Origin of the sequence: Halostagnicola sp. A-GB9-2 (genome assembly GCF_030068615.1) — an archaeon.
Lineage (GTDB): Archaea > Halobacteriota > Halobacteria > Halobacteriales > Natrialbaceae > Halostagnicola.
The window spans coordinates 1-57,671 of sequence record NZ_JASJOC010000013.1; the positions used below are offsets into that span (position 1 = coordinate 1).

The window sequence follows — 57,671 nt, forward strand, 5'->3', positions numbered from 1 at the left end:
CTGCCTGTACTACGTATACACCCAATTCCAAATCCCATTCTGGGGACTCCCACACAGTCGCCTCGAGTGTCGTGAACACCTCATCGACAGCTCGGTTTGCAACTCTATCTGCAAGGAAGTCAAACTCCTGATCCCAATGAGAAGGATCCTCGGGGCCACGGAATGCGTTGTTTTCCTTATAGTAGTTCGTCTGCAATCGCTCGGCTTCGCGGAGGCTCTCTTCCTCAAGTGGTGACTCGTCATTCGCCTGGATATGCAGCCCACGCTCATCGACTGTATCTGCATGCACACGCTCGCCCTGGTTATCGTATTGCTCGCCGTCATCGAGTTCTGATCTAAGTAGTGTTGCTTGGTAGGAGTCCTCAGTGACGACGCTCAAAACAGTTTCCTCGAGTGTTGGAATATCAACTCCCTCCTCGGTGAGGCCAGCTGGCAGTTCGTCTGGCTCTGGGATCTCCCCACTGTCGGTTGGTTCTTCGCCATCTTCATCAAGACACCCACTGACAGCAGCTCCCATACTCACCGTAATCACGCCACCGAGAAACTCTCGGCGGCCATTTGTGAAACCCATGAATATGCTATGTGAGTGCCCACCATTCATATGTTTATTCAAAGTGGGATCTATCGTCTTCCAGACTCTAGAGTTACACACAGCTACACTCGGTTGGGAAGAATCCTGCCACTGGACGATCCTCTGTCGGTTGCACCATATAGATTCGGTATAAGTGCCACTTGAATGATGGTGAGGTTCCATTCAAATATCGACATGGTATTGAATTACCTCGGTAGTAGTCGGTGGAGGAGAGACTGTCTACCACGAGCCAAATGTCTTATTTGGGCATATTTGGTCAACCATTGGCCCGACCAGCCCACATATTACACTCGTACAGCTGTATAATCAAATCATCCATTTGGAACGCTAGGCAACACAAGGCCTCAATAAGAAGCGGTCGTTCAACTTGAAATGCAGTGTCTTTCAAAACCCGTGCCAACGGCGTGGTGCGACGGGTACTGTCAGATCGTGGTAGACCGACTGACTCTCACGGATGCACTGCGGACATTCGAGTGTTAATTCCAGACGACCCACTTCGTGGGAAGATCGAGGGGGTTAAGCTCGGCTGCCCACACGTTCGGATTTCGGACAGGCGGCCTAAGCGGTGAAGCCTCGGGGCTTGTCCCGAGGTAGTTCACTCTCGGAGACACCCCACAACAACCAACATTGGCCTTAAGGGAGTAAGTGCGGTCTAAGGCTTCGTTGGGGGCGTTCTTAATCGCGTTACGGGGAATCAAGGAGAAAGGCTCGCCCCTTCAGGGCGGGGATGAATCCGACAACCCACTACACGGTCCACCGCTCGATGGCACGGCAGGATATTCCACGCGGCACAATCCATACCATCAAGTAGGTTTGTCCACATAGGTTACGTATGGCGAAACAGGTCGTCACCCGCACCTACACTGCTTCTATCAGGAATCAGCAACAGGTGTCTGATGACCTCGATTCGCTCGGGTTCTCAGCCTCGAAACTCTGGAACGTCGGGCGGTGGACAATCAGTCGTGTCTGGGACGAAATCGACTACATTCCAGAACATGACGAACTCACCGCGTACCTCAAGAGTCACGAACGCTACGATGACCTGCATTCTCAGTCAAGTCAGCGAGTCCTTCAAGAACTCGCTGAGGCGTTCACCGGCTGGTACGGCAAACGACGCAACGGAGACACGCGAGCGAACCCGCCCGGCTACCGCAAACACGGTGACGAACACCCGCGTTCCACAGTCACGTTCAAAGCCGCTGGCTTCAAGCTCGACACAAAGTACAACCGGGTTCGACTCTCAAAAGGCTCGAATCTGAAAGAATACTGGTCGGACTTCATCCTCTGTGAGTACCAGACCCGGCCCGACGTTGACCTCTCAACCGTGGAGAACATCCAACAGGTGCGGGCTGTCTGGACTGGCGAGGAATGGGAACTCCACTTCGTCTGCAAAGTCGAGATCGACGTGTCCGAAGCACCCGGTAAGAAGACAGTGGGTGTTGATCTCGGTATCAACAACTTCGCGGCGCTCGCCTACGAAGACGGCCAGGCCGACCTGTACCCACTCAACTGTCTGAAGCAGGACGACTACTACTTCAGCAAGCGCATCGCTCGGTGTGACGACTCTACGTCCAAGCAAGCAAATCGGTTGAACCAGAAGAAGTCGGCTCGCCGCACCCACTACTTCCACGCCCTCTCGAAACACATTGTTGAACGATGTGTGGATGAAGGAGTTGGAACCATCATGGTAGGCGACCTCTCCGGTATCCGCGAAGACGAGGAGAACGGTGAGTCAAAGAACTGGGGGAAGCATGGCAACCTCGACTTGCACTCGTGGCCGTTCGACCGATTCACCGACCTCCTCGAATATAAGGCCGAGATGGAGGGTATCGCGGTCGAAGAAGTGTCCGAGCGGGATACGTCGAAGTCGTGTTCGTGCTGTGGTCGCACGCGGGACGCGAACCGTGTTGAACGCGGGTTGTACGTGTGCGACGTATGCAAGATGGTAGCGAACGCTGATGTGAATGGTGCTGAGAATATTCGACAGAAAGTATCTCCGAGTCCCGCCACGGATGGCGGTGATAGGAGTAACGGCTGGTTGGCACAGCCATCGACGTTCCTGTTTGACAAGGAAACTGGCGCGTTCGCGCCTCAAGAGCGGGTCACGTCGTAAACCACAATATCCCAACGCGGTCGGGAATCCTCGCGCTTTCAGCGCGGGGAGGATGTCAATACTCGTAGCGTATTCGACGACCCGTTCGTGAGCAGAGGTGAGTCACTCATATAGGAGGGTCGAAAAATAAATTGCAAAGTGATAATCAGCCGTACAACGGGCCCCTCATATTTCCCAGCATCAACCGTAGCGTTGGGTTTGGCGTGTTTGTGGACATCTACAACTGAAAAAACCTCGCGATTCCCCTCCAAGAAGTATCCAAATAGGCCTGAATCAGCTTGTTGACGGTCCTCAAAAATGCGTTGGGGAAGGCCTGTTGGCGATGATCGATCTGTCGGCAACAACAGATGTCCCTAGCTTCCCGTTCGCAGTTGATTGTTTCGAGCCCCCTCCATATCAACCTTATTGCTGGCTTGATATTTTCTTGTGCGAATGAACATTACCAGTTCACCAAGACGGTTCATCACCGTTCTGAGGCGTCAAAAATTTATGCTCCGGACAAGGTTGTGCGAACAATCGTTTTAACATAGGTTGAATAGTAACATCCTCTCCTCATTAAAAACGCGTTCACCGACTTCAGTGAACTCATCCGCCTCGTGAACGACGGTGACGTCCGCTACGACGAGCTTCGGTTCGAGTTCGACATCGCGGTTGAGGACGCGCTCGGAATCGTCTAAAAGGTGAAAGGTGACCCAGTCGACGACCGCTACCCGTCACACGTGCTTTCGGGCGTGACGCTGCCGCCGATCGACGAGCAGTCAGAGATTTCCACCTCGTCAGTTGTCTCGACGGTCACGTTGCCCTCGATCGAGGAGTTCCCCTTGAGTTCGATCGACACCTCGTCAGTTGTCTCGACGGTCACGTTGCCCTCAATGACCGAACTTCCGGACAGATCGATATTGACCTCGTCGTCGGTCGTAACCGTCACGTCGTCGCGGATCCGCTCGTTGCCGCTCATCGTCAACATCACTTCGTCGCTCGTGTCGACATCGACGCTTCCGTCGATTTCCGAGCCGCCACTGACATCGATGTGGACCTCGTCGGTCGTCTCGACAGAGAGGGGGCCGACCGACGCGTCGCCGCTCAGATCGACTGTTACCTCGTCGGTCGATCCAAGCGACATCGCGCCGTCGACGGTCCCACCGCTACCGACGATCACGTCGAGTTCGCCCGCCTCGTCGGCACAGAACCCCCCGCCGACAGTGCCGCTGATATTGGCGATCACCTCGTCGCTTGTCGACAGCTGGAGGGGGCCGCCGATCGTTGCCCCGCCACCCATCGAGAGCTCTATTTTGGCACCCGTGTCGATGCTGAAGTAGTCGGCGACGCTGCCGTGATGCGTGACATCGACCTCGTCGTCTGTTCGGATGTCGACGGCTCCGCCGACATCGATCCCACCGCCGATCTGCTCAGAGACTTCACCGGAGGTGTGTATCACGACGCTGCAGTCGGTGCCGCCCCACGCCGGAAAATTCTCGTCCGTACAGCCGGGCGGGTCGCGCGGCGCACACACGTCCTGACCCGGTCGCGTACAGCTTACCTGCACCGATCGGGTGAGATCGACAGACTGCTCGGGGCTCGACGCCGAGACCGACACCTCCATGGTTCCGACGCCACCGCTACAGGAGAGGTCGCCTTCGATCGCATCGGAGGCTCCCGGCGGCAGTCCAGCAGGGGTTCGGAGTGAGTTCGGGTCAACAGGGGCGTCGACGCCGTCGACGATTTCTGCCTCGATCGAAGTGAGTTCCGACCCAAATCGGTTCGTCACCTCAAACAGTGTCACGGTGTCGCCGTCGCCGCCCGAGGGCTCCTCGATGTCGATCTCGAGCAACGCGTTCTCGTCGACTGCGGTACCGATGTCGAACGCGCGGTCCGCAGAGAGCAAGTCGAACGCGCCGGTCGTGTACGCACCCGCCGTGCCAACTGCTCCAGTGCCGACGAGCAACAGGAGAGAGCGACGGCTGATCCCGCCCCCCGATCGGCTTCGATTACGCTTGCGTTTTCGTGCCATGAGTTGGGCCCCACAATGCGGAAAAGGCACCGCTGGCGTGGGCGCCTGCAAGACCGACGCCCTCACTTGTCTCTGCAGCGAGAATCAGACTCCGGCGGGTAATCGACCCCCTGGATCCCCGCTTGCGCCCCCTTTTGAGCCCCATATCTGGAGAGTTAATAACTTGAGAGAGTATAGCGACGGGAACCTATTCAATCTTATTGAATTGTCTCGAAACGTTAGGTTCACAACACCAACGGTCGCTGTCGCCCGACGACTATCGATTATAGAGTGTGTCGCGGCCGACCAACCGTCTCGCGATCGGAGTTCGTTCACTCGCTCGATTGCGGTGTCTCTCTTTGAACAGCGAGAGAATTTTACCGTTTACGGTGGGCGTGAATCGCGTCACTGGACGACACAATCCACTGTTGGTGGCTGGCTGGATATTCCACGTTGACATCCTCCTCCGCCTGAAGGCGGAGGAATCCCAAGCGTTGGGATATTACGGTTTGCAGACTCCCTGTTCTCTCGGTGTGAACCGGCCGCTCCCGCGATTGAACAGGAAGACTCCGGGCTGTGCCAACCAGCCGTTACTCATATCTCCCGTCGGTGGACTCTGAGTTATCTTTCGTCGGATGTTCACCGCACCGTTCACATCTGCGTTCATCGTCGTCTCGCACGACGAACAGACGTACAATCCACGCTCCACGCGGTTGCTGTCTCGAATCTTCCCACAACACGAACACGTTTTGCTGGTATTTTCCTCATCGACACGATCAACGAGGATCCCGTGTTCCTCGGCCTTGTATTCAAGGAGACGGGCGAATCGGTCGAACTCCCATCCGTGGAGTTTCTTGTTCCCCGACTGGCCCCAGTTCCGCGAGGCACCGTTCTCGTCTTCGCGGATGTCGCTGAGGTCGCCAACCGCGATCTTCTCCACGCCTTCTTCGACGCATCTCTCAACGATGTGTTTCGAGAGCGTGTGAAGGAAGTGGTCTTTGCGTCGCGAGAGCTTCCGGCGAGCCTTCAGCGCACGCTTCGACGGCCCGTTCTCGCCTTCGGTTTGGTATTCCTCGCGGGTGAAGTAGTGCTTGTCCTCTTTCAGAACGTTCCCCGGATACAACTCACTCGCCCCATCTTCGTAGTCGATCGCGAGGTAGTTGCTGATACCGAGGTCGATACCAGCCGTGTTGTCGCCGGGTGCATCCTCAACAGGAATCTCTTTCTTGCAGACAAGGTGTAGTTCCCACTCGTCTCCGTTCCAGACGGCACGCACTTGCTGGATGTTCTCGACTTCTACGTCGGGGCGGGTTTCGTACTCCGCGAGTATGAAGTCTGACCGTGTTTCTTTCAGGTTGAAGCCTTTCGAGAGGCGGAGTTGGTCGTGCTTGTCGTCGTGTTTGATGCCTTTCTGTTTCCACGTCACAGTGGAGCGTGGGTGTCGATCGCCACGTTTCCGATAGCCTGGTGGGTTGTTGCCGTCATCAGAGTTGTACCAGCCGTTGAACGCCTCAGCAAGTTCTTCGAGAACTCGCTGACTTGACTGAGAATGAAGGTCACTGTAGCGTTCGTGGTTTTTCAACTCCGACTTTAGCTCGGCTTCGTCGGGTATCTCACCGTCTTCATCCCACCGTTCTTCGATGTAGTAGCGGCCGACGTTCCACAGTTTCGACGCGGAGAACCCGCACTGGTCGAGATCGGCACGAACCTGACTGTGGTTCGTGATCCGGGCGACGTAGGTTCGGGTCGTCTCCAGCATCGTACTGTGTGCATAACGAGTTATGCAACAGAGTATATTAAAGACTGTGTTTGACGTGGAATATCCAGGCGTACCGGAGTCGGTGGAATGAGTCACTGAGTGACGGCGCGTATCCACGCCGTAAACGACGTGGTATTGCGCCTGCTCAGCGTATAACTGTAAGCAATTGATGAAAGCACTACCATACCCGTCCAATAACTGTGAGACACGATTAAACTATTGTGCTGCACTCAAAACGGCATGATATGGGGTTGCAGAACGAGGAGGTTACTGGTCAGGAAACGACGTGTGCTATCTCTGATCAGATCGGAGCAAGCACACACTGGAAGACGTACAGTGGACGGACTGATGATGGAGAGCCAACTCTTATCAGAGTGTTACAAGGGGAGGTTCCCGATTCAAGTCACGACCGATTCAACGGGCTCGTGAGACAATGGGCAAGCATCAGTGATCGAGAGTCAGTCCGTGGCGTTATCGACTGGGGGACAGAGATCGAACCGTGGGTCGCTGTCGAGTACGCCTCCTCCGATGGAAAACAGTTCGCAAGCGGTGGGATGGTCGACACCGCGATAGCGTGTGACGACCGGACGAAAGTCGAGCTCGTTAGCGAGGTCTGTGAAACTATCCAGACTTATAGCCGGTATGGATCGACATCGCATCACCTTGCTATCCATCCGGATTGTCTTTTTTTCGGAAACGGACAAGATGGTCCTGTAGCCATCGTCGACGACTGGGGAGTGAGTCGCCTTGTGAACGAGCCACCGATAACACCATACACGGCTCCCGAACAACTCGAGGACGGCGGACACGCGAAAAAACGCACCGACATCTATCAAGTTGGTGTGCTTGCCACACACCTTCTAACGGGGACAACCCCGTTTGCCGACGATGCCGACAGCGATGACCCGGAAGCATTAGCGAGTACAATCGAGAACGGAATCGACGAAACAGTACTTCCGGAGGGGACTGTAGAGCCGATCAGTAAAGCGATGGCCGTTGATCCGGAAGACCGGTACTCTGCCCTGTCACAGTTCCAACGCGACCTGCTCAATGCTGTTCCAGCATCCACCGATCGGGCAACTGGTTCGCTCATCGCAGTAACGACACCGACCTTGGCAGCCACGAACACCGGCGAAAGACAGGCAGATACCACTGGTTCACCAAGCAGCGAGTCAACAACGGCAGTCAATTCACCGACAGAGACAGCCACCACATCGTCACAAACAGACACCGCATCGACACGGACGGACACGACAAACGCACGGCCTGATCGAACGGGAACCGGAAACGGTAATTCCAGACGCTCTTTCCTCAAATACGGAGTCGTCGCCGTAGGGGGTGCTGGAGCCATGTATCTCGGGTTGCCGATACTCACTGGTGACGAGTCACTCCGGAGTGCGTTACCCGGTGGGACAACTGGCTCGGATCCAGCCGCTGGTTCCGGTGGGGACGTCCGCGTCAACACCGGGTTTCGGTCGTGGCTCGAGCCCCTAGAGAACAACGCAGAGAACGTTGGCATCCCGAGAGAAGCCGATGTACAGATACAGGAGGGACCTGCAGACCCAGCACACCGAGTCGACGAACTTATCAATCAAGTCGAATCAGACCAGCCACAGCCCGATCTCTTCGTCGTTAATGAGACAGAATTAGGGATGCTCATGGAGGCTACGGTGACCGACTCCATGGGCGAGCATTCGATCGACGAGACACTCAGAAATACGCCGCCATTGTACGAGGCCCTGAGTCAGCATCCAAGTGATGGAGTTCATCATGCGATTCCCTACGGATTCATGCCACTGGTCGTTGCGTATCACAAGCCCCTACTCCGTGAAATGGGGTATGATAATGGGGTATTTGAGGCGTGGATGACGGATCCGCCGAGCTGGGAACAGTGGTCCGAAATTTCCGCATTCGCCCGCGAAATGATCGGGACCCCGTTCGGATTCATCTGGCCAGGTCAGCCGACCCAGCTTCCAGGGTTCTTTACGTCGGTTCTGGAGGCATTCGGTGGCACATACTATGGAAGCCCCGACGCAGCCACAGGACCCATTACCGATCGGCCTGTGACGATCGCCAATCCGCAGGCCGTTGAGGCAACGAACGTCATTCACGACCTCGTCACCGGGGATAACCGCTCGTCACACGCTATCGAACAATGTACTTCCGACGATATCTTTTCGATGGGGTTCAACCAGGTTTACGAACTATTAATGGGCCAAGAAGCAGTCGCCGCACAGATCCCACTGAGTCTCGCCCGCATACTGGTCGAAGAATATGGGCCGGATGAGGTCGGCATCATGCCCATGCCGACAGGTACAGCCAGGTCAGCAACAACAGCCTTCGGATCGTACGTTGCTATGAATCCGAATACAGAGAATACGGGCGGAGCACTCGAGGTGGCAAGCGCGTTCCGATCACCAGAATTCGCACAGATGATCCTCTCTCAGGGATATGAGATACCGTTTGGTGAGGATATACAAGCCGACGGTCTCTTTGACTCCTCACTGTACGAACCATATGCAGACACGTTCCAGTTTATTGCCGGATCACCAGCGGTTGAACCGGCTGGAAACGCCTGGATCGACGAACGTGACGTAATCGGTGAACAGATGGTCGAAGCAGTCATGGGATTCAGTCCAGAGCCAATACTCGAACAGCTCGCCGAGTTCATCGATCATAATTGATCTAGCCATCCGACGAAGCAGAACGGTATCTCGTCGAGATTCTGGTCTGATTCTAGTCGGTCCTAATACGCTATCAGAATTCCACCGAAAGTGACATTCGAGATTCCTGTGAATCGAAAACGGTATAACATACATGCAAAATTATATTACTGTTCAATGGAGAGACGGAAGTTTATAGCGACGACGATGATGGCGGGGGTAAGTACAAGTTTTGCAGGTTGCTCTGAAAACGACTCTGTACCAGAAGAAACTGATGGGACTGACGATCCGGAGGAGTCGGGAACATCAGACAACGGCTCAGAAGATACTGACGGTGAGGAACCTGAGATTGAGGTAACTCTCTCCGTCGAAACGAACGATGTAATAGAGATCGCCGAAACGAAAGCGACACTAACGGGAGAAGTAGTAGAAGTAGACGGTGCCGATTCAGCTGAGGGATACTTCGAATGGCGTCAGAATGATGGAGAGTGGAGTGACACTGACCCAGAATCGGTCGAAGCTGGAAGCGAGTTCAGTACTGAGTTAATGGATATTGATGACGCAACAGAATACGAATTTCGGGCAGTTGTCCAAGAGGCTGATGAAACCGACAAAGGGGAATCCAAGCAGTTTGAAACGGACGAGCTGATCGACATATCGTTCTCCGATGACTGGGAAAATGGCAACTTCACCGACCCACTATGGGAAGGAACCGAGCACTACGATACGGGCTACATCGAAGTTGTCGATGAATCAACTCCGGATGGCGGGAGTCACGCTTTGTCTTCCTACTCCGATGGAGGGTTAAGCATCGCTTCTGAGAAGGAGTTCCGGTGGGATGCAGCGTGGGCATTCGAGACTCTGTTTAAAGTCCCCGATGAACTGGGTGACCGGATGTATTGGAGATATAACTTGTGTGGCGATGACCAGCTTACTGTTAATCTGGGATTCCATGATCGTGGACTGGGCGCGACTGAAGGACAACTTTCCCCAAATCTTTCCGGAGAACTCTTGGACAATAGCGGTGGGAACATCGACGTAGACTGGGAAGAAGGTGAATGGTACCATGCAAAATGCCATCACGATGGAGAGGGCGTGTACTCGCTCAAAGTTTGGCAAAGCGATGAAGCGGAACCGTCATCGTATCAAATCACCGGTACAGGAGCAACACCATCCAGTGAGGAAAGTCCAATCAACATGGATCCCCACGTTGCCTGGACTGATATGAGAGTGAACGTCGCATACATTTCCTACGAGACAAAATGAACTAGCTTCCTCATTGTCCTCGAAATCGCGTTACAGAGCCCTGATAGAGTCATTCGATTCGATATTTAATGACATCATCAGTTGGGGTGTATTCGCCTCGGATTCAGCTAATGGAACTCCGTCGGAGAGCCACAATCGTGCCGGAGCAACGTGGCGGCTACTCGAGTACAAGTGCGAGCGCGAAAGCACGCACTTCGTCGCCATTGACCTATCAGAACGATTAAAGAGTGCCATCGTGTGGCGTCGAAAGTGACCGACCCCACCCCGCTTCGCTCACCCTGACGTGTTCGCTTGTTGAGGAGGGGTTTTAGTATGGGACTCGGGTTCGAAGCCGGATCCTCGAGGGTGCTCACTCACTCGAGCACGCAAAAGATATGCAGATTACTCTCAGTCTCACGCTACCCTCAAGGAGCAAACGACGTCAGCTGTGAGCGAGTAGGGGAGAGGAAGTCACTGCGCCTCTTCTGGATTCCGTACTGACATACCAAAAGATTCTATTTCGTCGATATTTCTGGTCCGAGTCGAATCAATTCTGATACCGACACAAAGCACCTCCTCTGGGTCGAGGCGAACGATTTCTTGTAGCAAATCGTCTCCACTCTGGCTCTGCCCAGCAACCGAGTAGGGGAACTGGAAGCCATCGCTGAAGGAGACACGATTTTGTTCGGTTGGGTCAGTTTGATCATACGCCCGAACCCGAATTTCGACCGGAACACCGCTTAAGTTTTCCTGCCCGACACCCCCGACGTTCGCGATCAAAAACACCGCTTCCTCTTGCTTAGTTTGTGCGAACGTCGTTACTGCCTCGCGGTTTATCGACTCGAGAGCAATACTATGCAGTAACCCATTTTCATCCCCCTCGATGGCAGTCGAAGCAACGATTTCAACCCCCTCCAGATGAAGGTCCTCAAGGCGACCACCGGTGAGGTCAGTGACAGCCTCAACTGCAACTTCGCTCGAGTCATCCGTTGCCTCAATATCGGATACTTGTGTCCAGTTTCCCTCACTGTCATTGGTCGGATCGCTTCCGAATGCACCGCTTGCAATAAAACCGCTACTTCCAACCGTTAACAGTCCCAGACCAAGCATTATACTTCGACGACGCATCAAATTTATTTGTCCATCAAAACCGGTCTCGTTCGTTACTCGTCACCGCCGTCGGTACTCGCGTGAATACTGATGACTGGAACATCCTCTGGGCTCCCCTCATATTCGTATGGACCGCCGTACTCGTTATCGGCTTCCTCGCGCGTATCAACTTCAAGTGTTATATTGACAGGATCGTCACCTACTTCAATCAATGTGGTATCCGGGTCGGTCTCGGTTGAGTCCCTATCGGTAATATCGTCATCACCAACGATGAACCCAATCCCATCCTTTTCACCCGTATCGAACCAAATCTCAGCGTCCTGTGAGCCATTATTACCGACTTTGAGCAGATCGTGAAATCCAGTTAATGCATCATCGTTAAGCCCAGCATCATTATCCTCCCCCTCGTCTTCCGTACCGATATTGATCGCGATCAGTCCATCCTCGTCATCTACATATTCGTTAGCACTGTCACCGTCACCAGGCTGTAACTCGAGGAGGGCAGCGGCGTCGTCAGCGACTTCGACATCAAAATTGCGGTCGGCTTGAACAGTATCGAATGCACCGGACGCTCCAACAACTCCAATTCCTCCTGCGATTGCTCCGAATCCAATTAGGGTGTTCCGTCGTGTTAGTTTCATCTCAATCATCAGTAGATACGACGACCCCTTTATATTGTAGGATTATTTATCGGTATGGAAGCACCTGAATCATCGTATTGAGGCGCCAGAGCAGCGTATTGGAACGCCTGAAATACCAAGTTGCCACCTTGTTTTAATCAAATCCAGCATTTTATCGCTCATATACAGATTTGAGACCCTCCTAACACGAATTAGGACATCAAGCTAGCAACAAGTTTGATATAGTTGTCTTTGCAAGGACAACGTGCGGCGGGGGAGATGGTATCTGAGTTTCACTCACTGGAACTAGTCCGCTCCACCGCCGTTCCCAACACTGTGAGCTGAAGGGAACCTCTCCCCCGAGGGTCCCTGATGGGCTTCCCGTGACGACTCACCGTTCGATGCCGACCGGTGGTTGGCATAGGCAGCCCTGAAACACCATCGTGTACCAGGTACCACTGGACGTGTTCCCCCGAACATCGTCCACATCCCACCTGGCGATTCCTGCACTGAAGGCCATACTCTGGCCTTTTCACTCGAAATACCTGTTCGTGAGATACCAGTCTGTCCGGAGCACCCACGCTCGAGACGGCAGGGAACCGCGAGCCAGCGCAATCGCTATCCAGTTCACAAACAGTCTCCTCGAGGGAAACAGAATTGTGAAAGGGGAGTGAGACAACTCGCTTGTCGAGGCGGCGATCGCCGGACCGCTGTCCTTGATCGGCGAACACGGAGAAACCACACGAGGTACTCGAGATCCCCCCAATGCTTCCGAGGATGTCGTCAAAGCTGTTGCGAGGGGGAAGTCAGCGGACGTCCACCCCGAAGGGAGTGATCCTGACATTGAGAAGGTCAAGAGGATTCAGAAGGCGAAACGAGCGATGCTCGAAAGTCAGTAGAGACCGATACTGACGATCTCACTTCGATTGGAGTGTGAAGAAAAAAGTCGCCCCCTCTCCAGGTTCGGATTCGACCCAAATGTCTCCGCCGTGGCGCTCGATGATTCGTTGACAGATGGCAAGACCGATCCCGGTTCCAGCGTGTTCTTCCTGCGTGTGGAGTCGCTGGAATACATCGAAGATATCCGCTTGGTTCTTACGCGGGATTCCAATCCCCTCATCTCGAACTGAGACGATCCACTTCATGCCATCTCGATCGGCCGAGATGTGAACCTGTGGCGGCTCATCCTCACTATATTCGATTGCGTTGCTCACGGTATTTTGGAAGACTTGGCGCAACTGTCGCTCGTCGGCGATGACCTCGGGTAACGAATCGACATCGATGGTAGCACCCGTTTCAGAAATTTGCACTTCTAGGTTCTTCTGTACATCACGGACAATCTCCTCGAGATCGACCTGTTCGAATGGCTCGCCCTGTGTCTCGATGCGCGAATACTCGAGTAATGCATCGATCATCTCTTTCATCCGTTCAGCGCCGTCGACGGCGAACTCGATAAACTCCTCAGCATCATCGTCGAGATCGTCCGTATACCGACGGTCAAGGAGATTGAGATAACTCGTGATCATTCGTAGCGGCTCCTGTAAGTCGTGCGAGGCTGCGTAGGCGAACTGCTCGAGTCGCTCGTTGGACTCCTCGAGTTGCGCTCGGAGTTCCTGTAGCTCCTGATTCCGTTGGTTGAGTTCGAGCGCTCGTGTTTTGGCTCGTGCATCACGCGTACCGACTCCAAAACCGGCAACGCTGCTGAGCGCTGATAGAATGAGAATACTTCTGTCTGGGTTATTGAGAGTGTCCGCGGGTTGTAGGTGGTAGAACGTAAGGATGCCAAACATCAGTCCAATTCCACCAAGACACCAGCCTCAGTACTTCACAAAGTCGCTTAGTTAGAACGTCTGCTTGCTGTAAATGTGTCTAGCAAACAGCAGCAAGCAGACAGTGAAATCCACGAGGACCAACTCCTTAACTTTCTCGTCAACGTTCTTACCGGCGCATTTACGCTTGACCTCGGTGAGAACGCTGAAATCGACCCAGAGGACATTTTCGAGGTCCTCGTCGGCGCGACCGCCGACGAGACCTCGATCTCTTCACTCTGCGAGAAGAGTGAAGACGCACCCTCTGGCAACGACATTCTCTATCACCTGCGCACCAAGTTCAACCTCGAAACTGTCGAATCAACCGGCAATACGCTTCTCCAGCAGGATGTCCTCGAAACGCTCCCTCAGCAGGTGGAGGTCGTTGCGGACCTCCACCTGCGGCCCTACTACGGTGACGAAGACGAGACTGACGGCCTCTACTACAGCGAGGCCAAAGCAGGAACAACTGCGTTCCATGCTTACGCCACACTCTACGCCCGCGTGAACAACAAACGATACACCTTGGCGGTGCGCCGTCTCACCGACGGCGACGTCCTCGCTGAGTTCCTTGGACTGCTCAACAACTTCGATTTCGACGTCAAAGCGGTCTATCTCGACAGCGGCTTCTACGACGGCAAGTGTCTCACGTTGCTCCAGGCACACAATTTCGCGTACATCGTTCCGGTGATCAAGTGGGGCAGCAAGATCAAGAACGAACTCAGCACCGGTTGGAGTCGTGAGATCACTCACGATCTCACGACGTCCTACGGCGAGAACGAGTGGACCGTCGAGTTTCCAGTGATGATCGACTGTACCTACAAGAACGGTCGATACGGTGAGCACGGGGTGGCGCGTCACGGCTACGCCGTCGGCGCGCCGTTCGTCAATGAACCTCGACAGGCCCGATCCCACTACAGCAAACGCTTCGGGATCGAAGCGAGCTACCGCCTCTCCGAGTCAACAATCATCTCGACCACGACGCAAGATCCCGCGAGACGGCTGTTGTTCGTCGTACTCAGCCTGCTACTTCAGAACGTCTGGCGGTACTTGCACTGGGAATACGTGGCGACACCCCGCCGTGGCGGGCGTCGCCTCTGGTGGTGGCCCTTCGAAGAGTTCGTCGACATGGTGACTCGTGCAGCGTGGACGGCCCGACGCACCGCGAGGGCCGTCCCCTCGAATCGGCCACCGGATGATCGCTTCCACCGGTAGCCGGTGACCGAGGACGCCCTACCGACCAGTGGCAACGCTGTCGAGTCGGCGGCGATCAGCCGCCGACTGCGACAGTCTCTCGTCTCTTGTCGTCGGGTAGATCTACGAAGGACAGATTCAGCTCTGATTCATCGGCAAATCACGCTTCAGCGCCAGTTAGCTGAGGGTGATTTGTGAGGTACTGATACTAAGTTAATTCTCGACGTCCAGTTATTCGGACGCCACGGCACCGATCCGGCAGCTGCGTTCCTGCATGGACTCCGCGAAAAACACGATCTCTCCGAGGCGATATTTCTCGTCGATCAGTTTAGCTACCGGACTGCCCTTGCTCGATTAGGTTTGGACGATCGGGTTGACTATACCGACCGAAACCTCATCGAAAATGGTTTCACACGCTCAAAATGCGAGTTGACCGTTTCCATAACTCGTGGGTGGACAGTCGGGCGAGCACACGCAGATGGATTGAACAGTTTGTACATTACTACAACCATCAGAGACCGCATTAATCGCTCGATGGACGAACGCCAGCTGACAAGGTACTAAACTAGACAGTGCCGTTGAGAGGATCTTGACAAAGCAAAACACCATACCAAGGCTATTGAGAGGATATCGATCCCACTCTACCGGCTAACAGTGGCATATGTTGGCAATTATCTGAAATAATATAGCTAATTACAGGAAGATGTTATTTTTCTAAATAGTTTGTTCATATTTGGCAACACCATACTATCACTTTTGCTACTCGTACTCGCATCATCAAACCATCTTAAAACAGTGACAATATTATGTTCTGGGTCTACCCAAATGACATTCTTACCAAAGCCGAGGGCAGCAAAGCTCGTCTCAGGAACATCTGGCCATAGGAGCTGATCTGTGTTAAGCCACCATAGATAGCCGTATTCCGGTTTGATGTCGCAAGGTGATATGGCTTTGTCGATCCATTCTTCAGAAATCAATTGTTTGTTTCTCCATATTCCCCTAGTTAAATATAATTGGCCGACTCTTGCTAGGTCTAAAGTGTTAATCCATAGACCACCTCCCCAGTGCCCCCCTCCTGAGACAGACTTGACCTTCTGATTAGAAGTTAAACTATCTATTAAAACATCAGAATTATCATATCCATGCCATTGCCACGAGTTACTAGCCCCAATAGGATCCATAATCTCCTCCTTTAGTACGAGAGGGAGGGGTTTTTGTAAAAGACGTAGCAATGATAACGACAGCCTATTCACGCGCACATCATTGTATTCCCAGAAAGTCCCTGGAGATTGTAGCTCGCGGTCCCTTCCTTCTCGTCTATCAACACGATCAGGTCTGCCAAATAAAGCACCTTCCCATTCACTAGTTTGCTGGAATAAATTTTCCCACTCAATTTCGTGATTATGAGAATAGTCGAAACCTCCATCGCGGACATATTCTTTGACTTTATCATCTACACTCCCTAGTAGATCCTGATCATATGCCACACCACCTACCGTTGAAAGAAAGCTTTTCGTAACACTAAATGTTAGGTCAACACGTTCCAAATCCCCCCATTCAGCCACAATATGGCCGTTTCGAATGATAACGCCTGATGGACCCCCTCGTTCTCGAGGAAGGGGACCGGACATTGCTTTATAATCACCTTCATCTTCACGTTGTTTTCCGTAATCAGAGAAATCTCGGTTGAGGGAATCAGTCTCATTGTTTTTCGCAAAGTCTACTGCATCATGAATTAACTCTGGATCCATATCTTCCTCAATTGGTTCTCTTCGTTCCCACTTCTGTTGTGGTGGGTAGTATTCTGCCATAGCAAATTATTCGCCTCCTTGTAAATATGTCTGTGGTATATATTCGCATAATTCTCGATAATAAATACTCTACGGCTATATGAGTTCTGTACGAGCAAAACTGGGGTGAAATCCTACTATACGCAGGTTTCTGTTACTACTGGTGAGTCACCCTTATTGAACATACTGACTGGAAACGCTAACGAAAACATGGTTCCACTGGACATCTACGTCTTGCGGTCGTACGCACGCTTATCCGACGGATACCAGGACAAGAAAGAAAACGAGGAAGAGCACAATCACGACAAGTGCCGGTAACAGAATTGTCTGCATGAGTGCAGCAACTATGGCAATCCTGTCGTGCCAATCAAGTTCACGGACGCCGTCTTCCTCTGCAGTCGAGTTGTCAAGGTTCATCGTAAAGGTGGCATTTGGCATGCTGACCGTTGACATCGAACTGGGCAGGGTCTTGCTGTTCACAGATGTCTCCGATCTTCTCAGGACATCTTGTGTGGAACGAGCACCCTTGGGGCGGATCTTCCGGATCCGGCACCGCGCCGTCAAGTAAAATCCGGTCGCCGCTCTCTTTTCCGGGGGTCGGAATCGCCGACAATAGGGCCTTCGTGTACGGATGTTTCGGATCCCGGAACACTTCTTCTGTAGGCCCCCTCTCGACAATCTCTCCCAAATACATGACGACGACCCGATCGGTCATGTATCGGACGACATTCATATCGTGTGTGATGATTAGGTACGTAAGGTTGTACTCGTCTTGCAGTTCGTTGAATAGTTTGATTAACTGAGCCTGTACTGAAACATCGACACCGCTCATCGGTTCATCGGCGATAAGCAGACGGGGATTCAATGTCAGCGCTCGGGCGATCCCAATCCGCTGACGCTGACCCCCGCTGAATTCGTGTGGGTATCGTTCGGAGTGTTCGGGTTTTAGTCCGATCTCTTCGAGGAGTTCACTAACCTTGTGTCGGCGCTCCTCCCGGGACATTGTGCTGTGCTCCCGTAATGGTTCATCAATGATCCGTGAGACTTTGAGACGAGGGTTAAGCGATAGTGCGGAATCTTGAAAGATCATTTGCATATCCTTCCGGACGTCTCGGAGGCCCTTCGGATCGAGATTCGTGATGTCTTTCGAGTCGAAAGTAACTCGTCCAGATGACGGTTCATGCAGACGAAGGATGGACTTTCCGAGGGTGCTTTTGCCACAGCCGCTCTCGCCTACGACGCCGACGACTTCTCCCTCTTGAACGTCCAGGGAGACATCATTCACTGCATGTGTCTTAGTCGAACCCCGAAGAAAGCCGCCGCCACTTTCGAAGTGCTTCGACAGGTTTTCGACCTCTAGTAGTGTTGATGACATATGTGCTTAGTAGTTGATTGGTTTCTCGTTCTGATTCTGTGGAAGTTTCCCAGAGGGGGCCTCCCCGCTCTCATCGTGGTCTGTATAGAGGTAACAGGAGGCTCTATGATTCTCTCCTACCCTAGCCGACTCCGGGAACCCCTCAACACAAGCGTCAGTCGCGTACTCACAGCGAGGATGGAAAGTACACCCTCCCGGTAAGGTGGCACCAGAGGGGACAGTTCCTTTGATCGGTTCAAGCTGTTCGCTGACCTGAGGTAGGCACTGCAACAGCCCACGAGTATAGGGATGCTTAGGATCTTTGAATATTTGTTCCGTTTCTGCGATTTCGACAATCTTCCCTTTGTACATAACCGCGACGCGATCACACACCTCCCAAATAATTCCCATATCGTGTGAGATGAAGATCATACTCATGTTCATCTCCTCCTGGATATCGTTGAACAGTTCCAGAATCTGGGCCTGAATGGTTACATCGAGAGCAGTCGTCGGCTCGTCCGCGATTAGGAGTTGTGGTTCGCGGGAGATGGCGATCGCGATCATCGCTCGCTGGGCCATGCCGCCAGAGTACTGATGCGGGTATTTATCTAGATTTTCCTCTGGTGATGGGATCCCAACCTGCTCAAGTAAGTCGACCGCCCGTTCGCGTGGATCTCCCTTGTAGTCGTTGACCTCAAGAGTTTCTTCGATCTGATGGCCAATAGTGTACGCTGGGTTAAGTGCAGACGACGCCTCTTGGAAGACCATGGAGATATCTCGTCCGAGCAGCTTTCGCAGCTCACGGTCACTGAGCGAGTGGAGATCCTTATCTCTGAAACGGACCGATCCGTTTTTCACCTGCCCAGGGTTCCTAATCAACCCCATGATCGAAAGTGCAGTAACACTTTTTCCGCTCCCGCTTTCCCCTACGATTCCTAGCGTCTCGCCTTCTTCCAGCTCAAACGAGATTCCGTCGGTAGCGACGATTTCTCCCGCCTGAGTATCGAAGGTTGTCTCAAGGTCGGTGATTTCCAATAGACTCATTGTAGTTTGTCCCCTGTCTGTAATTCTGGATCCAATGCATCATTAAGTGCGTCGCCGAGTAAATTAAACCCTAGGACGACAAGGACAATCGCAAGTCCCGGTGCAATCGTAATCCATGGGGCTAGGGCGATGAAGTCCCGACCGTCGGCGAGAATGAGCCCGAGACTCGGTGTTGGTGGTTGAACACCCAATCCAAGAAACGAGAGCGCCGCGGAGATGATAATGGCTCGCCCCATGTACAGTGTCGCCATCACGACAACAGAAGTGAAGATATTGGGGATAATATGTTCAACTATGATACTGAAATGGGAACGGCCAATGCTGTCGGCGGCCGTCACGAACTCCTTTTCGCTCGCCGTGAGCGCGTCACCCCTAGCTAGTCGGGCAAACTGGGGCGCCGCAGAAATACCGACTGCAATCATCATATTGGTGATCGATGGCCCGAGCACTGCCACGATGATCAGAGCCAACAGAAGGAACGGGAACGCCAGCATGATATCGATTAGTCTTCCAATGATTTCGTCGACCCAGCCACCGTAATATCCGCTGACTGTCCCCATAATCGTCCCGATTGCGACGCCGACGCCCACAGAGACGACGCCGATGAGCAGGGAAATTCGGAACCCATAGATGATCCTCGAGAGGATGTCTCGGCCGTAACTGTCCGTCCCGAGGAGATACGTCGTGTTGGGCGATGTGAGTCTAGCGGTGAGGTTCTGACTTGCCGGATCGTATGGTGCTAACACTGGTGCAAGAATCGCAATTGCAGTCACGAGGACGATCGTCACCAATCCGAACCGTCCCTTCCGTGTCCGCATAACATCCTTGACAACGCTGTTGATGCGACGGTACAATCCAAGCAGGAATCGCTTGTCTACGACATCGTAAAACGTGTTACGTGTCTTCATAAGTGATCTTGGGGTCGGCCTTCGTATAAACGAGGTCCGTGATGAGGTTGACAGTGATGTACATCACCGCAATGACGACAACAGTTCCTTGGACGACCGGGTAATCCCTCCCAAAGATAGAGTCGAGTAAGAGGCGACCGACTCCAGGTCTGGCGAACACCTCCTCAATCACGATCGTTCCGGCGATCGCGTTCCCGAAATACAGGCCGACGACAGTGATGACGGGAACCGAAGCGTTCCTGAACGCGTGTTTGTAAATAACTGTTCGCTCGCCGATTCCGCGTGCTCGCGCCGCCTGGACATAGTCTTTCTCAAGGACACCAATCATGCTCGATCGCGTCAACCTTGCGATGAGGGAAGCCGTGAACGTGCCCAGAGTTATGGCCGGCAATACGAGGTGGTGTAACAACTCGACCGGATCATTGAGACTCCCAGCACCGGTGGCCGGAAAAATCCCCAAGCTGCCCGCAAAGACAAGGATGAGGATGAGTCCAATCCAGAAATCCGGCGTCGAAACGCCCAGAAGCGCACCGACCATGACACCGTCGTCGGTCATCTCGTCGCGGTTCACTGCAGCGATGATTCCTGCCGGAATACCGATCAAGAGGGCGATGATCATACCACCAGTCGCAAGGAGAATCGTGTGTGGCAGGCGGGCCATGATCATGCTCTCAACGGCCCTTCCAGTTCGGACCGACGTCCCGAAATCGAACGTCAGATAGCCGTACATGAACTCTAAGTATTGACGCCACAGTGGCTGATCCAGACCATATCTCTGTTGGAGGCTCTCGATTACCTGTTGATCCGACGTGTATCCCATCATGATCTCGACTGGGTCGCCTGGAATGAACCGAATCATGAAAAACGCGATCGTAACGACCGCGATAATCGTCGGAATGGCCTGCAGAACACGTTTGAGAACGTATCTTCGAAATCCCATTAGTATGATTTGTATGTGATTGTGTCTACTCTTCGAATGCCGACCTTTCGAACTCCATCCGTCGTTGCGGATCAGCTTCGAATCCACTCACGTGGTCCTGCATGGCGAACACGAATTGCTCGTGATCAATCCAGATCCCGGGTGGGTCTTCATTGACCGCGTGCTGGATATTGCCGAAGAGCTCCGCCCGTTCTTCCTCGTCAACCGTCGTAGTCGCTTCCTCAAGCCAGGTGTCAACGTCCTCGTTGTCATAGTACCAATAGTTCCCACCGTCTGGTGGTACGTTCTCCGAGTGGAACGCGTTAGCCAGAAAGATGTCCGGAGCAGGAGTCTGCGAGAGACTATGAATAAACATCGGGACATCGTGGTCCGTGCCGGTGATGATCGTCTCCGTATACGTCCCCGAGTCCCGGATCTCGAGGTTCGCCTCGACACCAATCTCGAGGAAGTTCGACTGGAGAACCTCCGCAGGTTCTGAGAACCGACCGACCCTAGGAACCATCCACGTGAACTCGAATCCGTCGCCGTATCCTGCTTCCTCAAGTAACTCTATCGCCCGATCCGGATTGTATTCGTAGGTAGGCACGTCATCCGTGTTGTAGTCGACATCCGGCGCGGTGAAGCTGGCTGGGGCTTCCGCCATTCCTGGATACAGTTCTTCTCGAATGGCCTGGGTGTTTGCGGCATAGTTAAGCGCCTGACGGACCCGCACGTCGTCGAACGGCTCGATTTGGCAGTTGAACCCCGCAAAGCGAGTGATGAGTCCCGCCGTTCGGGTGATTTTGACATCGTCTCGATCTTCGAGGGCTGCTAACCTGTCAGAACTGTTGACCTGAAATACCGCAATCTCGCCGGCGTCGAATGACGACGCGGCAGTCGCGTCTTCTGGAATCGGCCTGAAAGTCAACTCGTCTGCTTCGGGGAGCCCCTCAACATGGTAGTCGTCGTAGGCTTCTAGTTCCGTCCGCTCATCCGGGACATGCTCGACGAACTCAAACGCTCCCGCGCCGACAGGATTGCTCGCGAATTCGTTCTCACCGATATCGTCGACCGCATCCGCTGGCGGAATCATCCCGAGCGGGGTCCCCAGCTGATGTTCTACAGCTAAAGCAGGTTCCTCAAACACCATTGTACAAGTGTAGTCGTCCTCCACCTCGAGTGTTTCATAATTGAGCTGGTTTAGTTCGACTGCGCGCGGTGATCCCTCGAGGATTCGATCGAAGTGATACTCGACGTCAGTCGTTGTCAACTCCCCATACCCGTCGTGGAACTGAATACCCTCCTTGAGCGTGAGCGTCAACTCGGTCCCGTCTTCGTTGAATTCCCAGTCGTCTGCCAGCGATCGCTCGGAACTCGGCTCGGTTGTGCCAATCTCGTACCCAACGAGCGGGGCGAAGATATTGGCACAGATTTGCCGGTCCGTGACGTTCTCCTGGTGAACTGGATCGAGGTTCACAAAGTCATACGTCTGACGGACGGTCAGTGAACCTTCACCGACAGCCCCGCCTTCGTCGCCAAGACATCCAGCGAGTAATGCACCGCTGCCCACGGCAACTGCTCCGCTCTTTATTAACTCTCGACGCTTGAGTGGGGATAACATGATTTCTACAATCAACCAAGAGTGTATAAATTTTTTGGCTATTGAATGTCATTCTATATAGATGAATTTGAGGTGAGCAGCATTTGCTTACCGGGTTCGTACTTAAGGACTGCAAGCAAGAGTTCGATAGTAGTTGACCGAAACCTCGTTTCATCGGAAAATTTGGCGATGTCTATTTCTCAAAATTTCTAACTCCTGGTTTTGTATTTATGATATCTCTTAACTATTGCATCTGATCTGGCCTACGAGATTCGTACTCTGCACTGATCCTGCTGGCTCCATCGATAAGGTCAGCAATGTATGCCGACAAATCCTCGCCAGCAATAGGATTCCCATGGACTGGCGCTACCCAGTCAACCTTGTACTCGGAGAAGATTGTGTTAATCGCCGCCTCGAGTCTCTTTGGATCGACGTAACGGAGCCACACAAGACTGTCCCGATGGTACTCGTATACCGATTCCGCTGTTATTCCCCTCGGGAAGTCACGGGAGGTGTACTTACACTCGCCAGGACCATGGTAGTTCCCGAACCCATCAGCGGTGTAAAGTACGTTGTCACCGTGGTCGTAGATCCATGTCGTATGGGACCGGTCCGCCAGCGGCGGGTCGATGAAACTGAACTCACGGCCAATAATCTCCATCGACTTCCCAATCTGGCATCGAATTGCATTCGAAATCCCCTGTAAGCGCGGTGACCCACATGATGCGATGAGGGTCACATCATCCCACTCCGACCGGAACTCAGAGACGTTCCCGGAGTGCGGGTAGTCAGAATGTGACAGGATGATCGCATCGAGACCCTGACCATCGGTTTCGCTCTCAATCTTGCGCTTGATCGTTTCCCGGTCGTGAAAGGATCCCGAATCAATGAGGAGATAGTCGTCGTCCTCTTCGATCAAATATACATTGACATGTTCGTGGGCCCCATCCGTTTTGTGACATTCGCTAATCCAGTGTGTATCGTTAGTGAGTTGTGTCCTCATTGTAGTGATCCTCCGGTCATCCAAGCGTACCGATGCGTCCTTCGGCGTGGATTCGCTCGACGACTCGTTTCATCCGGTCCATATAGACGTCCGTGTCCTCGGTGATGACGAGACCGTGCGCCGGAGCGATCACGTCGGGATCGTGTATCTCAATTAGTCGATCAATATCAGCTTTGACCTTTGGCACATCGACATACGCGTACCAGAACATAACCCGACCGTGAAACTCGATCAACCGATCAACCGTCATAGGTGTGTCAACCTCCTCGAAGAGACTGAGGCATTCGCTGTCGAGGTGTGGGAACCCAAGCCAGTCGACGGGAAAGAGAGTATTCGTCGTTCGTTCGGACATCCATAGTGAGACCGGGGCATCAAGGAACGTTGCTTCGTGGAAGTCCACAACGAAACCACCGAGGTCAATACTGTCTCCATCCCCCACGAGTTCGCCCTCGTCGAGGCGGTAGAGATGATGACCGTTGCCGTACTTCGGCGCGACGAGTGTTGCATTGGGGTACGCTTCGAGGATTCGCGGTGTGTTCCCCGCATGCGGAACGTCGGGATGCGAGACGACAAGGTAATTCAGGTCGCGGTCGCCGAGGACGGAGTTGAGACGCTCGAGTATCTCGTCTCCGCTCGCCGGCGAGAGGGTGTCGAACAGCAACGTCTTATCGCCAACGAGGAGGTACGCGCAGTTCGGAATGCGAACGGTTTCCCCCTCCTTGTACCATGTTGGGGAATCTGGCTCCGTTTCTATCATTCCAGTTCTGTCCGGACCGTTCTCCTTGATCCAGTAGAACCCGTCTAGTATCTCTCGTGGCATTCTATACCATAACAGTGCGCGAGGCCTTCTTAGTTGTTTTCAATTTGGCCACCACTTGAAGGCGTGTACAAATAGATTTAATACGTAACGACAAAGTGTTATCCAGTATCATGGCACCCGAAGAGGTTATTCCAGATGCCGTCTCGACGAAACAGTCCGAATACGTCTCTCTGCTTCAGGAATTGATCCAGTGTGAACCGGTCAATCCTCCGGGGAACGAACACCGCGCTGCGGATGTGATTCGACCGATCCTTGACGATCTCGGGTTCGAGGTCGAAGAATACACTGAGGTCGAAGGCCGTCCGAATCTCGTCGCACGGCTAGAAGGCGATGGCGACGGTCCGACACTACTGATGAACGCACACATGGACGTTGTGCCAGTCGATTCTCCAAAAGAGTGGCCTTGCGATCCATTCTCCGGAGCAATTATTGACGAGAGAGTGTACGGACGCGGCGCCGTCGATCACAAATCGCCCATCGTCGGGATGCTTGGAGCTGTCGAAACCCTGCAGGAAACAGGTATTGACCTCGTCGGCGACCTAGTGTTCGTGTTCGACTCGAACGAGGAGCGCGGTGGCGAACACGGCATGAGGTTTGTCGCCGAAAATGCCGACATCGACGCCGACATGGGGATCTATGCGGTGACATCGAGTCTTAGCGAAGAATCCGCGGAGTACTTCGAGACCCAGGGTCGCGACAACGTACACCGGGCGAACTTCGGAAATCAAGTATTCTCGGTCACCGTGGAAGGTGACCTGAAACACCCCATGACGCCGGCAGAAACCGAAAGTGCAGGTGAACGACTCGGGCGGCTGTATCCCTCCTTGTTCGAGTACTGTAACCTTATCTCCACAAAAGAAGATGATTTGACGGGGTCACCGAACGCAGAGATCACAACAATCGAAAGCGAAGGAAGGCCTGAACGGGCATCGCCTGAAATGACTCTTCACGTTCGGCGGTACTATGCACCATCAGAGGAGAGTGACACCGTGTTCCGTGAGTTCGAGTCCCATATGACAGAGGCGGCCCGCAAGGAAGGGATCGCCGACTCGGTAACCGTGGAACAGGAATCTAACATGCCCCACGTTACCGTTCCGTTTGATCACCCACTCGTTGAGTCGGCGACGTACGCGGCCTCACAGGTCCGGGACAATGAACCGAACGTCGCTGGAGTTCCCGCCCAAACAGGAATCACTTGGCTGGTCCGGGAACTAGACCTCCCGATGATCCTTTTCGGGTTCGGTCAGGTGAACCTCCACCATGCCGATCCCGAGTGGATCCACGTCGACGATCTCGTCGACATGGTATCAGCGTACGCACTCGTATACGCGAAACTACTCGGGGAAGAAGCACCACTGCTCGAGGGGGCGGCTGATGTCGGCGAAACCGAAGGATAGGGATAACACCTGCTTCCAGATAGTCGTTTTCCGCCGACGATCCGCAGTCGATACCGGACTGACGCCATCTCGACCTCCTCCTCCAGCGGGAAGACCTCCCTGGATTGAGTATCCCATCGAGACTGAACGCGGCTTTCACCCGGCATATCAGGTCGACGGCCCCTTCGTTGTAGCCCAATAAGAGGTATTTCTGTTTACCCATCTCGACGCCGTGTTCGCCTATCACCTTCCATCGAGTTCGATGGCGTGATAGACAATCCGGGCATCGGCACGCTCCCTAAACGCCCAGTGCTCCTCGTCTTCCGGGCCATGACCATTAGTGGGTGTTTCCGTCGCCCGTGTGGCCGAAACACGGTGTCTCAAAGGTGTGTTTCCACCGAAGTGATGAAGTCGATTAGGTCTGCGTACTTGCAGATCAGTACAGTGACGTCGCCCGAGGTGAGTATAGTGGGAACCGAATCGTAGTGTGCAGAGCGAACGACATCTTCTCATGAACCTGCCACAACAACTCCATCTCTTCACCTGACTCGCCGATCAAGATCCCCCGTCGTGGCCTGTACTTCTCGAGATCATCTGGCAGAATCCGACCTCGGTTTCGAAACTGCGGATTCGATGAAACTCGATAAAGGCCATCAGCGAGGTGGGAAGGCCCTCGTCGAGCTAGGTTTCACCTTCGGGGATCAATCAGTTCCCAACTTGCAAGAGTTATCTTGAGTACTATGAGACGGCGCACCGCCACATGTATTGTTAACCCCCACTGCCCAACAGGAGCTGCAGGGATCGACGACGCCAGAGGACACCCAGAAAGGGACTCAGTCGATCTACCCGAACGATGTGGGCATCTGGAACATGAACAAATCTATACTGATGAATCTACAGATAAAAGACGATATTTTACCAAGTTGTATTGAGATGTTCTCTGGCAATTCCGAGAGGCATTCCGTTACCGGTATCCGAGAATGAACCCGTGCAAATCTTCCGTGTCTCACCGTGGAACAAGGAAGTTGTGAATAGATCCCATAGAAAAACAACCTTCGCAAAACGGTTAGTCGACAGTAGAAAATAGATAGTAACTGTCCTTCTAAAATATGGGATATTATTATTACTGAATGTGGAAGAACATTGCATCACGCCCGCTACGAACAGATTTCAACGAATGAGAAAATATAATGAGATTATTACATACATACGGTCGTAATACTCGGATGTTCTGATGGCTAACGCATGAAAAAGAGAGCCTTCAATGACGGACTGTTTGAGACAGCAAACCATTCGTTTTGGAGAAGAATATAACTCTGCTTCAGTCTATTGCTCCGAAGAGTTCTTTGAACGGCGAAAGCAATTACGAGGAGATTCCAATAAGAATAGTCAATTTAGACGTTCAAGCTGCTATTCACGCGAATTTGATTTTAGAAGGCAGTGATGTTCTCAGAGGTTACAATTAGTTTCTAATAATATTAGCAACTCAAAGATGATAGAATAGAGAGCCAGAAAACACCAATCACGACCAGGTGTTCAGTTGTGTCAACTAGCTATTCGGATAAGCCGAACAGCATTCCTGTTATTGTCTACAAATATAACTTATCCGGAAAATGATCAGAGTGGTTAGGAAGTCTATGATTTGAGCCCTTTCAATTACGAAAAGACGAATCGCAATTCGATGACGTTTGCGATCTCTTCGACCGACTCGCTTAGTTCCGTCCGCCGATCCTCGTTGGTGAACCGGTTTACGGGACCCGAAACGCTAATCGCACCGATTACGTCGTCATCGATGATGACGGGCGCTGAGATGCAATAGAGGCCGTGGATCGTCTCCTGTCGGTCGAACGCCAGTCCGCGTTCCTCAATCCAATCGAGTTCCTCGAAAAGTTCCCCCCGGGAGGTAATCGTGTGTTCCGTTAGTCCTCTGCTTCACCGGAGGCATCCGCACGACGTTTCAATAGATAGGTTACACCGCCAAGACTGGCAACAGTACCGATAATTCCAGGCCCAGGAACCTCGTCAGTCTCGAGTTCAATGACAACATCGCTATCATCGTCATCGCTGTCACCAGAGTCCGGTACTTCGTCATCGCCACCTTCCTCGTTGCCCCCAGAATCGTCTCCCGATGTCCCATCATCAGTTCCGTCTCCGTTATTCGTTCCACCACTGGACTCATCGTCGTCATCATCATCACCGACTTCCTCATCAACGACAGTCACCTCCCCAGTGTAGCTATCGTCGCCAGTTTCAAGGCTAAACTCATGCTCACCAGGAGAATCAGCCGTCACGACGTATTCATGTTCCCAGTAATTGCCGGGATCCAGGTCAATCTCAGTGGACTCGACATCGTCCCCTGCAAAGGTGAAATCGATCGTCGCAGACGTTGCAACATCGCCTTGATTCTCGATAACATACGGAATAACGATCGAATCACCGAGAGTTACCGCGTGACTCGGATCATCGATTCCAATGAGAGCGATCTCCGCTGAGTCGCCCTCAACAGAGATAACTCCACTTTCCGCATCATTCGCAGATTCGATAGTGAACTCATGCTCTCCGCGTGCTTCTACCGGTCCGACTGGAATGGAATACATGGCTAGATCGCCGCCATCAAGACCAACATTGAGGGTCTCAATGGTATCCCCCTCGAGTTCCACTGTAACCGTCTGGGAGACACTCACATCTCCCGCATTTCGCACGTCAAAATCAATGTCAACAGTGTCGTGGGGCTGAATTGTTGGCTCTTCTGGAGTCACGGATTCGATACGAAGTTCGGGCTCCTCTTCACCGTCATCTCCCCCCTCTTCTTCACCGTCATCCTCCTCTTCCTCTTCTTCCGTTTCGTTATATGGTTCCTCAAGGAGTTCTTCACTCGGGTCTGTAATCGCTTGCACCTCATCAACCAGAAGTTCCCGATCGTGATCATTACCGCCAACACCAGCCCGAAATTCGAAGTCAAATTCGCTAATCGAATCCGATAGCTGCCATTCGCTGGGTTCGCTGGTCCCAAACTCCCATACTTTGGCGGATACTGTCCCCCCATCTAAGTACAATCGAAAGACAGCCCAAGTATTCGCAAAGGCGTTGTCAATCGTTTCGGCGCCTGGAGAATCAAGGGACCCGGACGCGAAGTAAATCGCGTCTCGAGACGTATTGATCAATAAGTGTCGCTCATCGTCATCCCCGTTTAATCGAAACCGCTGCTGAAATGCAGATTCAGTTACCCTGTAGATACCACGGAATTCGACGGTGTCATGCGTGTTGAAGACACCTGCACACTCCCAGTCCGCTCCGGAACGTGTCGCATCATCAAGGCGCATCGAGCGATCACCAACGACACCATCCGAAACGACTTCAACATTTCCGCTTGTATCCCAGCAGTCTAACCCGTCCTCGAAATCATCGAACGAGTCACTTCCGTCGTCTCCCTCATCGTCGTCATCGTCGTCATCGTGGTCATCAGAGATGTCCGTCGTTGCCCGAAACTCATCCCATGTGAAATAAATCGAATCATCGTAGGCAGATGGACCGACACCACCCCAGTTCCGGGAGCGCATCTCAACAGTGTGAATACTCGTCTCCTGCCCATCATCGGGCAGGAGCTCTGTATACTCGTCCCCATCGATAGTCACCGTGAACGTTTCATCATCAGCCCTGATCGCCACTTCATAGATGGTTCCCGATTCAAATGAGGTAAGCACCTTGTCCTCAGCTCCAACCCACTTGATGTCTCGATCCTCATGGTCAAACCGAACATACCCGTTTGACTCCCCATCTTCATCATTTACTCTGAATCGGTTGTTGTTCCAATCCGACGCATCAAGGTCGCCAGTTAAGCGAAATCGCGCCGAGACTTCCTGTGCGAGTTCTCCATCGAGTTTATCGGAGAGATCTGGGCTCTGGACGTAAATGCCATCGTTCAAGCACTCAATCTGTGGTGAATACTCACCAGTGATTGGCACATCATCAATAATAGCGAACTCGTATTCGTTACTATCGAGCCCGTATCTGTACGTGTTTCCATTATCAACGACGACCTTCTCCCAGCCCTGTTTTGTTCCATCGTCCCAGTTATACTCGACTGCCACTCCCGTCGTAGTCAACGTTGGATTCGAACGAGTTGCACCCACAGACGATGTTGCCACGGTACCAACAAGTCCGCCACCAAGGGTTTGTAACAGGTGGCGTCGCTCAAGTGTCCCGGTCATACGCAATACAGAGCATAGAGCAAAATATTGGTTCTGGTTCGGGCAGATATTTGGTCTTCTGAGAGTGACTACCAAACAGTCCCCCTTTCGGTTCTTGTACGCTCATCTGAACAAAGATGATCGGCTGTTGAGTGGCTATAGAGGCGGCCACCAAACAGACTTGCAACCAACAATCCGAGCACGGAGCCACACATGTCCGTACGTGGAGAGACGAACCCACACGATTTGTACCGGTCGGGACAAGAACGCATAATGCCAAACGCTAAATTTGGATTATTTATGACTAGGGCCGACCCAGGCATTACGCTCGTACACATGTAAGCGATTCAAATGCGACATTTGGCGTCTGGTTCTGAGAAAGAGGCCCCCAAAAGTACAATGAGAGGCTGATAACTCGCAGAGAGTGTTGAATTACCGGGTGAAACGCAGGCAACACTGACACAAAATTCACAAGGAGATCCGATAGACAGTGGGATTCCCTGAAGTTTCCCGCCAGACACTAAGCGTTCCTTCTTGGACGAGTGCCTGAACGACTGGACTGATTCGTTGCGGTGGTTCGTTCACTATATCGGCGATATGCTTGACCTTGATATGATTATTACCCCGACTGTGATGGTGGCGAATGCATGCTCGAACCTCCATTTCTAGCTCGGACTGTCGCATACATACTATATTATAAGACATCTATTAAAATAGTAACTGTTGTCTATAGGTTAAATCGATTCGCCAGTGATATCTCATTCGGATACCTACGGCTAAAACCAGTAAAATTCAGCGTGGGCACCCGTTCTGGTCGAATCGTCGGCAGATGAATAGCTACCATTCACGTTCATCATCCCGCTGTCCGCTCACGGGCGCGCAGCGGGTCCGCGGGACCGCTGCGCTATTCAAGCGCACGCCCAAGGTCGATCTCTGTCGACTCCTGTTTGGCTGCGGCAGAGATACCGCAAACCGAGATACTCCGCGATTGCCAGACTACGTCTGGCGGGCAGCCAGAACGCAAGCGTTCTGGCGACGGCGTTGTAAGCAGCCGAGTTTGTATAGCAAGTTCAGAAATACTCGAGGAAGTGAGAGGTCATCTGGAGAGAAGGCCGTATTGTATCCAAAGCTGATTTGTTGTGGTGATATCTTAGTTTCGAGAAGGTATGATAATTTTTAAATTACTCAGGGCCAACCTCCGAGTGCAGGCCGTGTCACACGGCACCTCTTCCCTCTGGAAATTCAATTTACACGATATCCGAACGGATAGAACTTCGATCAGTTGTCATCACAACTGAAACTGTCAGTCGATGACATCCCACGAGATAGTGGGGCCTCTGACAGCGCCAGAACTCCCACCGAGCAGAGTCCACCATGGCAGATGGCGCTCGGAGAGTCGGGTTAGAACCCACTTCCGGGGCATAGCCGGTATTCCTCATGCAAGGAAGCCGCACCATTGTCGGGCGTTGCCCGACTGCTTGCGGGAGCTTTGCTCCCTCTCCGTTTACGGTGTGGAGGATGTCACGTCTCCTCGACACCCTCAATCGTGATGGAGATTTCCTCTTCGATTGCAGGATCGTCAGCTGATACCGGGTCATCACCCACAGCGATTAGCAGTTCGGCATCACCATCCGTTAGCGGACCAACCTCAACCGAGTCGAGTCCGCCATCGATATCAGTTTCAGTCTCCGCAATGACTTCGCCGTCTCTGGTTACAGCAACATATGCGCGTTCCTGCCCATCAGCGTCTCCAGAAATCGAGAATCCGTCGGCATCATTGACAGTGATCGTTGCGTGGTCGACGAATTCACCGCCGTCTGTCAGCAGTTGCGTCGATTCTCCAGTGACAGCAACACTCTCGAGTTCGGGGTCTGGCTCCTCACCATCTACAATCACGATCGGATCCAACGAGTCCGTCTCGCTCACCCCATACAAAGCAGCAGCATTGACAAGGGCCACTGCAAGCACCCCGAGAACGAGTACGCCGGCGATTCCGACGGTGGCCATGAAAACTACTGACCTCGACTGAGACCGCGTCGAACCACTGTTCGAGTCCGTCGTTGCTCGCGGACGAGATGATCGGTCCGTTCCCTCTTGACTCCCTCCACCAGCCGATCGCTGTTCACGATAGTCATCGAACAGCGATTCTGTCTCTCCGATCGGAGACAACGGTGCATCACCACCGAGTTCGATCGTCAGATCACAGTCGGAAAGCTCAGTGATCCGTGCATTTTCTGCAATCGCCAGCGTATCAGCATCGCCGTGAGTATACTCATACAATAACGCAAGCCCTGCACTGGCATCTCGAGTTCGGATCTGAAGCGACTCCCCCCGTCCGACTAACGAGCTTATCATTCGATGATCCTCACGCGATCCTGGAAGGTCTCCCTTCCCGCCATCGAGCTTCGAGAATACCTCGACGTCGTCGCTCGTCGTCTGCAGTGTCATCTCGAACTCGTCCTCGATACGCTCGCGAAGGTCGTCCTTGAAGCGGGTGAAGATTTGATTGAGCGAATCCGTTTCGTAGACGGCGTAATACTGCTCGGCTCGCCCTCCTTTCGTCTCACGCGCACGGAAGAAGACAACAAGTTCGTTTTGTGAACCAGTGTCTAAAAAGACACGGACACCCCCGAAGAAGAACTTCTCTATTCGATCGCTCACTTCGGTCGGATCTCTCCCGCTGCTTCGGTATCTGTTCCCCTGGGAGTCGTAAATTGTGAGTTTTGCCATCTGTTATCCTCCAAGTCGTTGTAGGAGACGACCGAATCCGACCGTGATAACCGAGCCGCGGTCGTCACGAGCTGGCACTCGCTCGTCTTCCTCGTTGAGTGTCGTTTCGTAGTAGACCGGGTGAACCTCCAATTCGGGTGTCTGCCGAAGGAGGCTACTGAACTGCTGGCTCTGACTGAGTTCGTCCTCGACAAACTGCTTGAAGTCGTCAAACGAATCTTGAGGGTCTTGTTCGGTTGCTTCCCAGTACTGGTCGGCGAGGATATCAGCTTTCGTGGGGACGAGGACAACCCCCGTATCCTCGGCCACCTCGAGAATCGAGAAGTACTCGGCGAGGCCGAGCCCCTCGTTGTTCACGAACCGCTCGAGGTCGATCAGCAGGATCAACTTGTTCGCGTCGCGAATACCCTCTGTTAGTGCCTCGAGTTCCGCATCCGGATTGGAGATGTTTCCCTCCAACGCGTCGGGAATGCGGCTCAAGTGCTCGCCCGCGTAATCCACACTCGAGACGGTCACGTTCTTCGGGAACAACGTTCCCTTCACGAACTTGAACTCGAGATGCTGGAGTTCGCTTCGACCCGTTGCCTCGACGATCCAGTCCGTCGCGTCTCGGTCGAGGTTTTCGACCAGTTCCATCAAATCCTGACTCGGGTTCAACGCCTCTCGTTGACTCTGGCGTTTGTCTTCGTCACGCTCGAGAGCTTTGAGATAGGCACCAATCAGGAGCAGGCTCTTTCCCGAAGCTGGCGGTCCGAGGACGAAGAAGCTATCGTTGGATTCGTACTGAGTGAAACGTCGTGCCGTGCCAACGGCAACGCCGCTCGCGAGGACGTTCACCGCTAGTCCGTCAGCCCGAAGCGAGAGTCCCGAGGACTCCGGTGAAAGGATTGTGACACCCTGTTCAGAGACTTCGATGAACTCAGGATAGACGATATGTGCCTCGATCAGTGAGACGAACACGACGCCGACCAAGAGCGCATAAATGCTCCAGGTCGCCCTTCGGTACTCGATTGGACCCATTTGCTTGAGCTCGAGTGCTTTCCGCCCACCGCCGAGTAGCAATCCGAGCACGAGTCCCGGAAGGATTGCGATCGCATCCTCGGGCTGGCTTACGTCCGGGACGAACGTTCCACTCGAGGCCAGGAAAAAGAGCGTGACGCCGAGCCCGATCCAGATCAACAACGCCTGCCAGCGTTTTTTTGGATCGAGCGTCATCAGAGCGAGCAAGCCGATTACGAACCCGAGGAACAGGAAGTTGATCACTCCCTGTCCAATCCCAACGAACTCTCGGAGTTCCATGACCGACCGAAGGATGTGGCTTTCTGTCCACGCGGTCGCGTACAGTTGGGCCAGTACCGGCGTCACCGCAACGACAATACCGAGGTACACGAGTAGCGCTATCTTCTCTCCGTGCTCTCGAAGCCCCGTTAGCACCGCTTGCCTCACCATCGTTCTCTCAACTCCGGTAGTCGGCTCGTCGACCGCCGTCGCAAACAGTTATTCGTCCGTTTCATCTTCAGGCGTTCCTGATTACAGTGGTGCTCCGGGTCTCCCCCTACGGATTTCACCAGAGCTGTCTCACACAATGAGAAACTCATACGTTGTTCTGTATCACGACAAGATAGTTAGTTGGGTATCTTAATTCTTTGGTCCCCACAGTCGTCCAACTGTCAACATTTGCGTCTTCTGGGACGGGAGTTCGGTGTTTGTGGGCGATCCATTTTTGCTCTCGAGAGACGCATCTCGAGATAGCCACAGTTCAGAGTGGAAAACGTCAGCGTGCTATCGGAGACTATTTGCTACCGACTGTGTTCAGCCGGATTGGCTGGACGAGAGCAGATCTAATCCGACAGTCTGCCATGCCCCATCATTCAACATAAGCGATATATTTTGAGAATGTCACGGATTCCCTTCTCACTGGTCGATCGGCAAGAAGAGTTAAATACCGGCAGACAGCGCCACGCTCACCACTTATCACAGGAGGGGCTCACGGCAAGTAGAATTAAATAGTATCAGATCGGCGAACAGATTTAATACAGGGTAGTTAGAAGTTGAGGTACGTTCCGGCAGGTACCCAGCGGAGGCACAGGTGTCCTCGAGGGGTGGGTGCTGGACGCTAAACACAGATACACATGTTCGAACGAATCACAGACGAAGAAGAACGCGGTCAGGTGGGTATCGGTACGCTCATCGTGTTCATCGCGATGGTACTTGTTGCAGCGATTGCAGCAGGGGTACTGATCAACACCGCCGGACTGCTTCAGTCACAGGCCGAAGCAACGGGTCAAGAAAGTACAGCACAGGTGTCGAATGTTGTCGAAATTGAGTCCGCAACTGGGCAAGTAGTTGATGACGGCAATCCACTCGAGGATGTTGACCTCGTGCTTGAAGATGAAATCGAGGGTACTGCTGCCGACCACACTAGCATTGAATACATCTCCGTAGAAACTGACAACGTATTTGTAGAAAGTCAAAGCGGAGATGTTGGTGAGCTTGAAGAAGAGCTAGAGGGCGTTGACCTATCCAGTGATGCTGATGTGGAATTTGAAGTTGAAACCGATGAATCGGGTACCGAAGATCCTCTTGGTACTGGTGACGACTACACCATTGAAGTTGATGAGAGCTACATCCAAGAGGATGGAACGGTAAAACTATTTGTCCTCGAAGATCCTGATACAGCCGATAATCTCTTAGTTGAGAGTGTTCTCGACGAGGGCTACATCAATGGTGTTCAGTTCTACGACATGACTGGCGAAATCGATGAGTTAGAAATTACCGATCCTATTGGTGTAGGCAACGTGGAGCCACACGCGGAGGCTGACTTTAGTGGCGAAGATCTCTCTGGTGGTGACAACGAAATCGAAGTGGCGGTAGAGACCACGGATAATGAGGAACTTGGCGACGCAACAGGATCACTTGAATTAACTGCACTCGCCTCTGCAGAAGGTGACGGAGCTGCCATTCAAGTCTTTGATGATGGAAGTGGAGACCTCGTTCTTGACATCGATGCAGACGAACCCACCGGTCCAGGTACCGGTGACTACATCGACGAAGTCTCGATGATGGTCTCACTCGGACCAGGTGCAGATGCAGTTGACCTTGGGGCAGCAACCTTCGAATACGTCGGTGAAGATACTGAGCGAGGTCAAGCAGAGGATCTCATCAACCTTGATGTCGAAAGCCTCGAGGGAGAAGATCTGATCAACAGTGACGATGCTGATGCAATCCTCACATCCGATGATCGCTACAACATTGAGTTAGATCTCAACGGACCTGGTAATGAAGACTTCTCGCCAATCGAAGCAGGTGGCTCCGCTGAGTTCACTATCGTTACCGCCGACAGCTCCCAAACTGTTGAAGTGCTGATGGCACCGTCGACGCTTACTGAAGACGCAATTAGTCTCTAATTCGGTTTAGAGACCTATAATAACTTCATATTTTGATGATCGCATCGGCCCCTGACGAAGAGAGACGTGCACAAGTAGGCATTGGGACACTCATCCTGTTCGTAGCGATGGTGCTCATCGCCGTCCTCGCAGCGGGTGTCCTGATGAACACTGCTGGCGTCCTTCAGTCACAGGCCGAAGCAACCGGGCAAGAAAGCACTGCAGAGATTTCGAACACCGTCGACGTCTACACCGCAGTCGGCGACGTGAACGAAGATACCGAGATCGAGGCGATCGATATCACAGTTGGGCTGGGTGCTGGCTCGAATCCGATTGACCTCGACAATATCGTGATCGACTATCTCGGGCCAGGTGGACATACATTCATCACTGACGTTCCCGTCAACGTCGACGGGACCGACAGCTCGGTCCTCGAGACAGGGGGCGACCGAGCGACGATCACGGCAGAACTCGAAGGAGAAGAAGAAGTCGAACCGCTCGAGCAAGGCGATGCTGCAGTCATAACCATCATTACAAACGACGGCGCACAGATTACCGTGCAGTTGACCACCCCGACGATTCTCGAAGCCGAACAACCAGTCCGGCTGTAACGTCGCCAGTGGTTCATCGAGCGATCCATTGCAGGAGATCCTTCACTCAACGTGAGACTGCTCAAGCTATGAACTCGATCGAAGCCACCCAAACAACAGCCACAGCACTAGAAGCAGTCGAACCGCTACGAATCCACGAGTCGCAATCGCCACACGTGCTCGAGAAGTATATCGACTACACGCCCAAAGGCCGTGGTATCCTTACGACAATCGTCCCAGGTAGGTGATCGGTGGGAATGAGTTCGTGCGATGATCGGATGTAACAACGCTACTCATCTCCACCTCCGCAGTTGGTGTGGGTTCGAACGATTCACAGCAAGGGTAGCAGTGGGCTGCTAACTACCGCTGTGATGACTACTTCAGAGTCGAACTCGAGCCACGAACCGTGACTCGAGCTGACTTGGACTCGCGTCGGGTGGGTCCGGGGAAGACCGAGTAACTACCGACGCATTCGAACGATAGGAAACCACCACTGTAAATATACCTCATTGTCACAAGCCCACGTATTTTGAAATATACTCGAGAGAGTACGCACCTGCAGGACAAAAACCCCTCAACGGTACGCCAGTCGCTGATCCCGAGTCATCGAACCGACGCCGAATATTCCCGCGGTGGCACCAACGAGTCGATAAAGTTCCGATCGATAGGCATCCCCTTGAGAGTCGTAAACTGCACCGGATCCAAGTCGTTTGTAACGAGCTCTCGAGACGTGTGCTCTCGAAGCTGAAGGCAGGCCTCGACATCGAGTATCCGAGGCTTTAGCGAAAATGGGAGTTCCGAAATTGCTTCCTCGAGGGCTGGATACGCTCGCACGATGCTTCGTGATGAGACGCGACATGCATCGGCGACCGTCTGCTGGTTAAGCGATTTCGTCGCGAGCGAATCAGCAATGTAAATGCTGGCACCCGCAACGCTGAGTGTGTTTTTCGTTCGGCAGACGCCATCGCTAAAGAAGTAGCCCGCAATGAACGTCGCGGTCGGGAGAAGTTGCTCTTTCTGCTCAGCCGGCGATGAATCGAACGGCTCGTCCGGAAGCCGTTCGATAATACGCCTAATCAGCGTTGCAGGATTGATCGGCGGGATAGCGCAATCGAGGTCGGCTTTGAGTTGATTCATCGCATTGCGGGTTTTCTCCTCGGACGGAAACACAGTCCACGAGTCACACACCCACGAGATCGGGATCGGGTCATTTTCCATTCGACTTGCCATATAGAAACAGGCGAGCAGGTCGCTGATTGTCTTTGGCTCGATACTATCACTCGCGCGCCCGTCCGCCTCGAGCATTTCAGCTGTGTCGATCACGGCCGGGTCGACGTTGAATCTCTTGTAGAGCGTGCCAAAGATAAGATCCCGAAATGCTGTGTGACTGGTCCCAACATCGTGGTACTCGTCTTTGATCGTCTGTGGGCTGTCTGCAACAGGTAAATCGACGCGGTCTGCGGAAGGAACAGGCTGTTCACCACCGGCTGGTGAGGATTGTGACTCACTCGAGGACTGCTTCAGGACAATATCCCATTCAGCAGTTTCGATCGCGGTCTCTCGCGATTGAGGGACCTCAGCGTCTGCCGATTCGTCACTGATTGATGGCTCACTATTCAGGGCCGATTGAAGCCGTTCGAGTGAGTCCACTCCATCGACCTGAACGATTAGCCTCCCGACCTCCTCATCTAGTTGCTCGAGTCTGACATCACCTGCTGAGACGACAGCAGCTTCGTCAGTCTCCGATATCTCTGAATACATACTCAATCGACCCACAGGCTCCTACAGTGGCGAGCCGGTACTTGATTCTCTTTTGAGCCCTGTGATCAAATAACTTCCTGTGTGAGAATCCTCCGGTAAATCGCCTCGGGGTCAAGTGGTTCGAGAATCGAAGATGCTCGTGATGACGGGAGACCGCTGGTCTCTCGAACCACGGCCCGTCGCCCACGTAACGAGGGAGTATCCGAACGAGCAGGCAGTGAACGCCACATCCTCGAGGGGTATGCCAACGTGCTAACTGCTCAACGGACGCGAGACGATCCTCGAGTCTGTCGACACCTGCCGAAGTCCTTGTGGCAAAAGCAACACTAGGACTCCCTATATTGTCGATGATAGGTACAACGACGGTTTAGACTGCCAGCAGTCCACAAGATATTGTGTGACTACCCGTGCCCGAAAGGTCTGCTAGTTCGTGACTAGACTGAAAGCCTGAAATCCCCACTGTTGAGCGACCCGCAGGGTCGCAAGGCTCGAAGATCTGTGATTCCCGTCCGTTCGAGATTCCTTTGCGTTTACGCCGAGGAGGATGTCAATGGCCAAACTGACAACCACATGAATTGAAGGCCGAGTGTCCTTACCACAGCAGTCTCAAACAGCACATTTGATTTGGATTACAACTGTACCACCGTAAATACAGAACAAACATTTGACTCGCTCTTTCAATCAAATGCCAAATTTGGGCCGGTAAGTCAAAGGGTTGACACAGACATCGACCTGGATACAACTAGTCTCGAGGATACTTCACCAGCGAAAATAACACTGGATAATCAACATGTTATTAATTGAATCACATTAGTTGTGGATAGCCCCCGATCCTGACAAGTGAAGATAATACTACTGGGCTAGCTCCGACTTTGGCGCAGACAATGTGCATAAAATACAATTACTACAACCCATTTGCGCTCATTCGGCTTTGGTGAATCGCCATACGGCATTAGGTTGGGAGATCTTGGGACCTAACCCTCGTCCATAGAGGTCAACGCCGTCTAGTAATTCACTAGAGCCGTTCATTCTACTTGAAGCACGCAATTACAGTCAAGAAAAGACATCAAGGTCTGAGAGAAATATCAAATAAACAGACAAAACTAGTATCGAGGTTTGATGATTCTCTTAAAAGAAAAAGTAGAGTGCCACGGCCACGAGAAAGAAAAGAAGGGCGGCGACCACTAGTGATCGGGAATAAGAACGACCTCCTTTGTCGTCTGCTGAGGATTCAAACGTGAAAGTTTGAGGAGGTTCAGCGGATGCACCAAATTCCGGGTCCGAACTCTCCCGGTCAAACGAGTCTAACGTTGAGTTGATCTTGTAGAACTCAGTCCCTCGTTTGATGATGTCTGCATCTGGATCATACTCGACGAAGTCGTACTTCTCGAGCGTTTCGATATGGTTTTGTCGTAACGATACTCGGACACTATTTCTATATTTACTGGCGTCGTCCCACTCACTGTCTTCTATCCGCATTACCTCATCAACTAACGAGTTTAATGAGCAAGACTCCCCATTGGATGCAAGCGCTTTCAGAAATATCCGACGTCTTGGATTAGCCAGCATTTTGATGATTATAGTTTCGTCATACTCCGCTGCTTTAGCCATTCGATTGGGTCCCCCAAATGTATTAATTGATGCTGGCAACAAATGTTTTATGGCCGACATAGAAATACCCAAAGGTTATTTTTCTTCCATGGCTCCACCAGATTGGCGAATATTCCAAACATCATGTTGCGAATATAATCAATAGGCTACACCCAAGAGAGTTAGTTACAAATTCACTCGACAGTAACACTCTTCGCGAGATGACGTGGCTTGTCGATCGATCGGCCGAGTTCGTTCGCCACCCAATACGAAACAAGTTGCAGTTGGACATTCGCCGTAATTGCAGACGTAATTCCCGTCGACGGAGGCACCTCAAGAACATGGTCAGCATACCGGCCGACATCAGAGACCCCATCGGTAACAGCAATAACTGGCGTGTCACGCGCTTCGACTTCTTTGACATTCCCAATTGTCTTTTCGGCAATCGGTCCATCGCCTGTGACTACAGCGAACACAGGCGTCTTCTCTGAAACAAGTGCTAACGGTCCATGTTTCAACTCACCAGCCGCAAAGCCTTCTGCGTGCTTGTAGGTAATCTCCTTCATCTTGAGTGCGCCTTCGAGCGCGACAGGACGGTGGTGCTTCCGTCCGATAAAGAAGTAGGCGTCCGCGTTTCGGTACTCGGTTGCAATCTCCTTTGCACGAGAATTATCGAGCACCGCCTGTACCTGATCTGGAACCGTTCGTAGTTCACGGATGAGTTCTCGGGATCGATGATTGCTCAGTTCCGCGGCGAGCAACATAAGTGCAACCTGCTGGCTCGCAAAGGTTTTCGTCGCCGCAACGCCGATCTCAGGCCCTGCTCTAATATAGAGTACCTCATCACACGTCCTCGCCGCAGAGCTTCCGACAACGTTAGTAACTGCAAGCGTCGTCGAACCAGCCCGGTTTGCCTCCCGAAGTGCTCGCATCGTATCTGCGGTTTCCCCACTTTGTGTTACACCAACGACGAGGCTGTCTGCGCTAAGGGGAATCTCAGTTGCGGTGAACTCACTCGCTAAAAACGCTTGTGCGGGGACACCCCAGTCACGGAACAATCGAGCAGCGAAGGCAGCTGCATGATATGACGTTCCACAGGCAACCAGTCGAATCGGCGGATTCCAGTCCATTTCATCAATGTTCTCGAGAGAGACGCCACCAGATAATTCCTCGAGACGACCGCGGAGACATTGTCGAAGTGCAGTTGGTTGCTCATGGATCTCTTTGAGCATGTAGTGGTCATAGCCACTCTTGCCCGTCTCCTCGGAATCCCAAGCGATAGTTTCGATCGTCGTGTCGACGACGTCCCCAGTATCATCAGTCACGACGACTCGATCGGGAGTTAACCGAGCGAACTCACCGTCATCAAGATAGATTACACGGTCAGTATACTCGATGAACGCGGGAACATCGCTGGCAAGGTAGTATCCGTTCTCCCCGAGACCCAATACGAGTGGAGACTCATTTCTGGCAGCATACACTGTCTCATCTCCCTCAAACACAGCTGCGATTGCGTAACTCCCTTCGACACGATCAATCGCGCTCCGAAATGCTTCAGCATTGGTTTGCCCCTGCTCGAGGAACGATCCGATCAGATGCGGAATCACTTCCGTATCAGTCTCGCTATCGAATTCGATACCGGCTGTGGTAAGTTCATCCCGGAGCTCCTGGTAGTTTCCAATTATCCCATTGTGGACAACGGCAACACGTTCTAATTCATCGGTATGGGGATGTGCGTTCGCATCAGACGGTGCCCCGTGAGTACTCCAGCGTGTGTGTCCGATGCCAGCTGGCTCATCGCCGAGCTGTGATTCTGGCAGTGCCGACTCGAGTGAAGAGAGTTCACCGGCTTTCTTGTGCACCTCAATCGACGGATCTGCAAGTGCAACACCTGCCGAATCATATCCCCGATACTCGAGCTGGGAAAGCCCCTCAAGAAGGACATCGGTTGCACCCTGATCAGTTCCGACATACCCGACGATGCCACACATTAGCCGTACACCTCCGAATCGTCCTCGACTGTTCCACCGACTGTAGAGCCAGCGTGGATTACTACATCGGTGCCAACAATCGTTCCTGGTCTGTAAGTCACACCACCTTTGTCGTGGACGCGATCAGCGAGTACTGCACCAAGGCGTTCGTTGTGATGGATTTGGCCGTCAATTTCGACATCTCCTGGGCCGCCGACGACAGTCGTTCCCGGTCCAATGTATGTACCGTGGCCAGTAACACAATCGAGTACCGTGCAGCCAGATTCAATACGAGTGTCGGTATCAATGACCGACTGTTCGACGGTCGTGTTCGAACCGATGGTCACATTCTCGCCTAAACTAACGTTCGGACCGACGACAGCACCAGGCCCGATAACACAGTCCTGACTTACAAGAACGGGTTCGTTGATCGTTGCCGACTCGTGGATAGTCGATTCAGGCGAAATATCCGGCTGAGTACTTGACGCATCCGCAAGGAGATCCGTTGCGATTTCCAGAAGATCCCACGGATACGTGGCGTCGATCCAAGTTCCGTTCGAGGCAACGCCACGAATGGAGGCCTCTTCCTCGAGGAGGTTCGACAGCGCATCAACAAGCGACAGTTCGCCAGATCGCCGGTCTGTCGTTCGAACAGTATCGAACATAGCAGGTTCAAACGCGTACACGCCCGCGTTGAGGGCATAATTTCGATCGTCGGCTGGATTCTCGACAATATCACGGACAGCATGGTCTTCAGCCAGTAACACTCCACCGTAGTCCCTGACATCAGCCTCTCGAACGACACCGAGCGTTGCTGTCGCTGTTCCCGCCTGGTGTTCGTGCAAGACATCGAAAACAAGTTTCTGGTCGATGAGCTGATCGCCATACACGACAAGGACTGGTTCAGGATTGGCAGGTTCAGCACACTCGAGGGCATGACCACTGCCTAACTGCTTGTCTTGAACCACGTAGGTGATCGGAACGTTTCGATACGTTGGGCCAAAATGTGACTGAACACGATTCCGTTGGTATCCAACGACAACCGAGAGATCAGTTACACCCGCATCAATCAATGCATCAAAGACGTGCTCGAGAATCGGTTTTCGAGCAGCAGGTAGCATGGGCTTTGGCCGATTTTTCGTTAGCGGGCGGAGTCGGCGTCCTTCCCCTGCCGCGAGAACGATAGCAGAATCTATAGTCACGGTTCTTACCTACACAAAACGGGACAGTCAGTCACATTAATGTTTTCGGGATGAGAGCTTTGTATGCCAGTGAACACGATGGTTGTGAGTAGGCAGACGACGAGGTGAACCGCTATTACTGGGACTCGGACAGTCTAGCGACCAGTGTAATGAGAAGTGCAGTGATAGCAACCACTGGAACGATTAACAACGGCGACGAATCCTCAGCATCGTTTTCCCCACCAGCATCGTCATCGCTTTCATTGGGGTGTATCGTGCCGCTTTGTGAGTCATCGTCTCCGTTATCAGTGTCATCACTCGAGTTAGAATCTGTTCCAGAAGAGTCGCCGCTATCATCCCCAGACTCGTTCCCGTTATCGTTCGTTTCGTCACCCGAACCGTTCTCAGAGTCGTCTACTGAGGAGTTCGAATCACCGTTTTCTCCGTTCTGTTCACCGGTGTCGTCATTGTCATCATCCTGACCGTCACCGTTTCCAGCTCCGCCATTCATCCCATTGTCCTCCTCCTCACTAGGGGCGACAACGTCAAACTCCCCACCTTCGCTCACAGCGAGCAGTTCGGATTCATCCTCACCATCGATCTCATCATCTCCTTGCGCGACCGCATACACGTTATATGATTCTCCTTCTTCGAAAGTACTTCCAGAGATAGTCGCCTCGTATGTGTCGCCCTCAACGTGTGAGGCATCTTCTCTGAGTGCTGTCTCGTCGTTCCATACTGCTACCTCAACATTATCCGGGGACTCCTCGAGTTCCGTTTCTGTCACTGTAGTCTTGATCATAATAGAATCTTCGTCCGCTTCAATTGTAGTTGGTGATTCAACTGAGATATCATACCCACTAATAACGACCGGTTGAAAATCAACATAGCCTTGGTCAATATATAATCCTAACATGTATGAACCAGGTTCAAGAGTTTCAGTATCAAAAACTACTTCACTTGATCCAGTGCCTGGTTCAGTCGCTTCAGACATTTCATCAGTATTCAGGAGGAAAACATCAAAACCAGCTCCATCATTAACCATGACATTAGCAGATAAGCTTTGGCCGCGTTTGATTTCAGTCAGGGATGAGATTCTATATTCTGTATCTTCAATAGTTACGTACTGTGTTGGTGTTTCAGTTACAGATGTGGTAGATATTCCAGGGTCTTTGTCAGCACTACTCAGCGTAACGCCACACAAAAGCGCGCATAGTACTATCCCGATTAATAGACTTACTTTGATCTTTGATCGATAATTTTGAAGGATCCCAATCATGGGTCAAGCCACTGAATGTCACTTTGGTTTTGAAAGTAAGGGTCCATGCTAAATGTGATGATAATACGGATACGTTAACGTACCGGATTTGAAGCGATGAAGACCATATTGTATAGTGAATATTGCCACTAAAGGGGTATAGAAGGTTGAGCGAGTTAGAGATGTCTTTTCAATAAAGAGAAAGAAATAACTGTGTTGAAGATAGTCAAGCTATCATGGCTAAAACAGCAGCTATAGTGGGTATTGCCGCTCTTATGATACTCGCACCAATGGCGGGTGTGGTTGGTGCAGCATCCCCATCAGGGCAAACAGAGGAAATTAAATTGCAGAACGTAGACGCACAATCAAATAGTGAGGGTGATGAATTCAAAATCTCTGAAGATGTTTCTCTGTGGGCAGCCTCCCCACTTTCACTTCGTGCAGATCTCGATAATGCCGAAAATACTATTGAACTTCATGATATCTATCTGACAGATCAGACCTATGGAACAGGACCTGCAGAACGTGACGCAGTTGGCGTATTTGACAAAGGAGAGGTGAAGCTTAATCTTGCAGATTCATATGGTCCTGGGATTGATGAATATAGTGGGGAAGAAGTGAATATTATTATTGGAAAACTCGACTCAGATGCTTCTATCAATAATCTTGATGCAATGATGGCATTAGATAGTGACAGTCTTTCTGAGTTGAATAAGAATATTGAATTCGACATGGTCGAGGAAGAAACTGAGCTTCCTGAAGATGGAGAGCTCACTGACATCGATCCAGAGGCAGATGATTCTGGCCAGTATGTTGCCATGGTTTCGACCGAAGACAACGGTGAAGGAGTCAAAGTCAAGGATGATAATCTTGTCATTGAGGGAGAGTCAACAATTATTGGTTTCGAAAGCTTCATCGTACAAGATGAATCTTCAGAAGTTGAAACTCCGTCCTCGATAGAGCCAGGTGAAACCATCGAATTCGAGGCAGACAATATTAATGCTAATTCAGAAAACGTTGGGCATGGAATCGCACTCTATCATGAGGATACGTTCCTCGAACAAGAAACTGAAATCAAACTAACCGAAGAACTAGATAGTGACTTTTCCAATGAGGATATCATAGTGGAGACATCACTCGGTGCAGTTGATGGAGAAGCAAATCTTGAAGAGGATGTTGACCTCTTTGGGTTCTCACAAGATACAGGAGATGTTAGTGGGCTAACGGATATAGAGTCAGTACTTGGCCTTACCGCAGACAGGGTTGATTTCGACGATGACCAAATCGAGTCAGGAGAGAACATTCTGAACGCCTCTGCAACGGTACAGGAAAACGATTCTGATGATGGCACAGTGTCTATCGAAGTTGAAACACTCGAGGACTGGGACGAAGGCGAATACCAGTGGATTCACCTCGCTGCTGATGAGGACAACGAAGAACTCATAACCAATGAAGGAACAATCACAATCGAAGAAGAAGACGATTCAAGTAGCGGTGGAGGTGGAGGCGGTGGATGGGCACCGTCAGATCCAGCAGAGCCTGAAGCCTCGATAGACATCACGCCAAAGACAGCAGAAGTCAGTGAGGAGGTTACGTTCTCGGCTTCAGGATCTTCGATTTCTGAGGGCGAGATCACTGACTACGAGTGGGAAATTAACGGCGAAACCCACAGCGGAGAAGAGGTCATCTCGAGCTTCAAGGAAGCCGGTGACTACTCTGTTGAACTCACCGTCACGAGTGACGAGGGTGAAACAGATTCAGCGTCGACGACGTTTACTGTTGAAGCAGAAGAAGAACCTGAGCCACCGGTTCCAACGGCAGCAATCGATGTTGACCCAGATCCAGCCGAAGTCGGTGAAGATGTCACCCTCTCTGCGGCTGACTCATCCACACCAGAAGGAGAGATTACGGACTACGAATGGGATGTTCAGGGAGAAACCCATGACGGTGAAGAAATGACGACCAGCTTTGACGAAGCTGTCGAATACACTGTCAGCCTAACAGTGACCAACGATGCTGGAGAAACGGACTCCACAACGGCGACAGTCACCGTTGAAGAAGCTGAGGACGACGACGATGATGGCACGCCTGGATTCGGTGCAGTTTCGGCACTCGCCGCACTCCTCTCGATTGCGTTGATTGGGGCTCGCTACAAAGAATGACATCATCCATACTCTGAAGGCGTAGTTTTCTCCGTGGAGGTCGTAGGTCTCTCCGGACGCGACATTCTTCTCACGGTCGACGATACTCGAGTCTATATGCTCCTCGGTCAACTGCCATGGGCACGATGGCCCGTGGCTTGTCAAGTGGACTCACTGCGTCGTACCGAGGGACTCTCGGCGTTCACAGATCGGCATCCCTGACTTCGGGGCCGGTTGACTGCGGCCCGTAGCCGACGACAACTGTTGGCCACCGACCACTGCCATGCTGTTGGGATGCCAACTAGTGAACTACCCCTGCTACTCGCCGCCGTTGGCGGCTCCTTAAGGCAGGGGCTTCCTGCTTCCAAGACGCGTTTTGCAGGAACAACCACAGTTCCCGCAGGGAGCGCAGTCTCCACAGGCGTAACTTCGGAGTGACCCACTCCTAGTTTGGTGAGTCCGCGAGAAAGGACGTTCCACGCCGCATTTGCGTCTCTGTTCCAACAGACCTCAGAGCAGTTGCTCTCCATCGAAGATCGCCACATGGTGACTATGTTGGTACGCTTCACCAGTACACTGAAGATAATTCATTTACAAACCAGCGGTAACTATCACTATGCCAGAATGTTCAAAATGTGGGGGGCACGTTGCTACGGCGTTCATTCGCGTTTTTGCCACAGAAAATAAACAAAACCTCCCCGAAGAGTCCCTGAGGTACTCGATATACACAAACCAACTGTTTTCGTGAGACCGGTTCAAAGGTGCTCGAGTGGCGGTGTTCGACCGACACGCCAGCCAGCCACTGCTGCAGCGATGGTGCCAATACAGACTGCGATCGTAATTCCCCAGAAGTAGATTTGGGGTGATGTCTGTACGAGCCCTTCAAAGCCGACGACAAACGCCGCAAGTTCGTTCAGGAATGTTACCCCTAGCGGGGTTAGGGCAAGCCCCAATAGCCCACCGAGAATTCCAATCATCAATCCCTGTCCAACGACTGTCGCGACAAGAATCACTGAAGAGATTCCCTGTGCCTTGAGTGCAGCAAACTCCCGCCGTTGTTGATACACGACAAGCGCAAGTAAATTCAGCGTCAGTGCGCCACCAGAAACGGCAGCAAGCACGACAAGTGCGCCACCAGCCGCAAGCACAAGAACCTGCTCTTGGAGCACCGCCTCGAGTTGTTCATCATCCGATCGGATGTCGTATTCAGGGAACGAGTCTTGAAGATCCGATTGGACAGCCTCCTGTGAGGCACCATCTTCAAGAGTGATCGTGATGAACGTTGCAGGTTCATTTTCGGTGGTCGAAGTAACCTGATGAAGCTCACTTAACGGCATCGTCACCGTCGGCGTTCCCAACATTTGTTCGAACGTCGGGGAGATTCCGACGACGGTGAACTCGTTGTCTCGCGCCATACTCAATGACCCGCCAACATGAACAGTATCTCCAATATCAATATCAAGTGCTCGAGCGGTCTCTTCATCAATGAGAATCTCGTGGCTCATCTCGCCCTCGTACGTCCCGTTTGCATAATGCGGATCGCCACCGAATTGCTCACCCTCTGTCACACTTACTGCTGGACCGCCCCCACGAACGCCACTCCCGATAAATGTCTCAAAATCGCCAGTTTCGTCAGCAGCCACATACACAGTTTCAAAGGCAAGGGGGATCGCATGTCGGACTTCCTCATGGGTTTCCATTTCCTCAGAGACTGATCGTGAATCGTATAGCGAGTTTTCGAATCCACCACCGCCCCGTGTCGTTATTTGGGTCTCGCCACCCGTTACCCAGAGATCCCGATCTGCAGAATCAAACTGTTGTTCGCCGATGTCGATAACGCCGATACCAGCTCCAGCAAGTAACGTTGTAGCGAGCACAGCGAGTGCAACACCAATGATTGCCAGCGACAGTCGGAGCTTATGATGACGTAACTGAGAGAAGGCCAGTCCACCTGAAACTCGCAATCGCGTCACCAACCCACCAATTAGACTCATGTTGGAACACCTCCAGTAATCCGACGAGCAATGAACAGAAGAGCTGGCAATGACAGCACCCCAATAATCAGCGCAACGACGACTCCATACACGATGAACAACGGGTGGGCAAAGGCGATTGGTTCCGTTGTGAGTACCCTGACTGCAATAGTGTTTACAAGCCAAATGCTGGCAAGTCCACTAAGACCACCAATAATGCCTCCCAGAACAGTCGTGACAATGGTCTGAACACCCACTAATTGGATTTGACTTCGAGACGAGATTCCGATTGCAGACATCGTCGCTAGCTGGCGTCGATCCGCGACAATTTCGAGGCCAGTCGTTGTGACAACAAATAGCGTCCCGATAGAAATTGCGACGATAAATGCGGTCCCTGACAGCGCTAGTGGAAGATCTGCATCAACCGTTTCACTCGCTGTCATCTCCCCACGAGATAATACTTCGGACTGTGGATAAATAGCCTCGAGATCGTCTTGAACAGCTGGCGAATCGGTTTTGACGACAAACTGATCAGCCTGATCATCCGTGTCTGCGCCGGTTAGGGTCTGCAGTTCGCTCAGTTGAACAACGGCTGTTGGAACGTTTCCAATCGAATCACCCGATGTCTCGGCTGTTTCTGTGACAGCGAAGGACTCATTTCCCGCAACCGATACTGAGTCATCAACTGAGACCTCGAGTAAATTAGCTGCACCTTCAGATAGTACGACTTCGCCGGTCCAGTCGCCGTCGTATGTGCCAGCATCGTAGTACGGGTCCCCAGGAGTTAACTGACTTCCATTGACACCGGCGACATCATCAATCCCCGGATTGTTAATAACGCCGACTACCAAGACGTACTCATCTTCACCATCCGCTTCAATGCGGAGAACGTCAGATAATACCGGTGTGGTGGCGTCGACGCCGTCTGTTTGTTCAATTTGGGTTGCCCCGTCGTGGACAGAACCAAATCGAGGACCATCTGTCGCGATCATCGGCGACCGATCACCTCCTTGCTCGGGCGTGATCCAGTAATCGATATCGTCATCGTAGACTGTGGTTCCAGTCGCTAATCCAATCCCAATCCCGGTGACGACGACCAACAATGTAATCGCGACAGCAACCCCAAGGATGCTAAATAGCACTCGTTGACGTGAGGTTCGTGTCGCTCGTGATAACGTACGTCGAATACCGATTGACGCTATTCCACCCCACTTAACGAAGAGACTCCGAAGAGTCATTCTCCTTGAGTGTGTATCGAAGTTGATTCGAATTCTGTCTCTTGATCGGAGATTGTCCCGTCTTGAAGCCGAACAACTCGATCTGCGATACGAAGCGTCGGGCGATCATGTGAAGCGAGGATAACAGCCCGGTCCTCAGCGACTCGTCTGAACTCGTTCAGGACTCGTTTTCCGGTTTCTGAATCAAGTTCGCCTGTTGGTTCATCAGCAACGACAAGTTTCGGATCTGTGACGAGTGCACGTGCGATAGCGACTCGCTGTTGTTCGCCCCCACTCAATTCACCTGGTCGATGGGTAATTCGGTCTTCAAGTCCAACACGCTCAAGCAACGCTGTAGCACGCTGTCGGCGTTCAGATTTTGAAACACCAAGCTCAACGAGTGGCAACGCGACATTTGCTCGCGCTGACAGTGACTTTAGCAAATGGAAGTGCTGAAAGATAACACCAACATGCTCCAATCTGTGACGTGTTCGCTCTCGTCGCGAAAGCGAATTCAGAGCTGTCTCTTGGAACGTCACTGTTCCTTCCGTCGGAAGTTCAAGACCAGCTAAGATATGAAGCAACGTCGATTTTCCACTCCCACTGGGGCCAGCAAGACCAACAATCTCACCGTTTGCTACTGAAATCGAGACCTCATCGAGGGCACGAACTGCCGGTGGATCAGAGCGGCCGAGAAGTCGCCCAATCCGTCCCGGTTCAGAACCGCGTTTGTATTCCTTTTGCAGGTTTCTCCCGACGATCATCGGAGTTGTATCCGTTGACTCACCAGTAGAAGAAGCGGGAGAGGGCTGTACGGTCATTATAGACAGACTGGGCTACATCTAAATAATAGTCTCGATTTTATGACTTTTGGGTTGAGTAGAGCGTGTCATAGAAAGGGCCACATACCCGCTATCCTGTGGTTCTTTGCCGTTCATTTCACGCTTAGGTTCATGAACAGCCCTGTTTCCATTTTTATTCTCTCAAAGTCCTCGAACAGTTTGGTTGCGCGCTTCCGTAGGAGATTGTTGATACAGCCTCCAGTTGCAGACCTCACTGAGTAGCTGGCCGTCAGAACCGCTGAAGTGCAAGTTCTCGAACTGTTCCGTTCACCACAGAATCACAAGAGAGCTCACGATCAACAATGTGCTACACAAGAGCGTTTTACTTTTGGTCGATTTGAAGCTACGGTTACTGGCAACTGGGAACCCATTGCCACGTCCGGAGTTGGTTAAACTCATTAAGAATACGACGAAATGATCGAAGTCACAGAGCAACCTAACGACTACCAGCTGACGCTCACCATCGGAGTCAATCGTCGATCGACCTCGACGAACACCTATTGATAGATTAGCTCTTGTCTCGAGTGCGGTAGAACAGACGACAGTGGACCGATTATCGCTATCCAGCCCCATAGATAGTGATAAGTTCACAGTAGACAGTCATCTTTTCCGTATCTCGTCCGTCTCGAAAGGGGATGGCTTTTTCGAGACCCCTAGTCGTCACCCCCCGCTGTAAGGCGTTCTTCGCGATATCGGGCTTCCTGTTCGTCCAACACCGTCTGTCGCTTCTGTTTTGCCGTGTCGGAGAGCATCTCCTCGGACCACTCGAACCCGCCATCGGTCTCGAGTTCGACCGACTCGACTCCTGCAAGCGCACCGACTCGTCCTTCGACTTCCTCAAAAAAATACGGGACCATATGACACGCTGGTGTCGTCAGCCGCATCGAAACGTGCACGTGGTTCTCAGAGACATCGATGGATTTCACTAGCCCCATCTCGACGATATCGAGGTTCGAGCCGGTCGCAGCGCTACACGGATCGACGATCTCTCGAAGCGACTCCCGGACGGCCTCAACCGTTGTCATGAGGAAACCACCTCGAACCCGGTCGTCGACCACGGCTCCTCGACGAGCTCGGCGTCGCTGTACTCGTCGTCAACTGTTTGGGCCTCGAGTTCGTCGAGATCGAATCCGTGTGCGTCCGCGAAGTTCTCGCCGAGGATCTTTCGTTTGTCTGCCTGGGTGATGGTGAAGCTTCCGCTCAGGCTTTCCATTTCAGGGAAGTCAAATTCCCAGAACCGTTTGAGCAACAACTGTGGGTGGAAGTGCGGCGCACCGGTTCCCCAAATGATCTTGTCGATCGCACGTTTGCCGCCGGCATACAGGAGATCCTGCATCGTCTCTGCGAACGTCTTCGGTGTCGTCACCGCCTCCGCGAGCGTCAACTCCAGATTGACGTAGACGTTCGGGAACCGTGCAATCTGCCAGCCGGTTTCTCGAGCGAACGTCAGGCCGCCGTGGACGATCTCGAAGGTCAGATCGGGGAAGCTCGCCGCGGCCTCCTCGACGTCGCCGACTTCATAGGAGTCCATCGGAACCGCGCCGAACGGCATCGCCTTGTGGACGGCGACGACATCAAGCCCGAGGTCGGCGACGTGTTCCCACAGCGGAAACGCCACTTCAGGGTCGTCCATCTTGAACCCGTGATGTGTCCCGCTTTCCTCCCAGTAGGAGGGGTAGACTTTCACGCCGTGGGGATCGAACGCCTCGACCTGTCGGGTCAGTTCACCTTGCGGGTCCTCGAGTCCGACCGCGTCGATGCTTCCCAGCGCAGCACTCCGTGTCGGGTTGCGCTCGAGGAACGCCTGTGCTTTCTCGAGGGACGTCAACCCGTCGTGAAAGACCGTAATCGACTGCGGATGAAACACCGAAAAGTCGGTCTGGCTCTCCCGGAAGAGCACGTCTTCGGTGTATTCGACGGGCCAGTCGCTCAAAAACGTCTCCGGCGTCCGTTTGTATCTGTCGGGCATCGCATCCTCAAGTCCGACCCCGATGTCTGCGACCTGTTCGGCGTACCTTGGAACACGGAAGTTCGATTCAGCCTGGTTGTACGCGTGGGAAACGGCGTCGACGACAAACACATCGTCAAGAGTTACCATGCACATAGGGGACCGATCGACCAATGTAAACCTTATGGCCTTGTGTAGCACTTTGTTGATCTCACAGCGTAGTTTTGATGGCGTGTTTGAGCGTTTCTTTCCCCGGTTTCCGCAGTAATTCTCGTCGAAGCTCGAGGGGTTGGAGTTACTGTGTGAATGAATCCTTCGAGATGTCTCGATGTGGTGAGAGCCACGGTCGTAGCAGCGGTCCGTGGCTCTCGTAGGTGTTGATGTGGACATCCTCGTCCGCGTATTCGCTGTCACCGTGGACGACGTATTCATGGTCGAATGCGTTGTCCTCGTTGAGTGGATCGCAAACACGAAATTCGTCAGTTTAGCCGGTCAGTGACACCATCTCGCGGTTTGCGAGAAGGATCCGAATCGTCGATTCATCCGCAGATTGCGCAGGGATCACACACCGATTGCCGGCGCCACGATTGACGATCGTGAACACCGGCGGTTTGTCCTGGTTGTACGATCCTCGTCTGCGCGTAGAGAAGCCACGCGAGCGCGACAGCCGGTCGCGCTCGCGGCCTTTCATCTCCGCAGAGACGTAGATTCCGTCGATCTCGACCGGGCCAACGAGGGTGAGCGAAGGCGCGTCGAGCGCTTCACGAAGACGCTCGACGCGCTGGTAGTGTACTGCAATCGATTTCAAGTTGAAGTTGACGGAGACTCGTGTTAAACAAGCGAAATGCTTGACATCCTCCCCGCGCTGAAGCGCGAGGATTCCCACGACACCGCGCCGCTGGGTTGGGATGGTTACGGTTTGTAGTCGCCCTCGGTGAACAACTACTGGCTGTGCCAATCAGCTGTTACTCCTATCCTCGGTGTGAGGATTCGGAGATACCTGTGTTGTCGCACCCTACTTTTGACACGGGAGAGAGTGTCTTCCGTGTAGACATAGGGAATCCGATACTATCCGATTGCGTAGGCGGGTAGACCGCCTCGGTTACTATTATTACAGCAATAGACTACTTAAAACATCCGTTTAGGAAAATCAATGTGGTTTGGGGCATCATCCGGCGGCTCGTATCCCCGTCCTCAGAAATCAACGATTTCTGATGGGCTGCACGAGAGCTTGCTCTCAGTGAACGCTGTGAACGGCGAGGCTTTACGCCTGCTCTACACGTAACTCAAGATTCCGCTTCTTCCTCAACCGTGACCCACAGATGGGCATGATACTCTGTATCATCAGTTGACGGATCCGATGGAACATCGTCCTCGGGAAACATCAGCCAGAGAATCCGAACATCGTCACCCGTTATCGTCGGCTCGAGATCATACTCATGGTGATAGGATTCATTATGATCGATCGTGGTTTCAATTCGATCCAGTTCACGTTCTTCTGTAATAACGGTCTCATTGCCTTCGATTTCAGCCGTTTGCTCGAGGGCAACGATTGTGTAGTCCATCGTTTCGTGTTCATCATTATCAATACCTACAACGAGTTCCTGACTTTCTCCGTGAACGAACTCCGTTGGATAGTCTGAAGCCACGAGGTCACCGTCATCATCTTCGGTCAGGATATAGACTGCAGAAAACTGCTCACCCTGTGGCGGGACCACGATAGCGAATGTAACCGTACCAAGTGCCAGGACGACCGAGAGAGCCAGCAGAACGTTCAGAACGCCATCGAATCGTGTTTCTGGTTCGAATACTTCTGATTTCGCCGTTCGATACCACTCACGGTATGGGACATTGAATCGCTCTTTTTCAGGGAGTCTCCAGCGGCGAACTGCCGCAATTGCAGTCACGAGGACTGTGAACCCAGTCACTGTGATCATAATTGGGACCAATCGAATCCCCCATGGGGTGAAATTCAACACAAGTCCAAGCAACGGAACGATCGCGATGCTCAATCCAAATGAGAGAGCAACGCGCTCAATACCATCGATTCCAGAGCGATCCGATGGTGTGAGTGCCGAGTTCCCCGCAGAAGAATCCGACGACGTTGTATCGGATTCTCCCTCCGATTCCATCCAGCCAGTTTCTAGCTCGGCATCATCATCCTGGGTGATAGTCTCAGCGTGAGGGGATTCACCAGCTTCGGGAAACAGCGCTGCAATGAATGCATATCCTGGAATAAACAACACAAAAGCAAGCCCAAGTGGAATCCGAAGCGGCGTATCACGCAATACTGGAGCAAAGACGGCTATATTTACGAATACAGATCCAAGAACGAGTGCTGCTAGATCCGCTGGGAGTTCTCGAAGCGGTTGTGGAAAGTACAACCACAACGATTGTCGGTCGGCCATTCACTTCTAATTCTACATGAGGGCAACAAAAGTCGGTCGATTAAGCATTGGCAAGCTGTTCTCCGTTAGCCGGCACTCGCAGACGGCAGGCGAGCCACCTGACCTGGTTCCTCGACGCCACAGAGCGCACTAGCCGCCTCGAAGGCGTCTTCCGCTTCAGACGGTGAAACATGCTGTGGCGTAAACGCTGCCTGTTCATATGTTTCGGTTAGTGTTCGGAGTTGGGTGCCAGTTCGTGATTCACCCGTAAAATGAGTCTCATACCAGTTGTAGAATTCCCAATGTGTGAATGAACGACCTTGTTCTGGCTGGTCCATTGAATACGTGTTTCGAACAGCCGTGTATGCATTTCTGACTGCGGTATCTTGGCGGCCATTCGAGAGTTGGCTTCCAGCCGTTTCGAGAAGAGGCGCTACAGGTAATTCGGCTTCCGTCGGTGGCTCCTTGTCAACACTTCCGTCCGACATATCAGAGCCCGGTTGCTCAGTCCCTGCCTGACGCTTCCGATACCACAATCCAAGGCCAATTACAGCAAGAAGAGCGATACCACCGCCAATTCCGATCCATAGAACGGTATTCGATCCAAAAAAGGCGGATCCATCTGAAATCACAAGTGTCTGTTCTGCTGTTGCAGGAGCGAAGTTTGAGCCAGCCCCATCATAGCGTGCACTGATCTCGAGTTCGTCAGCTGAATCTGATGGGAGATCTATCAACGTGGAAAAGGACCCATCTTCGTCGGTTGGGACCGTTTTAGCAGTCATTCCTTTGACTTCGATCATAATCGATTCGGTAGCGATCCCATCACCATCGGTCGTCTCAAATGTCCCGCTAACTGCTAGTTGTTCTGTTCCGTCGTTGGCTTCCTCGAGCGTTGGCTCAACGGAAAGTTCAGTATCTGTCTCCACAATCGTCACAGAGGTATTTGCTTCAGTCGCCCCAATTGCGCGGTCCTCATACGGAAACACAGCACTAATCGATTGCTCACCGGCTTCAATATCTGCTGGAATACGTACTGAAGACGAGAACGACCCGTTGTCTACGATCGCTTCCGCACGCTGCTCCTCACCAAGAGTGATTCCAATCGGAACATCGTTGATGGGATGCCCGCCAGCACTGAACTCGCCCTCGACAGTTCTCTCATCCCCGTATTCTAATGCTTCAGGCGGTCCCTCTAAAGTTATCCAAGGGTCAGTCTGTTCAAATGTTACGTTGAGATCAGTTTCACTACCGAGGTACGTTGATTGGTTATCAGGAACGTACTCAATTAGTATTGAATCCGATGAAAGAGGTATCATCGTTGGACGATAGCTAAACTCAACAAAACCGTTATCGTCCGTTTCCGTTGAGATCGTTTTACCTTCTACTTCGAACTGGACGTCTTCGTTCTCGAGTGCGGTCCCATCAGCCGTTTCGATCTCGCCAGAGACTGGTAACGGATCAGTGAAAGATGCTGACTGTGAATCAGGCTCGAGATGGAGGGTGGTCTGGATAAACTCTGTTTGCCGGATGCGTGATTGAGTTTCCTGTGTGGCAGTATTCTCTTCAGTAATAGAATTCCGCGTTTCGGTGAAATCTCGCTCAGTGGACACAGAGATGTGTTCATAAAACCGATCGAGTTCATCACTCGAGGAATTGATTTCATCAGCAAGTTCGTTCAACTCTCGAGCAAGATCGCGCGCTCGATCCTCTTCACCCGCTTGAACGGCCTGTTCGTACTCCTCGAGCGTTTCGTTGTATTCCTCAAGGAGGTCAGCGTAACGCTGTTGCTCTTGGCCCGTTTCCTCGAGGAGTTCCGCAGTCGTGTTCGTTTCGTCCTCATCCGAATCAGGTTGTCCGGTATCGCCAGAGACTTCGACATACTGATCGAATCGTTCAGAATACTCTTCCCCAAGAAGATCTCGGGCCAGATCATACTGTCCCTCGGAAAGTGCGACGCTACTGTCCTCAAGGCGGTCACCAAGTTGATCCTCGAGCCAGGATTCGGTGGTATCTGAATCAGCATCAGCATCGTACTCATCAGGGTTTTGGTGAGGAACGGTTTCATTGGTTTCTGCCCCACTATTAGCAATCGAAAAGCTTCCGTCTGGCTCGGTTGCAGAAACTCCAGTCACGCTAACAGCGACGCAAAGAGAGAGACTGAGCAATAACAGTGCGCAGATAACGGCTCTGCGGGAAACAGTACTCACAAGTTCAGGTTTGTGGCACTAACCAAAAAAGTATCTTCTCAAGAGTTTCGTTTCACAGGCGATCGAGGCGGATGTGCCGACTCTTGAGGCCAGAGGAAGCCGACACTCGAGATTTAGACTATACACATGACACCCTCCCAACTGTAACAAAGAGAGAAGGCACACAAACCGGTACCAATAGCTTCAACATGTGACCGAAGAGTCTGTTGTATATGCGTTTGACGCATCGGCTATGGATGATTTGTGTTCTTGCAGTCGGTCTTGCCGTCCTCGCTCTCATTTTTGCCAGACCCGTGTTACTCGCCGGGGCGGTAATGATCAGCGTCTGGATACTCACCAGGCAGTACCTATTCGTACGGGAACTCTCCAAAGTGGTTGACTCACTATCAGTC

The 57,671-nt window shown here is 52.4% G+C and carries 37 protein-coding genes and 5 pseudogenes; 10 read left to right on the forward strand and 32 right to left on the reverse strand.

Annotated elements, in window-relative coordinates; all coding sequences use genetic code 11:
- Positions 1 to 571, reverse strand: a pseudogene (locus QNM96_RS19765) (hypothetical protein); the annotation flags it as partial.
- Positions 572 to 1,424: 853 nt separating this feature from the next.
- Between QNM96_RS19765 and QNM96_RS19770 the strand changes: the two are divergent.
- Positions 1,425 to 2,705 (forward strand): transposase, encoded by a 1,281-nt coding sequence (locus tag QNM96_RS19770; protein ID WP_283838533.1) that lies wholly within the window; start codon positions 1,425 to 1,427, stop codon positions 2,703 to 2,705.
- Positions 2,706 to 3,411: 706 nt separating this feature from the next.
- Here QNM96_RS19770 and QNM96_RS19775 read toward each other — a convergent pair.
- Complete coding sequence (locus QNM96_RS19775) at positions 3,412 to 4,716, reverse strand: hypothetical protein (protein WP_283838534.1); 1,305 nt, start codon at positions 4,714 to 4,716, stop codon at positions 3,412 to 3,414.
- A 481-nt stretch (positions 4,717 to 5,197) separates the two neighbouring features.
- On the reverse strand, positions 5,198 to 6,454 hold the full coding sequence (locus tag QNM96_RS19780; RefSeq protein WP_283838535.1) for a transposase: 1,257 nt from the start codon (positions 6,452 to 6,454) through the stop codon (positions 5,198 to 5,200).
- A 245-nt stretch (positions 6,455 to 6,699) separates the two neighbouring features.
- On the opposite strand from QNM96_RS19780, the gene QNM96_RS19785 reads away from it, so the two are divergent.
- From QNM96_RS19785 to QNM96_RS19795, 3 genes and pseudogenes are all read left to right on the forward strand, one after another.
- Positions 6,700 to 9,138: a hypothetical protein gene (locus QNM96_RS19785; protein WP_283838536.1), complete on the forward strand. Its 2,439-nt coding sequence runs from the start codon at positions 6,700 to 6,702 to the stop codon at positions 9,136 to 9,138.
- A gap of 156 nt (positions 9,139 to 9,294) precedes the next feature.
- Complete coding sequence (locus tag QNM96_RS19790; RefSeq protein ID WP_283838537.1) at positions 9,295 to 10,383, forward strand: hypothetical protein; 1,089 nt, start codon at positions 9,295 to 9,297, stop codon at positions 10,381 to 10,383.
- Between the two features lie 127 nt (positions 10,384 to 10,510).
- Positions 10,511 to 10,643: pseudogene (locus QNM96_RS19795) on the forward strand (RNA-guided endonuclease TnpB family protein); the annotation flags it as partial.
- 190 nt (positions 10,644 to 10,833) lie between these two features.
- On the opposite strand, the gene QNM96_RS19800 reads toward QNM96_RS19795, so the two are convergent.
- The 3 genes from QNM96_RS19800 to QNM96_RS19810 form a co-directional block, all read right to left on the reverse strand.
- Positions 10,834 to 11,472: a hypothetical protein gene (locus tag QNM96_RS19800; RefSeq protein WP_283838538.1), complete on the reverse strand. Its 639-nt coding sequence runs from the start codon at positions 11,470 to 11,472 to the stop codon at positions 10,834 to 10,836.
- A 53-nt stretch (positions 11,473 to 11,525) separates the two neighbouring features.
- Positions 11,526 to 12,122 carry a hypothetical protein gene (locus tag QNM96_RS19805; RefSeq protein WP_283838539.1) on the reverse strand — a complete coding sequence of 199 codons (597 nt, stop codon included), beginning with the start codon at positions 12,120 to 12,122 and terminating at the stop codon, positions 11,526 to 11,528.
- A gap of 887 nt (positions 12,123 to 13,009) precedes the next feature.
- Positions 13,010 to 13,882: an ATP-binding protein gene (locus tag QNM96_RS19810; protein WP_345782550.1), complete on the reverse strand. Its 873-nt coding sequence runs from the start codon at positions 13,880 to 13,882 to the stop codon at positions 13,010 to 13,012.
- A 75-nt stretch (positions 13,883 to 13,957) separates the two neighbouring features.
- Between QNM96_RS19810 and QNM96_RS19815 the strand changes: the two genes are divergently transcribed.
- Complete coding sequence (locus tag QNM96_RS19815) at positions 13,958 to 15,115, forward strand: ISH3 family transposase (protein WP_283838540.1); 1,158 nt, start codon at positions 13,958 to 13,960, stop codon at positions 15,113 to 15,115.
- Positions 15,116 to 15,298: 183 nt separating this feature from the next.
- Positions 15,299 to 15,621: pseudogene (locus QNM96_RS19820) on the forward strand (DDE-type integrase/transposase/recombinase); the annotation flags it as partial.
- Positions 15,622 to 15,783: 162 nt separating this feature from the next.
- On the opposite strand, the gene QNM96_RS19825 reads toward QNM96_RS19820, so the two are convergent.
- The 8 genes from QNM96_RS19825 to QNM96_RS19860 all read right to left on the reverse strand — a co-directional run bounded on the left by QNM96_RS19825 (position 15,784) and on the right by QNM96_RS19860 (position 24,532).
- On the reverse strand, positions 15,784 to 16,905 hold the full coding sequence (locus tag QNM96_RS19825) for a serine hydrolase (RefSeq protein WP_283838541.1): 1,122 nt from the start codon (positions 16,903 to 16,905) through the stop codon (positions 15,784 to 15,786).
- Between the two features lie 385 nt (positions 16,906 to 17,290).
- Positions 17,291 to 18,259, reverse strand: a complete 969-nt coding sequence (locus tag QNM96_RS19830; RefSeq protein ID WP_283838542.1) for an oligopeptide/dipeptide ABC transporter ATP-binding protein — start codon at positions 18,257 to 18,259, stop codon at positions 17,291 to 17,293.
- Between the two features lie 6 nt (positions 18,260 to 18,265).
- The gene (locus QNM96_RS19835) at positions 18,266 to 19,282 is read right to left on the reverse strand and encodes an ABC transporter ATP-binding protein (protein WP_283838543.1); all 1,017 of its coding nucleotides are present in this window, start codon (positions 19,280 to 19,282) and stop codon (positions 18,266 to 18,268) included.
- Entirely contained in the window at positions 19,279 to 20,190 is a 912-nt protein-coding gene (locus QNM96_RS19840) for an ABC transporter permease (RefSeq protein ID WP_283838544.1), read from the reverse strand. Before QNM96_RS19840 ends, QNM96_RS19835 begins: the two co-directional genes overlap by 4 nt.
- On the reverse strand, positions 20,177 to 21,130 hold the full coding sequence (locus QNM96_RS19845) for an ABC transporter permease (RefSeq protein WP_283838599.1): 954 nt from the start codon (positions 21,128 to 21,130) through the stop codon (positions 20,177 to 20,179). The genes QNM96_RS19840 and QNM96_RS19845 overlap by 14 nt, the downstream gene beginning before the upstream one ends.
- 25 nt (positions 21,131 to 21,155) lie before the next feature.
- Positions 21,156 to 22,586, reverse strand: coding sequence for an ABC transporter substrate-binding protein (locus QNM96_RS19850; RefSeq protein WP_283838545.1), 1,431 nt, complete (start codon positions 22,584 to 22,586; stop codon positions 21,156 to 21,158).
- 367 nt (positions 22,587 to 22,953) lie between these two features.
- Positions 22,954 to 23,712: an MBL fold metallo-hydrolase gene (locus tag QNM96_RS19855; RefSeq protein WP_283838546.1), complete on the reverse strand. Its 759-nt coding sequence runs from the start codon at positions 23,710 to 23,712 to the stop codon at positions 22,954 to 22,956.
- Between the two features lie 16 nt (positions 23,713 to 23,728).
- Positions 23,729 to 24,532, reverse strand: coding sequence for an MBL fold metallo-hydrolase (locus tag QNM96_RS19860; protein ID WP_283838547.1), 804 nt, complete (start codon positions 24,530 to 24,532; stop codon positions 23,729 to 23,731).
- Between the two features lie 110 nt (positions 24,533 to 24,642).
- Here QNM96_RS19860 and QNM96_RS19865 point away from each other — a divergent pair, with 110 nt between their 5' ends.
- Positions 24,643 to 25,929: a M20 family metallopeptidase gene (locus QNM96_RS19865; protein ID WP_283838548.1), complete on the forward strand. Its 1,287-nt coding sequence runs from the start codon at positions 24,643 to 24,645 to the stop codon at positions 25,927 to 25,929.
- A gap of 1,635 nt (positions 25,930 to 27,564) precedes the next feature.
- On the opposite strand, the gene QNM96_RS19870 is transcribed toward QNM96_RS19865, so the two are convergent.
- From QNM96_RS19870 to QNM96_RS19885, 4 genes are all read right to left on the reverse strand, one after another.
- Complete coding sequence (locus tag QNM96_RS19870) at positions 27,565 to 27,816, reverse strand: IclR family transcriptional regulator C-terminal domain-containing protein (protein WP_345782555.1); 252 nt, start codon at positions 27,814 to 27,816, stop codon at positions 27,565 to 27,567.
- An 11-nt stretch (positions 27,817 to 27,827) separates the two neighbouring features.
- Positions 27,828 to 30,119, reverse strand: a complete 2,292-nt coding sequence (locus QNM96_RS19875) for a hypothetical protein (RefSeq protein ID WP_283838549.1) — start codon at positions 30,117 to 30,119, stop codon at positions 27,828 to 27,830.
- A gap of 1,500 nt (positions 30,120 to 31,619) precedes the next feature.
- A complete protein-coding gene (locus QNM96_RS19880; protein ID WP_283838550.1) occupies positions 31,620 to 32,828 on the reverse strand; it encodes a hypothetical protein in 1,209 nt (402 codons plus the stop codon).
- A gap of 3 nt (positions 32,829 to 32,831) precedes the next feature.
- The gene (locus QNM96_RS19885) at positions 32,832 to 34,277 is read right to left on the reverse strand and encodes a hypothetical protein (RefSeq protein ID WP_283838551.1); all 1,446 of its coding nucleotides are present in this window, start codon (positions 34,275 to 34,277) and stop codon (positions 32,832 to 32,834) included.
- Between the two features lie 683 nt (positions 34,278 to 34,960).
- Here QNM96_RS19885 and QNM96_RS19890 point away from each other — a divergent pair.
- A complete protein-coding gene (locus QNM96_RS19890) occupies positions 34,961 to 36,235 on the forward strand; it encodes an archaellin/type IV pilin N-terminal domain-containing protein (RefSeq protein ID WP_283838552.1) in 1,275 nt (424 codons plus the stop codon).
- A gap of 35 nt (positions 36,236 to 36,270) precedes the next feature.
- Complete coding sequence (locus QNM96_RS19895; protein ID WP_283838553.1) at positions 36,271 to 36,825, forward strand: archaellin/type IV pilin N-terminal domain-containing protein; 555 nt, start codon at positions 36,271 to 36,273, stop codon at positions 36,823 to 36,825.
- 582 nt (positions 36,826 to 37,407) lie between these two features.
- On the opposite strand, the gene QNM96_RS19900 is transcribed toward QNM96_RS19895, so the two are convergent.
- The 5 genes from QNM96_RS19900 to QNM96_RS19920 form a co-directional block, all read right to left on the reverse strand.
- Complete coding sequence (locus tag QNM96_RS19900; RefSeq protein ID WP_283838554.1) at positions 37,408 to 38,565, reverse strand: hypothetical protein; 1,158 nt, start codon at positions 38,563 to 38,565, stop codon at positions 37,408 to 37,410.
- 1,128 nt (positions 38,566 to 39,693) lie between these two features.
- Positions 39,694 to 40,176: a hypothetical protein gene (locus tag QNM96_RS19905; RefSeq protein WP_283838555.1), complete on the reverse strand. Its 483-nt coding sequence runs from the start codon at positions 40,174 to 40,176 to the stop codon at positions 39,694 to 39,696.
- A gap of 173 nt (positions 40,177 to 40,349) precedes the next feature.
- Complete coding sequence (gene glmS / locus QNM96_RS19910; protein ID WP_283838556.1) at positions 40,350 to 42,146, reverse strand: glutamine--fructose-6-phosphate transaminase (isomerizing); 1,797 nt, start codon at positions 42,144 to 42,146, stop codon at positions 40,350 to 40,352.
- Complete coding sequence (locus tag QNM96_RS19915; RefSeq protein ID WP_283838557.1) at positions 42,146 to 43,327, reverse strand: sugar phosphate nucleotidyltransferase; 1,182 nt, start codon at positions 43,325 to 43,327, stop codon at positions 42,146 to 42,148. Before QNM96_RS19915 ends, glmS begins: the two co-directional genes overlap by 1 nt.
- Positions 43,328 to 43,442: 115 nt before the next feature.
- Positions 43,443 to 44,585 carry a hypothetical protein gene (locus QNM96_RS19920; RefSeq protein ID WP_283838558.1) on the reverse strand — a complete coding sequence of 381 codons (1,143 nt, stop codon included), beginning with the start codon at positions 44,583 to 44,585 and terminating at the stop codon, positions 43,443 to 43,445.
- A 215-nt stretch (positions 44,586 to 44,800) separates the two neighbouring features.
- Here QNM96_RS19920 and QNM96_RS19925 point away from each other — a divergent pair, with 215 nt between their 5' ends.
- Positions 44,801 to 46,726 (forward strand): PKD domain-containing protein, encoded by a 1,926-nt coding sequence (locus tag QNM96_RS19925; protein WP_283838559.1) that lies wholly within the window; start codon positions 44,801 to 44,803, stop codon positions 46,724 to 46,726.
- A gap of 317 nt (positions 46,727 to 47,043) precedes the next feature.
- Here QNM96_RS19925 and QNM96_RS19930 read toward each other — a convergent pair.
- From QNM96_RS19930 to QNM96_RS19970, 9 genes and pseudogenes are all read right to left on the reverse strand, one after another.
- Positions 47,044 to 47,205 (reverse strand): annotated as a pseudogene (locus QNM96_RS19930) (RNA-guided endonuclease TnpB family protein); the annotation flags it as partial.
- 255 nt (positions 47,206 to 47,460) lie between these two features.
- Positions 47,461 to 48,699: an ABC transporter permease gene (locus tag QNM96_RS19935; protein WP_283838560.1), complete on the reverse strand. Its 1,239-nt coding sequence runs from the start codon at positions 48,697 to 48,699 to the stop codon at positions 47,461 to 47,463.
- Positions 48,696 to 49,670: an FtsX-like permease family protein gene (locus QNM96_RS19940; RefSeq protein ID WP_345782551.1), complete on the reverse strand. Its 975-nt coding sequence runs from the start codon at positions 49,668 to 49,670 to the stop codon at positions 48,696 to 48,698. Before QNM96_RS19940 ends, QNM96_RS19935 begins: the two co-directional genes overlap by 4 nt.
- Positions 49,671 to 49,912: 242 nt before the next feature.
- Positions 49,913 to 50,716 (reverse strand): ABC transporter ATP-binding protein, encoded by an 804-nt coding sequence (locus QNM96_RS19945; RefSeq protein WP_283838562.1) that lies wholly within the window; start codon positions 50,714 to 50,716, stop codon positions 49,913 to 49,915.
- 674 nt (positions 50,717 to 51,390) lie between these two features.
- Positions 51,391 to 51,762, reverse strand: coding sequence for an iron-sulfur cluster assembly protein (locus QNM96_RS19950; RefSeq protein ID WP_283838563.1), 372 nt, complete (start codon positions 51,760 to 51,762; stop codon positions 51,391 to 51,393).
- Complete coding sequence (locus tag QNM96_RS19955; protein WP_283838564.1) at positions 51,759 to 52,835, reverse strand: amidohydrolase family protein; 1,077 nt, start codon at positions 52,833 to 52,835, stop codon at positions 51,759 to 51,761. Before QNM96_RS19955 ends, QNM96_RS19950 begins: the two co-directional genes overlap by 4 nt.
- Before the next feature lie 61 nt (positions 52,836 to 52,896).
- Positions 52,897 to 53,533 (reverse strand): annotated as a pseudogene (locus QNM96_RS19960) (IS1595 family transposase); the annotation flags it as partial.
- 438 nt (positions 53,534 to 53,971) lie between these two features.
- Positions 53,972 to 55,093, reverse strand: a complete 1,122-nt coding sequence (locus QNM96_RS19965) for a DUF1616 domain-containing protein (protein WP_283838565.1) — start codon at positions 55,091 to 55,093, stop codon at positions 53,972 to 53,974.
- Between the two features lie 65 nt (positions 55,094 to 55,158).
- Positions 55,159 to 57,279 carry a hypothetical protein gene (locus QNM96_RS19970; RefSeq protein WP_283838566.1) on the reverse strand — a complete coding sequence of 707 codons (2,121 nt, stop codon included), beginning with the start codon at positions 57,277 to 57,279 and terminating at the stop codon, positions 55,159 to 55,161.
- Positions 57,280 to 57,671 lie beyond the last annotated feature (392 nt).

Coding starts and splice junctions, on each gene's coding strand:
- QNM96_RS19770 (WP_283838533.1), top strand. CDS start 1,425: ATGGCGAAACAGGTCGTCACCCGCACCTACACTGCTTCTATCAGGAAT.
- QNM96_RS19775 (WP_283838534.1), bottom strand. CDS start 4,716: ATGGCACGAAAACGCAAGCGTAATCGAAGCCGATCGGGGGGCGGGATC.
- QNM96_RS19780 (WP_283838535.1), bottom strand. CDS start 6,454: ATGCTGGAGACGACCCGAACCTACGTCGCCCGGATCACGAACCACAGT.
- QNM96_RS19785 (WP_283838536.1), top strand. CDS start 6,700: ATGGGGTTGCAGAACGAGGAGGTTACTGGTCAGGAAACGACGTGTGCT.
- QNM96_RS19790 (WP_283838537.1), top strand. CDS start 9,295: ATGGAGAGACGGAAGTTTATAGCGACGACGATGATGGCGGGGGTAAGT.
- QNM96_RS19800 (WP_283838538.1), bottom strand. CDS start 11,472: ATGCTTGGTCTGGGACTGTTAACGGTTGGAAGTAGCGGTTTTATTGCA.
- QNM96_RS19805 (WP_283838539.1), bottom strand. CDS start 12,122: ATGATTGAGATGAAACTAACACGACGGAACACCCTAATTGGATTCGGA.
- QNM96_RS19810 (WP_345782550.1), bottom strand. CDS start 13,882: ATGTTTGGCATCCTTACGTTCTACCACCTACAACCCGCGGACACTCTC.
- QNM96_RS19825 (WP_283838541.1), bottom strand. CDS start 16,905: ATGGCAGAATACTACCCACCACAACAGAAGTGGGAACGAAGAGAACCA.
- QNM96_RS19830 (WP_283838542.1), bottom strand. CDS start 18,259: ATGTCATCAACACTACTAGAGGTCGAAAACCTGTCGAAGCACTTCGAA.
- QNM96_RS19835 (WP_283838543.1), bottom strand. CDS start 19,282: ATGAGTCTATTGGAAATCACCGACCTTGAGACAACCTTCGATACTCAG.
- QNM96_RS19840 (WP_283838544.1), bottom strand. CDS start 20,190: ATGAAGACACGTAACACGTTTTACGATGTCGTAGACAAGCGATTCCTG.
- QNM96_RS19845 (WP_283838599.1), bottom strand. CDS start 21,130: ATGGGATTTCGAAGATACGTTCTCAAACGTGTTCTGCAGGCCATTCCG.
- QNM96_RS19855 (WP_283838546.1), bottom strand. CDS start 23,712: ATGAGGACACAACTCACTAACGATACACACTGGATTAGCGAATGTCAC.
- QNM96_RS19860 (WP_283838547.1), bottom strand. CDS start 24,532: ATGCCACGAGAGATACTAGACGGGTTCTACTGGATCAAGGAGAACGGT.
- QNM96_RS19865 (WP_283838548.1), top strand. CDS start 24,643: ATGGCACCCGAAGAGGTTATTCCAGATGCCGTCTCGACGAAACAGTCC.
- QNM96_RS19875 (WP_283838549.1), bottom strand. CDS start 30,119: ATGACCGGGACACTTGAGCGACGCCACCTGTTACAAACCCTTGGTGGC.
- QNM96_RS19880 (WP_283838550.1), bottom strand. CDS start 32,828: ATGGCAAAACTCACAATTTACGACTCCCAGGGGAACAGATACCGAAGC.
- QNM96_RS19885 (WP_283838551.1), bottom strand. CDS start 34,277: ATGGTGAGGCAAGCGGTGCTAACGGGGCTTCGAGAGCACGGAGAGAAG.
- QNM96_RS19890 (WP_283838552.1), top strand. CDS start 34,961: ATGTTCGAACGAATCACAGACGAAGAAGAACGCGGTCAGGTGGGTATC.
- QNM96_RS19895 (WP_283838553.1), top strand. CDS start 36,271: ATGATCGCATCGGCCCCTGACGAAGAGAGACGTGCACAAGTAGGCATT.
- QNM96_RS19900 (WP_283838554.1), bottom strand. CDS start 38,565: ATGTATTCAGAGATATCGGAGACTGACGAAGCTGCTGTCGTCTCAGCA.
- QNM96_RS19905 (WP_283838555.1), bottom strand. CDS start 40,176: ATGGCTAAAGCAGCGGAGTATGACGAAACTATAATCATCAAAATGCTG.
- glmS (WP_283838556.1), bottom strand. CDS start 42,146: ATGTGTGGCATCGTCGGGTATGTCGGAACTGATCAGGGTGCAACCGAT.
- QNM96_RS19920 (WP_283838558.1), bottom strand. CDS start 44,585: ATGATTGGGATCCTTCAAAATTATCGATCAAAGATCAAAGTAAGTCTA.
- QNM96_RS19925 (WP_283838559.1), top strand. CDS start 44,801: ATGGCTAAAACAGCAGCTATAGTGGGTATTGCCGCTCTTATGATACTC.
- QNM96_RS19935 (WP_283838560.1), bottom strand. CDS start 48,699: ATGAGTCTAATTGGTGGGTTGGTGACGCGATTGCGAGTTTCAGGTGGA.
- QNM96_RS19940 (WP_345782551.1), bottom strand. CDS start 49,670: ATGATCGCGACAGATGGTCCTCGATTTGGTTCTGTCCACGACGGGGCA.
- QNM96_RS19945 (WP_283838562.1), bottom strand. CDS start 50,716: ATGACCGTACAGCCCTCTCCCGCTTCTTCTACTGGTGAGTCAACGGAT.
- QNM96_RS19950 (WP_283838563.1), bottom strand. CDS start 51,762: ATGACAACGGTTGAGGCCGTCCGGGAGTCGCTTCGAGAGATCGTCGAT.
- QNM96_RS19955 (WP_283838564.1), bottom strand. CDS start 52,835: ATGGTAACTCTTGACGATGTGTTTGTCGTCGACGCCGTTTCCCACGCG.
- QNM96_RS19965 (WP_283838565.1), bottom strand. CDS start 55,093: ATGGCCGACCGACAATCGTTGTGGTTGTACTTTCCACAACCGCTTCGA.